At 67.8% G+C, this 57287-nt stretch carries 58 protein-coding genes and 1 tRNA gene (2 of these 59 running past the window's edge); 25 read left to right on the forward strand and 34 right to left on the reverse strand.

Annotated elements, in window-relative coordinates:
• On the forward strand, positions 1-441 hold the 3' portion of the coding sequence (locus E3T22_RS04225; RefSeq protein WP_134480734.1) for a GNAT family N-acetyltransferase. The gene continues 159 nt to the left of window position 1, outside the view; only the last 441 of its 600 coding nucleotides appear in the window; the start codon falls outside the window, past its left edge; the stop codon is at positions 439-441.
• Here E3T22_RS04225 and E3T22_RS04230 read toward each other — a convergent pair.
• Entirely contained in the window at positions 438-1103 is a 666-nt protein-coding gene (locus E3T22_RS04230) for a hypothetical protein (protein ID WP_134480735.1), read from the reverse strand. The genes E3T22_RS04225 and E3T22_RS04230 overlap by 4 nt on opposite strands.
• Before the next feature lie 84 nt (positions 1104-1187).
• A complete protein-coding gene (locus tag E3T22_RS04235) occupies positions 1188-2174 on the reverse strand; it encodes a YafY family protein (RefSeq protein ID WP_088455587.1) in 987 nt (328 codons plus the stop codon).
• A 107-nt stretch (positions 2175-2281) separates the two neighbouring features.
• Between E3T22_RS04235 and E3T22_RS04240 the strand changes: the two genes are divergently transcribed.
• The gene (locus E3T22_RS04240) at positions 2282-2707 is read left to right on the forward strand and encodes a VOC family protein (RefSeq protein WP_134480736.1); all 426 of its coding nucleotides are present in this window, start codon (positions 2282-2284) and stop codon (positions 2705-2707) included.
• Between the two features lie 42 nt (positions 2708-2749).
• On the opposite strand, the gene E3T22_RS04245 is transcribed toward E3T22_RS04240, so the two are convergent.
• From E3T22_RS04245 to ychF, 7 genes are all read right to left on the reverse strand, one after another.
• Positions 2750-4348, reverse strand: coding sequence for a cryptochrome/photolyase family protein (locus E3T22_RS04245; protein ID WP_134480737.1), 1599 nt, complete (start codon positions 4346-4348; stop codon positions 2750-2752).
• A 336-nt stretch (positions 4349-4684) separates the two neighbouring features.
• Entirely contained in the window at positions 4685-5155 is a 471-nt protein-coding gene (locus E3T22_RS04250) for a hypothetical protein (RefSeq protein WP_088455584.1), read from the reverse strand.
• Positions 5133-6167: a DUF6545 domain-containing protein gene (locus tag E3T22_RS04255; protein WP_088455583.1), complete on the reverse strand. Its 1035-nt coding sequence runs from the start codon at positions 6165-6167 to the stop codon at positions 5133-5135. The genes E3T22_RS04250 and E3T22_RS04255 overlap by 23 nt, the downstream gene beginning before the upstream one ends.
• Positions 6167-6661, reverse strand: a complete 495-nt coding sequence (locus E3T22_RS04260; RefSeq protein WP_133159859.1) for a hypothetical protein — start codon at positions 6659-6661, stop codon at positions 6167-6169. The genes E3T22_RS04255 and E3T22_RS04260 overlap by 1 nt, the downstream gene beginning before the upstream one ends.
• 152 nt (positions 6662-6813) lie before the next feature.
• Entirely contained in the window at positions 6814-7014 is a 201-nt protein-coding gene (locus E3T22_RS19320; protein WP_240632404.1) for a hypothetical protein, read from the reverse strand.
• Between the two features lie 1209 nt (positions 7015-8223).
• On the reverse strand, positions 8224-9027 hold the full coding sequence (locus E3T22_RS04270; protein WP_134480738.1) for a hypothetical protein: 804 nt from the start codon (positions 9025-9027) through the stop codon (positions 8224-8226).
• A gap of 194 nt (positions 9028-9221) precedes the next feature.
• A complete protein-coding gene (gene ychF / locus E3T22_RS04275; RefSeq protein WP_088455577.1) occupies positions 9222-10295 on the reverse strand; it encodes a redox-regulated ATPase YchF in 1074 nt (357 codons plus the stop codon).
• A 109-nt stretch (positions 10296-10404) separates the two neighbouring features.
• Between ychF and E3T22_RS04280 the strand changes: the two genes are divergently transcribed.
• Together E3T22_RS04280 and rmuC are read left to right on the forward strand one after the other, a co-directional pair.
• Positions 10405-11022 (forward strand): exonuclease domain-containing protein, encoded by a 618-nt coding sequence (locus E3T22_RS04280; protein ID WP_134409504.1) that lies wholly within the window; start codon positions 10405-10407, stop codon positions 11020-11022.
• 87 nt (positions 11023-11109) lie between these two features.
• Positions 11110-12435: a DNA recombination protein RmuC gene (gene rmuC / locus E3T22_RS04285; protein ID WP_134480739.1), complete on the forward strand. Its 1326-nt coding sequence runs from the start codon at positions 11110-11112 to the stop codon at positions 12433-12435.
• A gap of 262 nt (positions 12436-12697) precedes the next feature.
• Here the strand turns inward: rmuC and E3T22_RS04290 are convergent, their stop codons facing one another.
• From E3T22_RS04290 to E3T22_RS04330, 9 genes are all read right to left on the reverse strand, one after another.
• A complete protein-coding gene (locus E3T22_RS04290; protein ID WP_240632403.1) occupies positions 12698-13582 on the reverse strand; it encodes a DMT family transporter in 885 nt (294 codons plus the stop codon).
• Positions 13583-13663: 81 nt separating this feature from the next.
• The gene (locus E3T22_RS04295; protein ID WP_088455573.1) at positions 13664-13948 is read right to left on the reverse strand and encodes a hypothetical protein; all 285 of its coding nucleotides are present in this window, start codon (positions 13946-13948) and stop codon (positions 13664-13666) included.
• 55 nt (positions 13949-14003) lie between these two features.
• Complete coding sequence (locus tag E3T22_RS04300; RefSeq protein WP_134480740.1) at positions 14004-14465, reverse strand: pilus assembly protein TadG-related protein; 462 nt, start codon at positions 14463-14465, stop codon at positions 14004-14006.
• A 5-nt stretch (positions 14466-14470) separates the two neighbouring features.
• Entirely contained in the window at positions 14471-14947 is a 477-nt protein-coding gene (locus E3T22_RS04305) for a hypothetical protein (RefSeq protein ID WP_088455571.1), read from the reverse strand.
• The gene (locus E3T22_RS04310) at positions 14916-15275 is read right to left on the reverse strand and encodes a TadE/TadG family type IV pilus assembly protein (protein ID WP_370028230.1); all 360 of its coding nucleotides are present in this window, start codon (positions 15273-15275) and stop codon (positions 14916-14918) included. The genes E3T22_RS04305 and E3T22_RS04310 overlap by 32 nt, the downstream gene beginning before the upstream one ends.
• 70 nt (positions 15276-15345) lie before the next feature.
• The gene (locus E3T22_RS04315) at positions 15346-15531 is read right to left on the reverse strand and encodes a hypothetical protein (protein ID WP_088455569.1); all 186 of its coding nucleotides are present in this window, start codon (positions 15529-15531) and stop codon (positions 15346-15348) included.
• A 74-nt stretch (positions 15532-15605) separates the two neighbouring features.
• Positions 15606-16550 (reverse strand): type II secretion system F family protein, encoded by a 945-nt coding sequence (locus tag E3T22_RS04320; protein ID WP_241983591.1) that lies wholly within the window; start codon positions 16548-16550, stop codon positions 15606-15608.
• A complete protein-coding gene (locus E3T22_RS04325; RefSeq protein ID WP_134480741.1) occupies positions 16538-17398 on the reverse strand; it encodes a type II secretion system F family protein in 861 nt (286 codons plus the stop codon). Before E3T22_RS04325 ends, E3T22_RS04320 begins: the two co-directional genes overlap by 13 nt.
• Positions 17395-18627 (reverse strand): CpaF family protein, encoded by a 1233-nt coding sequence (locus tag E3T22_RS04330; protein WP_134480742.1) that lies wholly within the window; start codon positions 18625-18627, stop codon positions 17395-17397. The genes E3T22_RS04325 and E3T22_RS04330 overlap by 4 nt, the downstream gene beginning before the upstream one ends.
• Before the next feature lie 119 nt (positions 18628-18746).
• Here E3T22_RS04330 and E3T22_RS04335 point away from each other — a divergent pair.
• From E3T22_RS04335 to E3T22_RS04350, 4 genes are all read left to right on the forward strand, one after another.
• Positions 18747-18828, forward strand: a tRNA-Leu gene (locus E3T22_RS04335).
• Between the two features lie 132 nt (positions 18829-18960).
• The gene (locus E3T22_RS04340; RefSeq protein ID WP_165788009.1) at positions 18961-19623 is read left to right on the forward strand and encodes a heme oxygenase (biliverdin-producing); all 663 of its coding nucleotides are present in this window, start codon (positions 18961-18963) and stop codon (positions 19621-19623) included.
• Positions 19624-19626: 3 nt separating this feature from the next.
• Entirely contained in the window at positions 19627-20304 is a 678-nt protein-coding gene (locus E3T22_RS04345; RefSeq protein ID WP_174776258.1) for a DedA family protein, read from the forward strand.
• 107 nt (positions 20305-20411) lie between these two features.
• The gene (locus E3T22_RS04350) at positions 20412-21146 is read left to right on the forward strand and encodes a DedA family protein (RefSeq protein ID WP_088455550.1); all 735 of its coding nucleotides are present in this window, start codon (positions 20412-20414) and stop codon (positions 21144-21146) included.
• 29 nt (positions 21147-21175) lie between these two features.
• Here the strand turns inward: E3T22_RS04350 and E3T22_RS04355 are convergent, their stop codons facing one another.
• The 4 genes from E3T22_RS04355 to murI all read right to left on the reverse strand — a co-directional run bounded on the left by E3T22_RS04355 (position 21176) and on the right by murI (position 24374).
• Positions 21176-22096 carry a cation diffusion facilitator family transporter gene (locus tag E3T22_RS04355; protein WP_134409490.1) on the reverse strand — a complete coding sequence of 307 codons (921 nt, stop codon included), beginning with the start codon at positions 22094-22096 and terminating at the stop codon, positions 21176-21178.
• Between the two features lie 67 nt (positions 22097-22163).
• Entirely contained in the window at positions 22164-22754 is a 591-nt protein-coding gene (rdgB, locus tag E3T22_RS04360) for an RdgB/HAM1 family non-canonical purine NTP pyrophosphatase (RefSeq protein WP_088455548.1), read from the reverse strand.
• A gap of 1 nt (position 22755) precedes the next feature.
• The gene (gene rph / locus E3T22_RS04365; RefSeq protein ID WP_088455547.1) at positions 22756-23490 is read right to left on the reverse strand and encodes a ribonuclease PH; all 735 of its coding nucleotides are present in this window, start codon (positions 23488-23490) and stop codon (positions 22756-22758) included.
• Entirely contained in the window at positions 23487-24374 is an 888-nt protein-coding gene (gene murI, locus E3T22_RS04370) for a glutamate racemase (RefSeq protein ID WP_103432628.1), read from the reverse strand. Before murI ends, rph begins: the two co-directional genes overlap by 4 nt.
• A gap of 109 nt (positions 24375-24483) precedes the next feature.
• On the opposite strand from murI, the gene E3T22_RS04375 reads away from it, so the two are divergent.
• A complete protein-coding gene (locus E3T22_RS04375) occupies positions 24484-25785 on the forward strand; it encodes a beta-ketoacyl synthase (RefSeq protein WP_198414981.1) in 1302 nt (433 codons plus the stop codon).
• A gap of 145 nt (positions 25786-25930) precedes the next feature.
• The gene (locus E3T22_RS04380; protein ID WP_134409489.1) at positions 25931-27268 is read left to right on the forward strand and encodes a nicotinate phosphoribosyltransferase; all 1338 of its coding nucleotides are present in this window, start codon (positions 25931-25933) and stop codon (positions 27266-27268) included.
• A 32-nt stretch (positions 27269-27300) separates the two neighbouring features.
• On the opposite strand, the gene E3T22_RS04385 is transcribed toward E3T22_RS04380, so the two are convergent.
• Genes E3T22_RS04385 through E3T22_RS04395 form a run of 3 tightly spaced genes read right to left on the reverse strand, consistent with a single transcriptional unit; the run spans position 27301 to position 29969 of the window.
• Positions 27301-27597 (reverse strand): DUF3039 domain-containing protein, encoded by a 297-nt coding sequence (locus E3T22_RS04385; protein WP_088455545.1) that lies wholly within the window; start codon positions 27595-27597, stop codon positions 27301-27303.
• An 18-nt stretch (positions 27598-27615) separates the two neighbouring features.
• Entirely contained in the window at positions 27616-29190 is a 1575-nt protein-coding gene (locus E3T22_RS04390) for a hypothetical protein (RefSeq protein ID WP_240632399.1), read from the reverse strand.
• Complete coding sequence (locus E3T22_RS04395; RefSeq protein ID WP_134480754.1) at positions 29166-29969, reverse strand: ABC transporter ATP-binding protein; 804 nt, start codon at positions 29967-29969, stop codon at positions 29166-29168. The genes E3T22_RS04390 and E3T22_RS04395 overlap by 25 nt, the downstream gene beginning before the upstream one ends.
• A 1710-nt stretch (positions 29970-31679) precedes the next feature.
• Here E3T22_RS04395 and E3T22_RS04400 point away from each other — a divergent pair.
• From E3T22_RS04400 to E3T22_RS04415, 4 genes are all read left to right on the forward strand, one after another.
• Complete coding sequence (locus E3T22_RS04400) at positions 31680-32372, forward strand: NTP transferase domain-containing protein (RefSeq protein WP_088455544.1); 693 nt, start codon at positions 31680-31682, stop codon at positions 32370-32372.
• Positions 32373-32442: 70 nt separating this feature from the next.
• The gene (locus E3T22_RS04405; RefSeq protein ID WP_240632398.1) at positions 32443-33243 is read left to right on the forward strand and encodes an ABC transporter permease; all 801 of its coding nucleotides are present in this window, start codon (positions 32443-32445) and stop codon (positions 33241-33243) included.
• The gene (locus tag E3T22_RS04410) at positions 33243-33989 is read left to right on the forward strand and encodes an ABC transporter ATP-binding protein (RefSeq protein ID WP_088455542.1); all 747 of its coding nucleotides are present in this window, start codon (positions 33243-33245) and stop codon (positions 33987-33989) included. Before E3T22_RS04405 ends, E3T22_RS04410 begins: the two co-directional genes overlap by 1 nt.
• Positions 33990-34108: 119 nt before the next feature.
• Positions 34109-35008, forward strand: a complete 900-nt coding sequence (locus E3T22_RS04415; RefSeq protein ID WP_241983592.1) for a hypothetical protein — start codon at positions 34109-34111, stop codon at positions 35006-35008.
• 43 nt (positions 35009-35051) lie between these two features.
• On the opposite strand, the gene E3T22_RS04420 is transcribed toward E3T22_RS04415, so the two are convergent.
• From E3T22_RS04420 to E3T22_RS04450, 7 genes are all read right to left on the reverse strand, one after another.
• The gene (locus E3T22_RS04420; protein ID WP_134480743.1) at positions 35052-36335 is read right to left on the reverse strand and encodes a hypothetical protein; all 1284 of its coding nucleotides are present in this window, start codon (positions 36333-36335) and stop codon (positions 35052-35054) included.
• Between the two features lie 84 nt (positions 36336-36419).
• Positions 36420-37286: a glycosyltransferase family 2 protein gene (locus E3T22_RS04425; protein WP_103480173.1), complete on the reverse strand. Its 867-nt coding sequence runs from the start codon at positions 37284-37286 to the stop codon at positions 36420-36422.
• Positions 37287-37300: 14 nt separating this feature from the next.
• On the reverse strand, positions 37301-38113 hold the full coding sequence (locus tag E3T22_RS04430; RefSeq protein WP_088455539.1) for a CDP-alcohol phosphatidyltransferase family protein: 813 nt from the start codon (positions 38111-38113) through the stop codon (positions 37301-37303).
• On the reverse strand, positions 38110-39171 hold the full coding sequence (locus E3T22_RS04435; protein ID WP_240632396.1) for a glycosyltransferase family 2 protein: 1062 nt from the start codon (positions 39169-39171) through the stop codon (positions 38110-38112). Before E3T22_RS04435 ends, E3T22_RS04430 begins: the two co-directional genes overlap by 4 nt.
• Positions 39172-39334: 163 nt before the next feature.
• Positions 39335-41050, reverse strand: coding sequence for a S1C family serine protease (locus E3T22_RS04440; protein ID WP_134409486.1), 1716 nt, complete (start codon positions 41048-41050; stop codon positions 39335-39337).
• A 139-nt stretch (positions 41051-41189) separates the two neighbouring features.
• The gene (locus E3T22_RS04445) at positions 41190-41735 is read right to left on the reverse strand and encodes a hypothetical protein (protein WP_134409485.1); all 546 of its coding nucleotides are present in this window, start codon (positions 41733-41735) and stop codon (positions 41190-41192) included.
• 338 nt (positions 41736-42073) lie between these two features.
• Complete coding sequence (locus E3T22_RS04450; RefSeq protein WP_134480744.1) at positions 42074-42655, reverse strand: hypothetical protein; 582 nt, start codon at positions 42653-42655, stop codon at positions 42074-42076.
• Positions 42656-42907: 252 nt separating this feature from the next.
• Between E3T22_RS04450 and E3T22_RS04455 the strand changes: the two genes are divergently transcribed.
• A complete protein-coding gene (locus E3T22_RS04455) occupies positions 42908-44098 on the forward strand; it encodes an aminotransferase class I/II-fold pyridoxal phosphate-dependent enzyme (RefSeq protein WP_134409483.1) in 1191 nt (396 codons plus the stop codon).
• A gap of 79 nt (positions 44099-44177) precedes the next feature.
• Here E3T22_RS04455 and E3T22_RS04460 read toward each other — a convergent pair whose 3' ends face one another.
• The gene (locus E3T22_RS04460) at positions 44178-45251 is read right to left on the reverse strand and encodes an alkene reductase (RefSeq protein WP_103459576.1); all 1074 of its coding nucleotides are present in this window, start codon (positions 45249-45251) and stop codon (positions 44178-44180) included.
• Between the two features lie 187 nt (positions 45252-45438).
• Between E3T22_RS04460 and E3T22_RS04465 the strand changes: the two genes are divergently transcribed.
• Both E3T22_RS04465 and E3T22_RS04470 read left to right on the forward strand, forming a co-directional pair.
• Entirely contained in the window at positions 45439-46443 is a 1005-nt protein-coding gene (locus E3T22_RS04465) for an alpha/beta fold hydrolase (RefSeq protein WP_134480745.1), read from the forward strand.
• A 93-nt stretch (positions 46444-46536) separates the two neighbouring features.
• Complete coding sequence (locus tag E3T22_RS04470) at positions 46537-46923, forward strand: ATP-dependent DNA ligase (RefSeq protein ID WP_240632395.1); 387 nt, start codon at positions 46537-46539, stop codon at positions 46921-46923.
• Between the two features lie 4 nt (positions 46924-46927).
• Here E3T22_RS04470 and E3T22_RS04475 read toward each other — a convergent pair whose 3' ends face one another.
• Positions 46928-47749 (reverse strand): carbon-nitrogen hydrolase family protein, encoded by an 822-nt coding sequence (locus E3T22_RS04475; RefSeq protein WP_088455532.1) that lies wholly within the window; start codon positions 47747-47749, stop codon positions 46928-46930.
• A 104-nt stretch (positions 47750-47853) separates the two neighbouring features.
• Here E3T22_RS04475 and E3T22_RS04480 point away from each other — a divergent pair, with 104 nt between their 5' ends.
• From E3T22_RS04480 to E3T22_RS04515, 8 genes are all read left to right on the forward strand, one after another.
• On the forward strand, positions 47854-48528 hold the full coding sequence (locus E3T22_RS04480; protein ID WP_088455531.1) for a response regulator transcription factor: 675 nt from the start codon (positions 47854-47856) through the stop codon (positions 48526-48528).
• A gap of 13 nt (positions 48529-48541) precedes the next feature.
• A complete protein-coding gene (locus E3T22_RS04485; protein WP_166789260.1) occupies positions 48542-49921 on the forward strand; it encodes a HAMP domain-containing sensor histidine kinase in 1380 nt (459 codons plus the stop codon).
• Between the two features lie 72 nt (positions 49922-49993).
• On the forward strand, positions 49994-51553 hold the full coding sequence (locus E3T22_RS04490) for a glycosyltransferase family 39 protein (RefSeq protein WP_134480747.1): 1560 nt from the start codon (positions 49994-49996) through the stop codon (positions 51551-51553).
• A gap of 84 nt (positions 51554-51637) precedes the next feature.
• Positions 51638-52378 carry an NUDIX domain-containing protein gene (locus tag E3T22_RS04495; protein WP_088455528.1) on the forward strand — a complete coding sequence of 247 codons (741 nt, stop codon included), beginning with the start codon at positions 51638-51640 and terminating at the stop codon, positions 52376-52378.
• The gene (gene nadA, locus E3T22_RS04500) at positions 52375-53706 is read left to right on the forward strand and encodes a quinolinate synthase NadA (protein ID WP_088455527.1); all 1332 of its coding nucleotides are present in this window, start codon (positions 52375-52377) and stop codon (positions 53704-53706) included. Before E3T22_RS04495 ends, nadA begins: the two co-directional genes overlap by 4 nt.
• A gap of 2 nt (positions 53707-53708) precedes the next feature.
• On the forward strand, positions 53709-55331 hold the full coding sequence (gene nadB / locus E3T22_RS04505) for an L-aspartate oxidase (protein ID WP_134480748.1): 1623 nt from the start codon (positions 53709-53711) through the stop codon (positions 55329-55331).
• Positions 55325-56185, forward strand: a complete 861-nt coding sequence (gene nadC, locus E3T22_RS04510; RefSeq protein ID WP_103480181.1) for a carboxylating nicotinate-nucleotide diphosphorylase — start codon at positions 55325-55327, stop codon at positions 56183-56185. The genes nadB and nadC overlap by 7 nt, the downstream gene beginning before the upstream one ends.
• Positions 56186-56213: 28 nt before the next feature.
• Positions 56214-57287, forward strand: the 5' portion of a protein-coding gene (locus E3T22_RS04515; protein ID WP_134480749.1) for a cysteine desulfurase family protein. Its footprint extends 69 nt past the window's final position; only the first 1074 of its 1143 coding nucleotides appear in the window; its start codon is at positions 56214-56216; its stop codon lies beyond the right edge, outside the window.

Below are 57287 nucleotides of genomic sequence, written 5' to 3' on the forward strand. Positions count from 1 at the left end.
GAGCTCTGCGCGCGGAAGCTCGCCCCCGGTGTGCTCGCCCACCTCGACGGTGAGGTAGCCGGCTGGGCCGGCATCGCCCCGCGATCCGAGCTGCACCCGTTCGCCACCTCACGCAAGATCCCGCACCTGGACGACCTGCCGGTGTGGTCGCTGTGGTGCCTCCGAGTGCGCCCGGGGTACCGCAAACAGGGCGTCACGCCGGCGCTGATCGCCGGCGCCGTCGACTACGCACGAGCATCCGGCGCACCCTGCGTCGAGAGTTACCCCGTGGACAACGACGGACAGCGGGTGGACCTCACCATGGCCTACGTCGGCACCAGAACCATGTTCGAGGGCGCCGGCTTCACAAAGGCGGCCGACACCGACTCCGTAGCCGGCGGGTTCCCCCGCATCCTCATGCGGCTGATGCTGACTGACGCCCCGGCAGCCTGCTCCGGCTAGCCGCAGTACTCGCTGTCCATAAGCGCAGTGTCGCGCACGACGATGGTGTCCACCAGCCCGGCGGAGCTCAACCCGAAGTTGATCCAGTGTCCGCTGCCGTCGGGCAGGGAGTAGTACGGGGCGTACGTGCCGTCGTTTTGCTCGATGTCAGGGTAGGCGGCCGTGACCTGGTCCAGGGTGGCACCGATTCCGATTCCCGCGCTGGTCTGCGGCGAATTGGCGGCGACCGTGGCCTCAGACCCCCAGGCCTGCAGCACGATCTGGTCCGTGACTCCGGTGCCCGCCGGGTCCGGGAGCCAGATGCTCGGGAAGTCGGCCTTGTCGAGGGCGGTCACCCACGGGCAGCCATCCTGGACCGTGGTGGTGAACGCCGTCGTCGAGGCGGCTTGGTCGGCCAGCTGCCCGTGCAGAGTCAGCGGTCCGATGGCTGTGTAGTCGATGAGCCATGAGCTCGGATCATCCAGGTTCGGCTCGGCCGGCGCCGGCGTGGCAGACGGCACCGGTGTCTCGGTGGGAGCCGTGGATGCCGCCCCGGCTGCCGGCTTCTCGCCGGCCGGTTGTTCGCCGGCGGACTCGCCGACACATCCTGCTACGAGCAGCACGCCAACGGCGAGTGCCGCAATCGTGCCCTGCCTGTAGACCACCGATGCTCTGCTATTCATGTGTATCCCCCCGGATGTCGATGCCCCGTATCGTACTCCCAGGACCTCCTGAAATACCAGATCGCAGGGAACTTCTCCGCGCCCTCATACCGAAGCTGTGACGGCATAGCGCTCAGCGAGGTGGCCGAAGGCCACGGAAAGCTCGGGCGGGCCCACGACCTCGATGGTGGTGTCGAACCGGCCCAACGATGCGGCCAGCGCCACCCACGACCAGGAGCCGACCTCGTAGCGGCAGCGGTCGGGTCCGAGGTCTTCGAGGATGCCGTCGCCGGCGAACGGCAGCACCGCGGTGGCGGGCAGCCCCAGGATCACAGTGCCCCGGCAGGGCCAACTGTTCGCCCGTTCCGATCCTGTGAATCGGGCCGAAACGTAGTCGCGTGCGTTTTTCCCGGGAAGCTCACGCGGGGTGAACCGGGGCCCGGTGGGTGCGCGCGGCGCAACCCGATCGGCGCGGAAGATCCGCCAGTCTCCCCGGTCGAGGTCCCAGGCGACGAGATACCAGCGCCCGCTGGAGGTGACGAGGTGATGGGGTTCGACCCGGCGCGGCGGCGTCGGCGTCGGATCTGTGTCGCCGGGTTGCCGGCTCGCGTAGTCGAAACGGAGCACCTCACGGGCGCGGATGCCGGTGGACAGTGCGATGAGCACAGCCGGGGACACCGGGTCGGTAACGGCGTCCCCGGCGCGGGTCGGGATGGTCGTGAAGGTGAGGGCGTCCAGACGGTGACGCAGTCGGGCGGGCATCACCTGCCGCATCGTGGTCAGCGCTCGCACGGCGGCCTCTTCGATGCCGGCCCCGGTCGCGGTGGCGGCCTGCAGCGCCACGGTCAGGGCAATGACCTGGTCGTCGTCGAACAGGAGCGGTGGCAGTTCGGTGCCGGCGTCCAGCCTGTAGCCGCCGTCCGGTCCCTTCATGGCGTGGATGCTGTAGCCCATCTCGCGCAGGCGGTCGACGTCCCGGCGCACCGTGCGGTGGCTGATCTCGAGCCGATCGGCGAGGAGGGCACCGGGCCAGTCCCGCCGGGTTTGGAGAAGCGAGAGCAACAGCAGCAGCCGTGAAGTAGTCGACGTCATGTTTTTCACTCTAGGCGCAGTAGAGGACCGAATCTGTCCTCTACTGGTGTGACCATGACAGGTATCCGGGACGAGCCCGGCGAACACCCTCGAATCTAGGAGCAGACATGACCATTCACACGACCACTCACCTCAACTTCCGCGGCGATGCCCGAGCCGCTCTGGAGTTCTATCAGAGTGTCTTCGGTGGCCGGCTGGTCGCCATCAGTTACGCGGATGCCCACCGGGCGACCGACCCCGCCGAGGCCGACCAGATCCTCTTCGGATCGGTCACCTCCCACGACGGCTTCCGCATCATGGCGTACGACGTGCCGTCCGCCAAGGCCTACGCGCCGGGCACGATCCCCGTGTTCGTCTCCGTTCGCGGCACGGATGCGGCGGCGATCACCAGCTACTGGGAGAAGCTGGCCGAAGGCGCCACCGTCGTCGAGCCCCTCGCGACGTCACAGTGGTCACCGCTGTACGGGATGCTCACCGACCGCTTCGGGGTCACCTGGGTGCTGGATGTGGAGGTGGCGTGGGACGCGGCCTGATCTGACCAACCGGCGGGGCGGGTGGATGCGCTCGCCCCGCCCCTACCGGGACGTCCCTCCGACGATCGCCTTCAGCAACGCCGTGTTGTGCCCGAGGCCGAGCAGCGCCTGAGCGCGGCGCCGATGGCCGTCCCAGGTGCCCGGGTCCATGTTGCCCAGCAGGGAGACGACCATTCGCGTGCGCGGGTTCGCTGCGAAGACCTCGCGATGGTCGTCGATGAACGTCCAGTACAACCCGTCCCAATCGGCCATCCACTCGCCGGCGGGCAGGTCTGACATTTTTCGCAGGTAGTTGCTGCCAGACACATAGGGCTTGGTGGTGATCTCGTCGCCCGCGGCGAAATGGCTCATCGCGTAGACGTTGGGGACCATCACCCAGTCGTAGGCGTCGATGAACATCTCCATGAACCATTCGTAGACCGCATCGGGGTGGATGCGCAGCAGCGACATCGCGTTGCCGAGCACCATCAGCCGCTCGATGTGGTGGGCATATCCGGTGTCGAGCACCCGCGAGATGACCAGATCCACGGGAGCGAGACCGGTGGTCGCATCCCACCACCCGTCGCCAAGGGCCCTCTGGTGGTCGAGCCGGTTCGAGGTCCGCATTTCGCGACCGCGGGTTCGGTAGGTGGCGCGCATGTACTCCCGCCAGCCGATCATTTGCCGCACGAACCCCTCCAGGGACGCGAGGGGAGTGCCGTGATCGGCGCCCTCGAGCACCGCGTCAACGACGTCTCGCGGGTCCAGCAGCCCGACATTCAACGCGCCGGTCAGCAGGCCGTGATTGATGAACGGATGCGTTGCGGAGATCGCGTCCTCGTACGGGCCGAAGTCGTTCAGGCGGTCACGGACGAACTCCTGCAGGTGCTCCCGGGCTTCGTCTGCGCTGGTCGGCCAGGCGAACAGGTGCGGGTCACCCGGGGCATTCGGGAACTCGGCGCTGACCCAGGCGATCGCTGCGTCGACCTCGGCCGGCACCTCGACCGTGTCCGGGTCGTCCACCAGCGCGTCGAAGTCGAAGACGCCCTCCCGCCGAAGCACGGGATGGCCGGCGAAACGGCCGACGGGGTGGGGCGTGTACCCGCGCGGCAGCTTCTTGCGGTTGTCGACGTCGAAGGACCACTTCCCGCCGACCGGCTTGCCGTTCTCGAGCAGGATGTCCAGTCGGCGGCGTTGCCACACGTAGAAGTCCTGCATGCGGGAGCCGTTGTGAGAGAACCAGTCATCGATCTGCACCCGGTCGGTGAGGAAGTTCGGCGTCTCCAGCACGTCGCCCGGGCGCATCCGGTAGCCGCCGTCGGCGAGCCCGGCGAACAGATCCTGCTCGAGCCAGTCATCGACAACGTCGAACCAGGTCACCTGCGCCGGCTCGCGCTTCCGAATGCACTCCGCCAGTTGGTCGTGGGAGCTTCGCTCGGTATCGCTTGGAAGAACGACAACCTCGTACCCGTGCTCGCGCAGTCGGGCTGCGAAGCGGGCCAGCGACGCACGGTGCAGGACCAGTTTGTGGGAATGGAACCGGTACTGGCGAAAGAGTAGATCATGCTCGATGAGCACGAACAGGGTCCCTCCGGCCGCCTCGAAGTGCTGGTCGAAGAGCTGGTGCGGCAGGACGAGGCGCACAGACGGGCCGGAACTCATACCCCAACGATAGAGCGGCGGGCGGCAGGATTTAGTGCTTGCCACGGAATCCTGGGATTCCTCAACGCTGGACGTCGACGAAGTTTGGCCAGAGGCTTCTGCGGTCGCCCATAGAATTGGTACGTGACCTGAGGAGTCCCCCCACCCTGATGGTCACGGTGCGTCCCGCCGCGTCCCCCCACGCGGCGGGACGTTTTTGGATGGAAGGTGATCCACCTCAAACCCGTCACAAGCACGCCGGCCCCCCAAAAATCCGTCCCCTGGCTCCCGGCGCACCTCTGCCCTTGTCCCCCCTTGGACATGTCTAACCTTACCTCTATCGGAACGGTGCTGGTGCTATTCGTCTGTCAGGTCTGAGCCGGCGGACAACCCGTCCTCGAGAAGCTTCGTGATCTCGCGAAGTGCTTCTGGTGACGTATCCCCGAGGGTTCGGGCCGCGAAGTTGATTACTCGCTTGACTCGGATCATACGGACCAACTCCAACTGAGAGTCGATACGCTCCGGCAGGTCATCGTCGGACCCGAGCAGGTACTCGGGTGCAATCCCGAAGAAATTTGCGATCTCGGTGAGAAGTAGGACGTCGCTGACCAGTGGGCCTTCCCCCCTGACCATGTACTGCCATCGGGCCCTCGAGAGCGAAACCTTCTTGGCTTTGAGACCCGCGGCGATCTCGCGGTAGGTATACGGGGTGTTTCCTTCGGCCACCACTACGTCGAGCAGCAGGTTCAGCTTGCGTGCAAGCTCCAGTTGTGGAGTGGGCAGTGGGGTCCCTGTCCCACCCGCTTCACTGGGCGTTTTGGTACTCATCGGTCCTCGAGTCGTTTGTGGTCCCGCGAGATGCATCTGACGCCTGCCGAATATGCTGTTCGATCCTCTGGATGAGCTTCACTTCGCGAGCCGAGAGTGACTGGTCGGGGTGCAGAAGGAGACAGTCCCGAACCTCGACGTAGCGGCGGTGGAGGTGCAAGGCGTGGCTCCCCCGAAAACAGAGCGCTAGCCGTGACGTCGGTGCTTCGATGCTGAGCTCAGGTCGGTCAGCCAGCAGCCGCTCCCACAGCGGGGTGACCTTCCACAGCAGCCAGCGGCTTGTGCCTGCGTCGCTCAGGTTCCTGAAAACTCCGACCAGCAGACGGAGACCGAGACCGACCGAGAGCAGAACGGGCGCAAGGAGCGGGCAAGCCACAGAGAGGGAATCAACTATCGCACTGACGTGGGTGCCACCTGCCGCCCTGTTGATCGCCACACCCATCTGAATGACGACGTAGAGCGATACGACCGCGCACCCGGCAAAGATGATCACCAGTGCCGTCTTGAGCGTTGTGTCCGACTGGCGTTTGTAGTCCGTGGAGCACGCGACCATTGTCGAGATCGCAAGGACGATCAGCGCAATCCAGGTCGTGAAGCTGTAGACCAGCTGACTCCAGTTGCCAGGTCCGATGAACTGGATGTTGTCAATCTCCCAGCCGCTGGTGAAGAAGAGGGCAGCCTGAACGAGGATGAGTCCGGTCACTCCCCACAACGCAAAGCGCTTTCGGGTTGAGGTGAGTCCGTCCTTTGAGACAGCCGTCTGAATGAGGCAGTCGAACAGGGCCACACAGACGATCGCTGTCGCGTGGAAGATGAAATAGGTCAGGTCGACTCCGCCCAAGAGTCCGTCGACGAATGCATACGGGCCGTCGGTGATCAGCGACATGGTGACCGCGAAGGCCACCATGAACCAGAAAAGCAGACGCCGTTTGCCGCGGAGCGCGCTCGGCACGAGGAGCAGGGTCGTGCCCCAGAGAGCCGCGAGCACCGCGTATTCGATCAGAGCGAACATCAGAGAACCTGCCCGAATCCGGTCTCGGCTCCGCGCCTGCTTTGTGAGGCGTCCTTCCGAAGGATCATCGCAAGCTCGTCCCCGATAGCCTCCGCCATTGCCTCTTCCTCATCGGTGAAGCTGTTTCGGGACAGCGCCGCGACAATGGCGTTCATCGGGATGAGGGGTGCGAGAAGCGCGACCCTGTCGGCCGGCATGATCATCTTCTTGTGATTGAGGATCATGTGACCGAACTCATGATTCACGAACTGCTGCCGGTGGACGGCCGAGTCTGTTGGCGCGCAGTAGATCCGCTCGAATTCTTCACCGGCCACCTCGAGCCAGAGCGCGCAGATTCCGCTGTCAAGCATTCCCTGAGGCGCCTGCACGACGACGATCTTCTTCGTGCGGATCTGCTCCATATGGTGGTGCAGGATTTCCGAGTTCAGGGGGCGTGGGAGGTCTATCTCCTGCACCAGTTGCTGAGCGCGTAGTTGCCGTGCTGCGTAGTTCACTATGGATCCGATTCTCGTGTCGATCCGCTGCGTCTCCCCTAGCCGGATCCAGCGCATCTGAGACATGGATGACTGCCGTCAGCATGGGATTACTCAAGGTCTCCATGATAGCCACGAGCCAGCGCCAGTGGCGCCCGCAGGGCTCAGGCGGGTTACCCGATGAGCCGATAATCCCGCGCCGATTGAATTCCGTTCTTGAAGAACGTGCGGCTGAACCAGCCGACGTCGAACTCATAGGTCGCCCCGGGTATGGAGCTGGCTGCGATCTCGTCCTGGTTAGCGCTGGTCACGCCCCAGTGAATCGCCAGCGGACCGCAGTCCTGTGTCTTCACCAGAACGGACACGGTCGTCACTGACCCTCTCGATCCGCTTGAGGTCGAGGAACAGCACAACGGACAATCGGCTCACTGTGGTCGGTTTCTTGGGCGGCGGAGGCGTCCACGGAGTGGGGGCGGAACCGGGCGGAGCCCGAGTTTGCGTAGACGGGCATTAAGCATCTGCGTGTGCTCCACACGCGACCGGCGAGCGTCATCGGCCCTGCACTGCGCCGTCGTCCAACCGGCCTCCCGGTGTGCTGCCCACCGCCGACGGGCAGGCATCGAGCGGATGAAGAGGGTAAGAGCCACGGCGAAGGCAATAACCTGGCCCAGGGCTCCGAACATGAAGCCGGTGACGGCCATGACGACGACCATGGCCTGATCGGTATGCGGGTTGCCGGCGCCTCCCGCAATCCCCCAGTACGTTCCTCAGCCACCGATCAGAACGACAAAAAGCAGAGAACACCGCCACAGGGAGGACCAAAACAGCCAGTGGGACGGAGGCCCGCCGGCCACGACCGGAAGGGTACTTCCCGGCACGGTCCCCGCAGCGGCCCCGCCAGTCTCGGAATCTTGGTGCTGCTGACCCTCCCCTGTGGGCTGGGGGGTCGAGTCGCGGGTCATAGCTTCGCCTCGGCGACGGCGGGAGGAACGACGCTCCGGATGTCACGGCTCATCAACAGCTCTTTCTAAGCTTTGCGCCGAGATGTCGGAATGGCAGGCGCCGTCTCCGGGAGGCAGAATCTCAGCCCGCCGCCCCAAAATCCGTCGTTGATGCAGTAGAGCGGCACCTCCTCGTCACCGACGTGGAGGGTGGGGTTCCTTATTCCGTATTTTGAGAGGTTGAAAGTCAACTCGACGCTCCTATCGGGTGAGGTGCAGCTGTAAGCAACGTTCCATGGGCTCGTGTCTTCACACCGATTGAGTTCCCTCGTCGTGCCGGCCCCGTCCACGTACTCCCAGGTCCTGTCCCGATACCCGCCGACCTGAATGGCGGAGTTCGGAGTGGAGATGGCGTCGGCACGGGTGAATGGCCGCTCATCGCGGCCCGTCAGCGTGAGCAGGGCCAGCAGGGCGAGACCGATTGTTTTCCGGCACCATGCATTCTCAGTCGGACCACCCCCAATCCCACGCACGCCGTGTGGCTAGAGCAGCCCCGATGCTAGCTTGCCGTCCTCCCTGAAAGATTCAACGGTCCTTGGCTTGCTTCTCACGGGCGGCGGCTACAGCTGGTCTTGAGCGCCTTTATGTTTGCTGCTGCTGCTGCTTCGGCCGGCGTTTCCGTCGCCGGCGCCGCCGTCCCTGGCCGTTGAAGGGCGGCCGGGGCGCGCCGAACTGGGGGCCGCACCAGTACCGTCCGCCCAGCAAAATCCCGGCGAGGGCGCCATAAGCCGACGCATGCGGAATGGCCATCTGGTCGGTGGCACCACCCACGAACGCCAAGGCAACCCACACAACGGGTAGGCCAAGGCAAAGGAGGCCGTTTCTAATTTGCAGCGGCAGCGGGAAGCGGAACAATGCCCATCCTGCGATGACAGCGACAACAAGAACTGCAACAGCAGGCGCTGTCGGTGACAGGAGAACCAGTTGGGCTGTCCCGATGCCGAACAGCACCAGCGCGCAGGCTGCATTGATCAGTGCCAGGCGCCACCCGCCGGAGAACTTGCCGTCGGCGTCAGGCCGGCGCGGGCGGGTTTGCGTGCGCTCTCGCCCGGCACCCGGTCCCGACCAGATGTATCCGCCGGCGATCGAGCCGACCATGAACCCTATGAACCACGGCCCCGCCGCGGGGATGTCCAGGGCGCCATCGACGTCGAGCGAGATCAACATCCAGTAGTTCAGGAGGAACGACCAGAGCATCACCGTGAACGCCCGGAATGATCGTGAGACGACGCGAACCACGAGAAATGCGTAGACCGCCCCTACCGAAAGGAACACTGATGCCTCAAGGAGACGGTCGCCGGCAAACCACACGAACACCGCCAGCATCAGAGCAATCATCCCGGCGTACAGGATGCGCACGTCCCACTGGTCAGTTTTCTTCAGCACAGCAGTACCCCCATGTACACAAGGCTAGGGCAGGGCAAGCCGCATCCACGGCAGCCAAGATCACCTCCCCGCGGTCGCGGTTTGCGCTGGCGCGGGCGAAAGGCGAGCTCAGCACCGCTGCTCCTGTCCTGGAGGTACAGCAAAGCCCCACCGCGGAAGAACCGGGGCGGGGCCGAAATGCTGCCGGGATGGAACTAGACGTTGAACCTGAATTCCACGACGTCGCCGTCCTGCATGACATATTCCTTGCCCTCGATGCGGGCCTTGCCCTTGGCGCGGGCTTCCACCACGGAACCGGCGTCGATCAGGTCCTGGAACGCGAAGACCTCAGCCTTGATGAAGCCCTTCTGGAAGTCGGTGTGGATGACACCAGCGGCCTGCGGGGCGGTCCAGCCCTTGTGGATGGTCCAGGCCCGCGTTTCCTTGGGGCCGGCGGTGAGGTAGGTCTGCAGGCCCAGAGTGTCGAAGCCGATGCGGGCGAGCTGGTTGAGCCCGCTCTCCTCCTGGCCGGTGGAGGCCAGCATCTCGGCGGCATCCTCTTCGTCGAGTTCGGCGAGCTCGGATTCGAGCTTGGCGTCGAGGAACACGGCATTGGCCGGAGCGACGAGGGCGGCCAGCGTGGCCAGCTTCTCGGCATCCTGTAACACGGCCTCGTCGACGTTGAAGACGTAGATGAACGGCTTGGTGGTGAGCAGGCCGAGTTCGCGGATGGGCTCAACGTCGATCTTCGACGCCGACAGCGGCTTGCCGGTGTCGAGGAAGGTCTGCGCTTCGAGCGCGGTCTTGAGAACGCTGGGGTCGAGCTTGCGACCCTTGGTCTCCTTCTCGTACCGGACGATCGCCTTTTCGAGGGTCTGCAGGTCGGCGAGAACGAGCTCGGTGTTGATGGTCTCCATGTCACCGGCCGGGTTGACCGCACCGTCGACGTGCACCACGTCGGGGTCGGCGAAACCACGGATGACCTGCGCGATGGCGTCGGCCTCGCGGATGTTGGCGAGGAACTTGTTGCCCAGCCCCTCACCCTCGCTGGCGCCGCGCACGATGCCGGCGATGTCGACGAAAGACACCGGGGCCGGCAGCAGACGCTCGCTGCCGAACACCTTGGCGAGCTTCGCCAGGCGGTGGTCAGGCAGGTTGACGATGCCAACGTTGGGCTCGATGGTGGCGAATGGGTAGTTCGCCGCGAGCACGTTGTTCTTGGTCAACGCGTTGAAGAGGGTGGACTTGCCGACATTGGGCAGTCCGACGATTGCAATAGTAAGAGCCACGAGAGTCCATGGTACCGGCTCAGCCCGTTCGGACGCGCCCCTTCACGCCAGGCCCGGCCGGCGGATGCCCGCGGCGCGGCAGCGTCGGTGGCGCGTGAGACCATGAGGCGTGCCCGTCAATTTCACCGCCATCGATTTCGAAACCGCCAACTCCTCGGCCGCCTCGGCCTGCTCGGTGGGGTTGGTGAAGGTGCGCGACGGCGTCGTCGTCGACAAGATCGGCTGGTTCATCAAGCCGCCGCTGGGCCATGACCTGTTCCAGGAGTGGAACATCAAGATCCATGGCATCCGCCCCGAGCACGTGGCCGCGGCGCTCAGCTGGTCGCAGCAGCTGCCCGACCTCGTCGACTTCGCCGATGGCGACGTGCTCGTGGCACACAACGCCGGCTTCGACCTGGGTGTCATCAAGACCGCATCCGCGATCACGGGCATGACGGTGCCCGATTTCCGCTACGTCTGCAGTCTGCAGGTGGCCCGCAAGACCTATCACCTCGACTCCTACCGGCTGCCGGTCGCGGCGATGGCCGCCGGCTTCGAGGACTTCTCGCACCACAACGCCCTCGCCGACTCCGAGGCCTGCGCCGCGATCATGATCCACGCCGCCGACCGGCACGGCGCCGACACCATCGAAGACCTGGCCCGCATCTGCGGCGTCAACGTCGGCGTGATCGGCCCGGTCGCCACCCTGGAACACCGCGCCACGCACGGCCCGATGGCCTTGAACTAGCCGGCACCGACTGCCCTGGGCAGCTCCGGCCGCACGACGCGCGTCCCGGCTCCCGGCGGTGTCGGTGGCCGCTGTCAGACTGGCCGGATGGATCTCCTCGCGCTTCTCCTCGGCCTGCTTCTCGGTGTGCTGCTCGGTGCCCTCGTGAGCGCCGTGTTCCTCCAGCGTCGCCGGTCGCCCGGCCCTGCAGTCGATGATCCGGCCGTGCTCGAGGCCCGGCATCAGGTGGTGCTCGCCGACACCCGCGCCAGGGAGGCCGGTGTGCAGTCGCTGCTGCGGGAGGAGCTCGCCTCGATGCAGGCCACCGCCGACGGCCTGCGCGACCAGATCGCCGACCAGCGACGGCAGTACCGCGAGATCGTTGACCGGCAGCGCGACGACCAGGCTGCACGCACCGAACGGGACCGACAGGAGAGCCAGGTGTTGCAGGCCCTGGCCCCCGTGAAAGACAGCCTGGCGAACATGCAGCAGAAGGTAGCCGAGCTCGAGCAGCAGCGCAGTCTGCAGCACGGCGAGCTCACCGAACAGCTGCGCTCGGCCACCGAGTCCGAGGAGCGCCTGCGCAGCACCGCCGAATCCCTTGCCTCGGCCCTGCGCGCCAACAACACCCGTGGTGTCTGGGGCGAGACCCAACTGCGCAGCGTGGTCGAGGCCGCCGGGCTCATCGAACGGGTCGACTTCGACGTGCAGTCCAGCATCACGTCGGATGCCGGCGCCGGCCGGCCCGACATGGTCGTGCACCTGCCCGGCGGCAAGAACATCGCCGTGGACGCCAAGGTGCCCTTCACCGCGTTTCTCGCGGCCAGCCAGATTCCGGCGACGGCGACCGGTGCGGATGGCGCCCAACGCGCCGTGTTCATGAAGGCGCACGTGAAGGCCGTGCGCGACCACGTCACCGCGCTGGGCAGCAAGGCATACTGGCAGGGCCTGGCGGCCTCCCCCGAGCTCGTGATCGCGTTCATCCCCAGCGAATCGCTGGTGTCGTCGGCGCTGGAGGCCGACCCGTCGCTTATGGAGTTCGCGTTCAGCAAGCGCGTCGCACTGGCCTCCCCCGTCACCCTGTGGTCGGTGCTGAAGACCGTGGCGTTCAGCTGGCAGCAGGATGTGCTCACCCACGATGCCCAGGTGCTCTTCGACCTCAGCCGTGAGCTGTATTCCCGGCTGGCCACCACCGCCACCCACATCGAGAAGCTCGGCAGGGCGATCGAGCGCACCGTGAAGGACTATAACGGCTTCGTCGGCTCCATGGAGCGCCAGGTGCTGCCCACCGCCCGCAAGCTCAACGCCCTCGACGAGTCGAAGGTGCTGGCCCCGCTGGTGGGCATCGAAGAGACCCCCCGCGAGCTGGTGGCCTACGAGTTCGTGGCCGCGCTCGAGACCGATGCCCTGGAAGCGATCCCCACCCGCGACTGACCCCGCAGACACGTTGCCAGTTGAGGCCCCTTCAAGAACTCTGAAGGGGCACCAACTGCCATCTCGCCGGCATCCTCGCACCTGAGTTGCCAGTTCAGGCCCCCTCGGGCACCCGGAATGGGCGTGAAATGGCAACTCACCGGGCCGCCCGCCCGCCGAGATGCCGCAATGGGCCCCTTCAGCGTGCGCGAAGGGCACATTTGCGGCTCGTCGGCGGGGGTGTCGCTTCGAAAGGCGTGCACGGATGGCGCCGACGGCACCGCTACGGGATGGCGCGGGCGGTGCGCTCGAGGTCGGACACCGGCTGTTCGCGCTGGGTGGCGATCGCCGCGCCGGCCGCGGCGCAGACTACGACGATGGCGACCTGCTGCTGCAGAAGCAGGGTCTCTCCGAGCACCAGCACGCCGAAGACCGCCGCGACGACCGGACCGAAGCTCGTGATGATCGCGTAGAGCCGCGGGGTGATCCGACGCAGGATGAAGGTGTCGAGCGTGTACGGGAACGCCGAGGACAGCACGCCCACGGCGACGAGAAGGCCGATCACGCCCCAGTTCAGCTTCGAGTAATCCACGGTGACCAGCGCCAGCGGAACGAGCAGCACCAGGCTGACCAGGCTGGCGATGGTGATGCCCTCCAGGCCAGGCAGCTGGGTGGCCACCCGGCGGGTGAGCAGGATGTAGGCGGCCCAGGCGGCCGCGGCGGTGAGCGCCAAGGCGATGCCGAACGGGTCGAGTGTGCCATCCGACCAGGTGAGCAGGAACACCCCGCCGGCGGCAGCGGCCGCGCAGACGAAGTCGAGTGCTCGGCGGGACGCGGCCAGCGCCACGGCGAACGGGCCGAGGAACTCGATGGTCGCGGCCACGCCCAGACCGAGCCGGTCGACCGACTCGTAGAAGGTGAGGTTCATCACCGCGAGCACAACGCCCAGCATCAGTGCCGGCCACAGCCTTGCCCAGGTGAAGGTGACGAACTTGGGCCGGTAGAACGGCAGCACGGTGATCGCCATCACGAGCTGGCGCACCGCCACGACGACGGGCGAGCCGACCACGGGGATGAGTAGCCCAGCCAACGACGAGCCGTAGTTGATCGTCACCTCGGTGACGAGTTGGGCTCCGGCGCCGGTGAGGCGGTCACGCTTGGCTGTCACTATTCTCCCCCGCCGACCGGATGCGGCACTCCGACGACACTACCGGCCAGCCACCGCAGGCTGGCCGCGCGGTTCGGCAGGTCAGCTGCGCCGGTAGCCCAACCGACCAACGGCGGCCGGGTCGTCCTCGATCTCGGCGACCCCGTCGAAGACCGCATCGGCCGGGTAGACCAGTAGCGGCACGCCCGCCACCACCTGGATGGTGACGTCAACCGTCTGACCGGGGTCGGTGATGTAGCAGCGCATCTCGAAGAACTCCCCCAACGGCTTGCCCGAGGTCACGGCGTCGTTGAGGTAGCTCACGAGGGCGTCAGCAAAGCGGTCCGAGACGGTGAAGCTTCTGCCGTAGTAGTCAATGCGTTTCATGTCTGGAACTCTACCGAGCCTCGCTGCATCCGGGCAGATGCCACCTTCGGAGTCGTCAGTGGAACACCGACCGGGCCACCGCCGTGACCTCCACGGGCAGGCCATCGGGCACGAACAGGGTGAACACGGGCGGACGCCACCAGGCCTGCAGGGTGATCGTGGCGCTCTGGCCGTCCGCCGTGTCGGCGCGGGCCAGCACCAAGTTGTCGATCCCCGGCTGCTCCGCGGCGGCCAGGTACGCCGTCGCCGCGGCCCGGATCTCGCCGGTCGTCAGGGCCGCATGCAGTTCACCGGCCTCTATCGCGACCGAGTCGAGGGTGAACGATTCCGCCGCGGCGAGCGCCGCCCCATCCGCCAGCGTGAACAGCTTTTTGCGCTCGAGGTAGAGGCTCGTAGCGGCGACCACGATCAGCACCACCAGCAGCGCCAGAAAGCCGTAAAAGATGGTGATCAGCAGGGTTGAACCGTCCTCGCCCCGGGTGCTGCGGCCGATGCCGACGCCGGCCCTGTGCGCCATCGCGGTCACCCCTCGTGCCAGAATCTGGACACCGTCTGGGTGGCCGACGATTGCAGCGGGATGCTGCCGCCGTGCGACTGGGTGATGACGGCGGGCACAAAGGGCAGATCGACGACCACCCGCACCGTCACCGTCACCACGCTGCGACGTGACAGACACACGGCGGACCCCGGGCAGGTGATGCTCACCTCGGCGGCGGCCGCGTCGATGCCGTAGTCGGCCAGCCCCACCAACACGGCACGCTCGGCGCGGGCCTCAGCGGCGCCGGCAGTGGGCGCCTGAACGTACACCCGGGCCGCCTGCCGGGCCGCACCCTCCACCGCGAACGCACCGCCCTGCACCACGGACATCGTCAGGACCAGGTAGACCAGCGGCACCAGCAAAATCAGCCCGGCGGTGATGAACTCGAGCGAGGCTGACCCGCGCTCGCCGGTCGGTAGCCACCATCGGTCACTCGGTTTCCAACCCCTCCACGGCCGCATGTCCCCTCACCTCCAGGCCACGGTCCACACCCAACAGACCGAACATCGGCAGCGGGGCCACCACCCGCACCTGCACGCCGGTCTGCCCGGCGACATCGGCGTACCTGGCCGTGACATCGGCGGCGTAGACCGGTCCGAGCGCCGCCGTGATCAGGTCGCGGCTGCGTTCGGCGCCCTGCTCGAGGCCGCTGTCGGCCAGCGCGGCGTATCGGGCGCCTTCCGCTGCCGCATCCAGCACGGTGTTGCGGATGTGCAGGGCGAGCGCGAGCTGCAGGACCGCCAACGTGAGAGCGGTGAGCAGCGCCGAAACCATGACGAATTCCGCCACCGCCGTGCCACGCTCGGCGTCGCCTTGCGCACACCGCCACCTGCGGATCATGTCGGTATCAGGGCATCCGCTAGATGCCGCTGACCCGCTCGATGGCCTGCTCGAAGATGCCGCTGAGCGCGGGTCCGGCCAGACCCCAGATGATCATGACCAGCCCGGCTGTCATCAGGGTGATCAACACCCAGCCCGGTACGTCACCCCTCTCGTCGTGCAGACCAATGCGGATACGGTTCTGAAACTGGGTGGTGAGGCTCACGGTGTCCTGCTTTCTCTCGGTGGTGCACGGATGGAGCGGGGCGGTGCAGCTGGAACGGTGTCGGTCGGGGACGTCTAAAAACCGGCCTGCAGCACGAACAAGCCGGGAAAAATCGCAAAAAGTATGGTCATCGGCAGGATCAGGAACACCAGCGGCACCATCATCGCCACCTCTTTTTTGCCCGCCGCCTCGAGCAGATGCCGTTTGGATTCCTCCCGGCCGTCCTGGGCCTGGGCCCGCAGCACGTCGGCGAGCGGAGAGCCGCGGTCGATCGCCCCGACGACCTGGTCCACGAACCGGGTCAGTGACATGAGACGCATCCGGGTGGACAGCTCGGTCAGCGCCGTGCTGAGCGACACTCCGGCGTGAACGTCACCGATCACCCCGGCGAATTCGCGGGACAACTCCCCCGAGGTACTGCGGGAGACGCGGCGCAATGCATCGAGGATGCCCTCACCGGCCGCGAGGGACAGGGTGAGGAACTCCAGGATGGTGGGCAGCTCGCTGTCGATCCGGGCCAGGCGTGCCGTCGCCGCCCGTTTCAACAGGGTGTCCCGCAGCAGCACCCCCGCTCCGGCCGCGACGACGGGCGCCGCGACCTGCACGATCAGCGGCCAGCTACGGCCCGACGGCGTGCCGAGGGCGAACAGCAGCGCGCCGGCGGCGCCGATCAGCGCCCACGCCAGTTGCTCGGACCGGAAGGCGTCGACAGTTCGGGAGGAGCCCGATTGCGCAAGACGACGCTCGATGATGTCGGCGCCGCCGAGCGCATTGGCAAGGGCCTGCGCGAGGGTCTCGAACACCGGCGAGAACAGGGTGCCCAGCACCGGGATCGGGTCGACGGAGCGGCGGCCCACGAAGACCCGGGCCTCGGCCGACACGTCGAGCAGGTAGGGCGCCAACCGGTTCGCGAGCCGGGGCCGGCTCAGCCGCGGGGTGAGGCTCACCAGCGACCAGAGTCCGATGCCGAGCACCGACCCGAAGAAGGAACCCCAGGCGAGCGCCGTCACTGGAACCACCGGCGTTCCTCGGGCAGCCGCCCCACGATGAGCATCACCCGGTAGGCCAGCACCGATACGGTGAGACCGCCCAGGATGACGACGGTTCCGGCCGGGGTGTTGAAGGCCTGGGCCGCCTCCGGACGGCTGCTGATCAGCACCAGAACGATCCACGGTGCGGCCACGCCCAGCCGGGCGGCGTTCACCACCCAGGACTGTTTGGCCTCGACCTCGGCGCGCACCGCGGCATCCTGCCGCAACCAGCTCGACAGGCTGCGAAGCACCACGGTGAGGTCGCTGCCGCCCACGTCCCGTGCCATCCGCAACGTCTCGATCAAGCGGTCGGCGAACGGGTCGGCGAGGGAGGCTTTGAGCGTGTCAGCGCTGTAGCCGAAGTTGCCGGTGGCCCGGTACTCCCGCTCGAACTCGGCGAACGCCGTGCGGGTGACCACCGGCCCGGCCTGCGCCAGGCTGCTCACGGCATCGGGCAGGGCCAGCCCCGACCGCACGGCGGAGACCAGGTGGTCGACCACATCGGGCCAGACCGTGCGATTCAACCGCCGCCTGGCCCTGGCCCGCCACAGCACGATGAGGGAGGGCAACACCAGCCAGACCACACCGACGACCAGGGTGAGCGCTCGCACACCAAGCACCGCCTCGGCGAGCGCGGCGGAAGCCAACGCGAGCACCGCAGACAGCGCGGCGAACACCGGCACCGGCACCGACCCGAAGCCGGCCTGCGCGAGCCGGGCCCGCCAGCCCGACACCAGCCGGCCGCTGCGGGAGGCACCATCGGTGGCCGGCCAGAGCAGCGGTGAGCTCAGCAGAAGCAGCCCGGCACCGAGCAGGCTGCCCAGAACCAGGGTCATGCCGCTCCCCTCCGCAGCACCTCGGCCGGGTCGAGACCTGCGGCCCGGAACTTGGCGAGCTTGGTGGGGAATCCGCCGGTGTGTTCCAGCACCCCGTTCTTCATGAGGAACAGCGGGCTGGCTTCGATGGTGGAGCCGGTCAGCTGACCGCTCGGTGCGATGATCTCGGTTACCCGGCGGCGCCCGTGCCGGTCCATCTCACAGTGCAGCACGATGTCGATACAGCCTGCCACGGTGGGCAGCACAAACGAGGAGTCGATGTTGCGCCCGGCCAGCAACGGCAGGGTCGACAGCTTCGCGAGGGCGTCCCTGGCGCTGTTGGCGTGGATCGAGCACATGCCGGGTAGCCCGCTGTTCAGCGCGATGAGCAGGTCCAGGCTCTCCGCCTCACGCACCTCACCCACAACGAGCCTGTCCGGCCGCATCCGCAGTGATTCCTTGATCAGCCGGCGCAGGGTGATCTCGCCCGCACCCTCCAGACTGGGCTGCCGGCACTGCATGGCCACGACATCACGCGCGCCGACGCTCAGTTCAAAGGTCTCCTCCACCGTGATGATGCGTTCGGTGCGACGCGTGGCCGACAGAAGCGCGTTGAGCATGGTGGTCTTTCCGGTCTGGGTGGCCCCGGAGACGAGGATGTTCTGCCCGCCACGCACGCACACCCGCATGAACTCCGCGGCCGGCTGGGTGAGCGCGCCCAGCGCCACGAGCTGGGTGAGGTCCCGGATGCGCCGGGTGAACTTGCGGATGTTGACCGACCAGTATCGCTGGGTGATGTCAGGGATCACCACGTGCAGTCTGGAGCCGTCGGGCAAGGACGCATCCACGAACGGTGAGGACAGGTCGACCCGCCGGCCGGACGCCTGCAACATCCGCTCAACCAGGTCGCGCACCTCCCGCTCGGTGAGCACCATCGGGGTCAGCTCTGGCACACCGTCACGGGCGACGAAAACCCGGCTGGGCGAGTTGATCCAGATCTCCTCGATGTCGGGGTCGTCGAGGAACGGTTGCAGGGCACCGAACCCGGTGAGCGCGGCGACCACCTCTCTGCTGGCCTGGAACTCATCGGTGAGCAACGGCAGTGATCCGCCGAGGGCCCGTTCGCTGTACCGGCGCACCTCGTCGCGCACGTATTGGTCGGCGAGGGCGTCGTCGGCGGCCAGGTCGACGCCGTCGCGGCGCACGCGCAGCCGCACCTGCTCGGTGATGATGCGCACGGCCTCGGTCATGAAGGAATCCTGCTGCACAACCGGGCACGCGCGTGCGAGTTATCCACAGCCTGACCGGACGGGTGACCGTTCCACCACTCCGGCGGAGAACCAGGGCACTCTAGACTGGAGCCTCACTCGCGGGAGTGGTGAAATTGGTATACACGCAGGTTTTAGGTACCTGTGCTTTCGAGCGTGAGGGTTCAAGTCCCTTCTCCCGCACCGACGGGCTCCGGCTGTCGGCACTCAGATGCCGTCCGGCTCCGCTGTAACCGAGAATTCTCTTCGATGCTGGCCACCCTGAATACGCTGTGGTTAGGATTGCCTTACTCGTCTCCCAGCAGATCGGTTCTCATGACCGCGACCCCCAGCTCTCCACAGCGCCCCCAGGACCAGCAACAGAATCTGGCCGACTACCTTCGCGCCAGCTCGAGCACTCAGCACCGCGATACCGAAACGCGGTCCTTCATCACCGAACTGATGAGCGGTGCGCTCTCGCTCGCGGACTACACCCGGTACCTCGGGCAGTACGCCTGGGTCTATGAGGCTCTCGAGCAGCTCGTCGACCGGGTATCCCAGGTCGACCGCATAGACGTCTTCGACCCCGCCCTCGACCGGCTGCCCGCCATCGAAAGCGACCTCGCCGCGCTGGGCGTCGACGACTGGCGCCGCGAGCATCCGCCGCTACCGGCGACGACCGAGTACATCGCCCACTTGCAGTCCCTCACCAGTGCCGACAGGGTGCGCTGCCTGGCCCACCATTACACCCGCTACCTCGGTGACCTGTCGGGCGGCCAGGCCATCGCGGCTCTCGTGGCCCGGTACTACGGTGCCGCGCCCGAACAGCTGGGCTTCTACAGGTTCGATGCGATCAACAACATCGTGCAATACAAGCGTGCCTACCGCGATCGGCTGAATGCCATGTCGCTTGCACCGGCCGAGGTGAACGCCCTCGTCGCGGAGGTCGATGCCGCGTTCACCTACAACGGCGCCGTTTTCGACGGGTTGGCGCGCTAGCCGATGGTCCGCGCCGCGGCCCTGGACGGCCAGCTCAGCGACTTCCTCTCCAGCGCGGGAGTCGTGGTGTTCTACCTGCTCGTCTGGGCCCTCGTGTTCGCCGGCACTGCCCTGTTCCTGGGGGTGTTCATCCCGTTCGTCACCGGTGACTCGCTCCTGTTCGGCGCCGGCCTGGTGGCAGCGTCCACGACCAACCTGAACATCGTGGTGCTCGCCGTCGGCGTCGGGATCGCCGCGTTCCTCGGCGACCAGGTGGGCTTCTTGCTCGGTCGCCGATACGGTCGCGGCTACCTCGACAAACGCGGTGGCCGGCGCACCCAATTGGCAATTGTGAAGACCGAGTCCTTCTACCTCAAGTACGGCTGGTGGGCGGTGGTCGTGGCGCGTTTCATGCCGTGGGCACGGGTTTTCGTACCCGTCGTTGCCGGAGTCGGCCGCATGAACTACTACAAATTCCTCTCCAGCAACATCGTCGGAGCCCTGGCTTGGGGTGTGGGCATCACCCTGACGGGCTACTACGCCGCAGCGATCCCCGGAGTGAAGAGCGCGGCCTACATCATCGCGGGTTTCTTCATCACGGCGTCGATAGTTTTCGGCCTGCGCACCTGGTTCGCCGATCGTGCCCAGATGCGCCTCGACGCCCGCACGAGCACCGGATCTCACAACACATTGGGGGGTTAGCCCACCCCTTCATCAGGCCTTCAGATGCCAGAACGCGCTAACCTGTAGCGACGCAAGCGATCACCGCCGACTGGCCGATCTAGCCGCCGACGACTGGAGTTTTCTTCGTGATTAACACAGCACTCATCCCCTGGCTCGACCCCGAGATCCTCATCAACGGATTCGGACCCTGGGCGCTGCTTGGTGTGTGCGCGATCGTCTTCGCCGAGACCGGCCTGCTGATCGGGTTCCTGCTCCCCGGTGACACTCTGCTCGTCATCACCGGCCTGTTCGTCTTCTTCGACATCATCACCATCGACATCTGGTGGGTGGCCCTGGCCATCGGTGCTGCCGCCTTCGTCGGCGGCGAGGTGGGCTACCTGATCGGCCACAGGCTCGGCCCGCGGGTGTTCGAGCGCAAGGAATCGGGCCTGTTCAGCGTCAAGAACGTGCAACGCACGAACGCCTTCTTTGTGCGCTTCGGCGGATTCGCCGTGATCGCCGCCCGCTTCGTGCCGATCGTGCGCACCTTCGCCCCGGTCGCCGCGGGCGTCGGACACATGGACTACCGCAAGTACAGCCTGTACAACTTCATCGGCGCCATGATCTGGGGCGCCGGCCTCACCTTCTTCGGCTACTTCCTGGGCTACATCCCGCCGCTGGCCGACTTCGTGCGCAACTACATCGACCTGATCCTGCTGGGCGCCGTTGTGCTCACCCTGCTCCCCACGATCTACCACTACGTGCAGTCCACCGTGAAAGCCCGCCGCGAGGCCCGGTCCGGCGTGACCGTTGACCCGAAGAACCTGGTGCTCGATCCCGAGACCTTCAAGACCGACAACGACGGCAAGCACGAGGCCTGACCCCTCCTCAGCGCGTGACGCTCAGAACGTCAGCGGTGCGAGTGGTGCTCGTGTTCGGCATCCGCCGCATGATCGGCCGGCTCGAGCTGAAACGTGGAGTGCTCGACGTCGAAGTGGTCGGACAGGCATCCGGACAGCTCGCGAAGCAGCGCGCCCGACCGTCCGGCCGCGAGCAGCTCGGGTTCGACGACGATGTGGGCGCTGAACACGTGTGACCCCGACGTGATCGCCCACACGTGCACGTCGTGCACGGCCACGACGCCGGCGGTGCCCTCGAGGTGCTCCCGGATCGCCCGCACATCGGTATCCGCCGGCACCGACTCGCTGAACACCCGCACCACGTCGCGCAGCAGACCGAAGGCCCGCGGAATGATCATCGTGGCGATCACCAGTGATGCGATGGCGTCCGCCTGCGCGAAACCGGTCAGTAGGATGACGACGGCCGCCGCGATCACGGCTACCGATCCCAGCGCATCGCCGAGCACCTCGAGGTAGGCGCCGCGCATGTTGATCGACCCGGCCGCGGCCGGACGCAACAGCAGGATCCCGACGATGTTGGCCAGCAGGCCGACCACGGCCACCACGAGCATCGGGCCGGCCAGAACCTCGGCGGTGGCGCCGGAGGTCAGCCGGTTGATGGCACCGACGACCACGAAGCCCGCCACCACGATCAGGATCAGGCCGTTGAGCAGCGCACCGAACACCTCGGCCCGCTGGTAGCCGAAGGTCTGCCGATCGGTGGCGGGGCGGGCCGCGACGACGGTAGCGGTGAGAGCGATGATCAGACCGGCCAGGTCGGAGAACATGTGGCCGGCATCGGCGAGCAACGCCAGCGAGCCGGTGAACCAGGCACCGACGATTTCGACGACGAGGACCGCAGCGACCAGGCCGATCACGATCGACAGGCGTGAACGATTGCTCGTCGAAGCGGATGCGTGATCGTGGCCCATGCGTCAACGCTACGAGCCCGCCCGGGCGAAAGCCAGCCCAGCGGCTAGTTGGGAATGAGTGCCGTTCTCAGCTGGCTAGAAGCTCGGTGAGTACCGGCCCGAGGGCTGCAAAGGCGACTGCCCGGTGGCTCTCGGCGTTCTTCACGTCGGCGGGCAGTTCGGCGGCCGATACGTCCTGTCCGTCCGGCTGGAAGATCGGGTCGTAGCCGAAGCCGCCGGCACCGGCCGGCTCCCGCAAGATACGACCCGGCCACTCCCCCGAGACAGCCCGTTCTACGCCGTTCGGCAGCGCCAGCGCAGCCACGCAGGTGAAGTGACCGGCCCGGTGTTCGTCGGTCATGTCGCTGAGCTGCCAGAGCAGCAGACGCAGATTCTCCTCGGAGTCCCGCGCCGGCCCGCCCCAGCGGGCAGAGAAGATGCCGGGTGCGCCGCCCAGCACATCGACGCAGATGCCGGAGTCATCCGCGATCGCGGGCAGGCCGGTGTGCGCGGCGGCGGCACGCGCCTTGATCAGCGCGTTCTCGGTGAACGTCGCGCCGTTCTCGACAGGCTCCGGCCCGTCGTAGGCCAGCACCTCCAGGTCCGGCAGCATGGGCGCGAGGATGCGGCGCAGCTCCTCGACCTTGTGGGCGTTGTGGGTGGCGAGAACGACGCGCATGTCAGCGGCCCAGTGTGGTCTTCTGCAGCTCGGTGAGCGTGATCGCCCCGCCGAGGGCCAGGTCGAGCAGGGAGTCGAGCTCGCTGCGGTCGAAGGGGGCGCCCTCGGCCGTGCCCTGCACCTCGATGAACTTGCCGCGACCGGTGACGACGACGTTCATGTCGGTCTCGGCGCGCACGTCCTCGGTGTAGGCGAGGTCGAGCATCGGCACGCCGGCGATGATGCCCACCGAGACGGCCGCGACACTGTCGGTGAGCGGCTGGGCCTTCTGGGCGATGAACTTCTTCTCACGGCCCCATTCGAGGGCGTCGGCCAGCGCCACGTAGGCGCCGGTGATGGCGGCGGTGCGGGTGCCGCCGTCGGCCTGCAGCACGTCACAGTCGATCACGATGGTGTTCTCGCCGAGCGCCTTCATGTCGACGACGGCGCGCAGGCTCCGACCGATCAGCCGGCTGATCTCGTGGGTGCGGCCACCGATACGGCCCTTGACCGACTCGCGGTCCATGCGGGAGTTCGTCGAGCGCGGCAGCATCGAGTATTCGGCGGTGACCCAGCCCTTGCCCTTGCCGGCCATCCAACGCGGCACGCCGTTGGTGAACGACGCGGTGGCGAGCACCTTGGTTCGGCCGAAGGAGATCAGCGCGGATCCCTCGGCCTGGTCGCTCCAGCCGCGCTCGATGGTGACGGGGCGCAGCTGGTCGTTGGTGCGGCCATCGGCGCGCAGGATGTCGGTCACGGGTTCTCCTTGGAATGACGGGGGGTGAAGAGGCGGGATGGAGCGGTCGAGGCGGCCAGTCTGGTCACCTCGCTGAGACTGATGGTGCCGGTCGCGACGAGGTCCACGTGGGAGATCTCCGGGCCGAGTAGGCGGTGGGCGAGGCGGAGGAAGTCGTCGGCGCTATCGCCGGTGGCCTCGTAGCGGTAGCTGGGCGGGGCGGCATCCACCCGTTCGAGACCTTGGCCCACCAGCACCCTGTAGACATCGTTGGCCGTCTCAGTGTGGCTGGAGACCAGCGTCACCGCGTCACCCATGACGTAGGAGATGACCCCGCGCAGGAACGGGTAGTGGGTGCAGCCGAGCACGAGCGTGTCCACGTCGGCGGCCTTGAGCGGTGCGAGGTATTCCTCGGCGACGCGCAACACTTCCGCGCCGGTGGTGACTCCAGATTCGACGAACTCCACGAAGCGCGGGCAGGCCTGCGAGAACAGCTGGATGTCGGTGGCCGCGGCGAACGCGTCGTTGTAGGCCCGAGAGTTCACGGTGCCCGCCGTACCGACAACGCCGACCCTCTTGTTGCGGGTGGTGCCCACCGCACGGCGCACCGCGGGCTGGATCACCTCGATCACCGGGACGCTGTAACGTTCCCTGGCATCCCTCAACACGGCCGCAGAAGCGGTGTTGCAGGCGATTACCAGCAACTTCACATCTTGGGACACCAGGTCGTCGAGAACCTCGAGTGCGTACTCGCGGACATCGGCGATCTTCTTCGGCCCGTAGGGCGAATGCGCGGTGTCGCCGATATACAGGATCGACTCGTTGGGCAGTTGGTCCTTGATGGCCCGGGCGACGGTAAGCCCGCCGACCCCGGAGTCGAAAATCCCAATCGGTGCATCAGTCACGTCGATCAAGCCTAGCCGGGTTCGGCGTTCGGCCACGCTGGACACCGCTATATGCCCAGAACCGCCCAACGTACGTGGGCCGGAATATAGCCGTAACTACACTCGGCATATGGGCCAGGCCAACCAGGCAGAGCCCGCACCGGAGACGTCCCTCGCGCCGTCTGAGGAGATGATCGTCATGAATGATCGAGTCGTAATCACCGGACTGGGCGCACTGACGCCCCTCGGTAATTCGTGGACCGAAACCTGGGACGGCCTGACCAACGGCCGCAGCGGTGTCGCCCGCATCACGCAGTTCGACGCCACCGACCTGCCCACCCAGATCGCCGGTGAGGTGAAGGACTTCGACCCGGCCACGCGGATGTCGATCAAGCAGGTCAAGCGGGCCTCGCGCGCCTCCCAGCTGGCGATCGCCGCGGCCCGCGAGGCAGTCGCGGACGCCGGCTTCGGGCCGTCAATGGAGGGTATCCACACCGGCGTCATCGTCAATAGCGCCGTGTCCGGCTACGCCGAGATCCAGGATGCCACCGAGCACGTCAACGCCGGCAGCGCCCGCCGCATCTCGCCCCGCTTCGTTCCGCAGTCGCTGATGAACATGGCCGCCTGCGAGATCGCCATCGACCTGGGCGTGCACGGCCCGGTGAACGCCAGCGCCCTGGCCTGCGCGAGCGGTGCCTACGCCCTCCTCGAGGCGCGCACCATGCTCGTCACCGGCGACGCCGACGTCGTGATCGCCGGCGGTGTCGAGGCCGCCATCACCCCGGTGATGTTCGCCGGGCTGAACGCCATGCACGCCGCATCCACCCACAACGACGAACCCACCGAGGCCAGCCGCCCGTTCGACGCCAACCGCAACGGCCTGGTCTTCGGCGAGGGCGCCGTGGTGTTCGTCATGGAGCTGCTCTCCCACGCCCGCGCCCGGGGTGCCCGCGTCTACGCCGAGGTGCTCGGTGGGGCGCTCACCAGCGACGGCTTCAGCATCGTGGCCCCCGACCCGTCGGGCACCTACGCCAGCCAGGCGATCACCCGCGCCCTGGACAAGAGCCGGCTCAACCCGGCCGACATCGACATGATCGTGGCCCACGGCACCTCCACCCAGGCCAACGACAAGGCGGAGACCCTCGCGATCCGCAACTCACTGCGCCACTTCGCCGACAAGATCTCCATCACCGCGCCGAAGTCGATGACCGGGCACATGATCGGCGCTGCCGGAGCCCTGTCCGCCCTGGTCGGCGCCCTGTCGATCAAGAACGGCATTGTGCCGCCCACGATCAACCTGCGCACCCCCGACCCGGACTGCACCCTGGATTACACGCCGCTCACCGCGCGCATCCAGCCGATCAAGCACGCCCTGGTGAACGCGTTCGGCTTCGGCGGGCAGAACTGCATCGTCGCCTTCGGCGCCCTGTAGGCCCCAGCCGGGATCCGCGAGTTGCCGCAGACGGCCCCTTCAGTGCATCTGACGGGGCCGTTTGACGTATCTCGGCGAACGGGCGGCGGGAGGGTGTGCACCGGGCGTCCAGCCCGGGCAGTGCGGTGACGGCTAGGCTTCTCGCGTGACCGAGACTTCTGCCTTTCGAACCGACCGCTACGAACTCACCATGGTGGATGCCGCGATCCAGAGCGGCACCGCGAACCGGGAGTGCATGTTCGAGGCCTTCGCCCGGCGGCTGCCCGCCGGCCGACGGTACGGGATCGTGGCCGGCACCGGCCGCCTGCTCGACCTGATCCGTGATTTCAGGTTCGACGAGGCTGAACTCGACTGGCTGCGCGCCAACAACGTGGTGCGCCCGCCCACCCTCGACTGGCTGGCGGACTACTCCTTCAGCGGCAACATCTGGGGATACCGCGAAGGCGACGCGTACTTCCCGGGCTCGCCACTGATACAGGTCGACGGCACCTTCGCCGAGTGCGTCGTGCTCGAGACCCTGATCCTCAGCGTGCTCAACTACGACAGCGCCGTGGCCAGCGCCGCCGCCCGCATGGTGTCGGTGAGCCTGGGCCGGCCGCTGGCCGAGATGGGATCCCGCCGCACGGGCGAACACTCCGCCGTGGCCGCGGCCCGCGCCGCGTATATCGCCGGGTTCGCCTCCACCAGCAACCTCGAAGCCGGCCGGAGCTGGGGCATCCCCACCATGGGCACCGCCGCGCATTCCTTCACCCTGCTGCACGACACCGAAGAGGACGCCTTTCGGGCCCAGGTGGATGCGTTCGGCGCGTCGACCACGCTGCTGGTCGACACCTACAACATCGAGCGCGGCATCGAACTGGCCGTCTCCGTGGCCGGCACCGGGCTGGGTTCGATCCGCATCGACTCCGGCGACCTTCCCACCGTCGCCGCCGCCGCGCGCGCCCAGCTGGACTCGCTCGGCGCCGTGAACACCCAGATCACCGTCACCAGCGACCTGGACGAGTACTCGATCGCGGCGCTGTCCGCGTCGCCGGTGGATGCGTTCGGGGTGGGTACCTCACTCGTGACAGGGTCCGGCGCACCGGCCGCCGGCATGGTCTACAAGCTGGTGGCGCACAGGAACACCGCAGACGAGTGGGTTTCGGTGGCGAAAACCTCGGCCTCTAAGGCCTCGGTCGGCGGGCGCAAGAGCGCCGTGCGACTGCTTGACGCGACAGGCACGGCGCGCGAAGAGATCGTTATGGTGGCGGCGAACGGCCCGACGGACGCACCGGTTGACGCCCACGAACCCCACGCCGCCGGAGCCACGGAACGGTCGTTGCTGGTGCCGCTCATGGAGGCCGGGGTTGTCGACGAACGCTACGTGGGCTCAGCCGGCACCCGGCTGGCCCGCGAGCAGAACGCCGCAGCCATGCGTGAGCTGCCGATCGATGCGTTCAGGCTCGGCCGCGGCGACGCCGTCATCCCGACGGTGTTCCGCTAGCGGGGTGTCGACAAGCTCGACCAACGAACGGGTTAGTCCTGCTTCATCTTTTCGTAGATTGACTTGCAGGTCGGGCAGACCGGGAACTTCTCCGGGTCGCGGCCCGGCAGCCACTTCTTGCCACACAGCGCCTTGACCGGCTTGCCGGTCATCGCCGACTCGAGGATCTTGTCCTTCGGCACGTAGTGCGAAAAGCGTTCGTGGTCACCGGGCTCGATCTGCTCCTGGTTGAGCAGTTCCTCGAGTTCACGATCGAGGGTGGATGTTCCGCCACCAATATCTGGGCCGCGGCCAGGCTCTGCGATGCTCGCGCGAATGTCGTGTGTCATGGAATCAAGTGTATGCAGCTACGCGCGCAATGCGGAGGAGAGCATTTCGGGACCACGGCGTTCGAAGGTCCGCGAGCCCAGCCAGACCCCGCCGATCAGCATGACGAAGCCGATGCCGAGCCCCCAGTAGAGAGCCGGCAGGTTCCACACCGGATCCACGAAGACACCCAGAACGGCGCACACGATGGCCGGCAGGGCCACCACGATGGACCCGACGAAGGTGAACGACTGGATGATCGCGGCGGCGGTATCCGACGACTGCGGCTGCGCGAACGGGCTGTCCCCTGGCTTGGTCGCCGGGTAGGGGAACCGGGCCGACGTGAAGCTGGAGAAGCCCAGCCCGGCGAGCAGGATGCAGGTGCTCACGCCGAGCAGACCGGGCAGCACCGCCCAGTCCCCGTGCACGCTGACGCTGACGGCCGAGCCCAGCCCGATCAACGGGATGCCCACGAAGAGCGCCGGAACGAGCCGGCCGACGCGGTCGGCCACTCCGCGCGGTCCGGAGACCACGTGCAGCCAGATGGCGGTGTGGTCATACGCGACGTCGTTGTGCAGCGTCCAGCCGAGGAAGACGCACATCAGAGGCACCGGAACGAGGACGAGGTATTCGAAGGGCATCCCCGCAAAGACGAGAGGCAGGATCACCAGGACCGGGACGATGGGGATCATGATCAGCGAGACCCAGTAGCGCGGGTCGCGGCCCCAGTAGGTGATGCTGCGCGCGGCGATCGCACCGATCGGGTTGTGCGGCATCCGGTCGAACCAGCCCAGGCCGACGTAGGCCTTGGCCTGAGCCTCGCGACCCGGCGTGATGAGCATCCGGGCCACCAGACCCTGCCAGGCGAGCCAGAGCAGGTACACGGTCGCGGCGGCGATGAGGAGCTTGAGGAAGGCGATCCCCCAGTCGCCGACAGCGGCGTCTCCCGGCACGGCCCACGCTGCGCCCAGCGGCGTCCAGCCGAGGATGCTCGCGAAACCGCCGAGCACGTCGAGCCCGTATTTGCTCCAGTCCACATTGACCAGCAGGACCACCACGGGGGTGATCATGACGATCAGCAGGATGCCGATGATGCCGGTGAACTCGCGGGCGCGGCGGGTGGACAGCAGGAATGCCGAGATGGACGTGCTCACCCGGGAGGCGAGCATGCAGGTCGCCAGAAGCAGCGCGGCCGCCAGGATGGCGAACAGGGTCTCCCCCACACCCCTGGACCAGGTCACGATGGTGCCCAGCAGCACCAGCGCGAGGGTGGTCGCCGGTACGCCGACGAGTGCGGATACGGCGAGGCCGAACGACAGCTGCTTGTTCGGGATACCCAGGGTGGAGAATTTGCGCGGGTCCATGCTGTCGTCCACGCCGAAGACGAGCGGCACGAGGAAGAAGCCGAGCACCACCAGCGAGCCGGCCACGATGAGGCCCTCCCGAATGGCGCCGACGTCGTCGACGAACCGGAACGTGATGAGCATGGCCACCAGGGCCGCGGCGACGAGCAGCCCGTAGAGCAGGCCGAGCACCACTCCCACGACCTGCCAGGGGCTACGCCGGAACAGATTGGCGAGCAGCCTCAGTTTCAGTCCGAGAAATTGTGCAACCACTCCAGGCCCTCCGCAACCTTTCGTCCGCCGGCGAGGTCGACGAAGCGTTCTTCGAGTGACACGTTGCCGCGCACCTCGTCGATCGTTCCCGCGGCCAGCACCGAACCCTGCACAATGATCGCCACGTGGTCGCAAACCCTCTGGATGAGGTCCATACCGTGGCTGGAGAGAATCACCGTTCCGCCGGCAGCGACGTAGCGCTGCAGAATCTCGGTGACGTTCACGGCCGACACCGGGTCGACCGATTCGAACGGTTCGTCGAGCACCAGCACGCGCGGCGAATGGATCATCGCGCAGGCCAGGGCGATCTTCTTGGTCATGCCCGCCGAGTAGTCGGCGACCAGACGGTTGAGAGCATCCTCAAGGCCGAACGCCGCGGCCAGGTCGGCGGACCGGGCCCGCACAGTTTCGCTCTCGAGGCCCCGCAGCACGCCGGAATAGTAGAGAAGCTGTGCACCGGTGAGCCTGTCGAACAGCCGCAGCCGGTCCGGGAGGACTCCAATGGTGCGCTTGGCGGCGATCGGGTCGGCCCACACGTCCACGCCGTGTACCTGGATCGAACCGGAGTCCGGCCGCAGCAGCCCGGTGATCATCGACAGCGTGGTGGTCTTACCCGCGCCGTTAGGGCCGACGATGCCGTAGAACGACCCGGCCCGAACTTCGAGGTTGACGTCGGCGACGGCCACGTTCTGGCCAAAGCTCTTGTTCAGCCCGCTGACCGCGATCTCCACGCGAGGGGACGCCCCGATGACGGCGGATGCGCCGGTGCGCGGGGCCATCGGCTTGCGCACTACCGGCGGGATGCGCTGCGCCGTGGCACCGACAACGGGTTCGGGGACCGCGGTGGCCTGGCCGGTGCAATCCGCGGCCGAGTCGACGGGCACCGTAGTCCGAGCGGGTGCAACAGGGGCTTCGGGGCTCGCTGGTACCCCGGCTGCCACGGCATCCGTGCGCTCGGCAGCGCCGAGGTCGGTCGGAGACACGGCCTCGGTCTGCTTCGGAGCAAACCTGGGCAGCCGCCAGAACGGCCGCTTCGCGGGCTGGGCCGGCTCGGAGGCAGGGGCGCTCGTCGCAGGGGTCACGGTGAGCACAACGGTGTCGTCGGACTCCGGGGAGGCCGGCATCGTCAAGACGACGGTCTCGTCGTCGGCGGAGAGCGCGGGGGCGACCGGCACGACCGGCAGCACCATGGTGGCGTCGGGCTCGGGTGCAGCGGGCGCGGCCGTGTCGGGCACTGAGGCGACGGGCGCTTTCGTTACGGGCTCTATAGTGACGGATTCCGCAGCGGCTGGTGCGTCCTCAACGGCAGCCGATCGTGCCGCAGCGGCGGCGGCGGCAGCCGCGGTGGCGGCACGTGCAGACGCTGTGGCGGCGGTCCTGGCGGCGGCAGACTTCGCCGCGGCGGACTTGGTCGCTGCGGCGCGGGCCGCGCCGGCCTTGGTGGCCGATTCGGTCTTGGCGGCAGCGGCCTTGGCGGCAGCGGCCTTCGAAGCCGCGGTCCGGGCGCTGCTCGAGCGGGCGGCCGCGGTCTTAGCCTTCTCGGGGCCGACCTCCGCGGGGCCGGCGGGCAGGTCCAGCTCGGAGGCCGCGGCGGCGGCCTCGACGGCCTCCGCGGTATCGGCCGTGGACGTCGTCGTGGCCGGCAGCCTGGTGGCCTTGGCGACCGCGGGCTTCACCGGCGCCTTGCGGGCAGCGGGGGTGCGCGTCACCGTGACGCGCGCCGGCGCCGTTGCGGGTTCGGCGGCGGCCGGGGACACGGGCGTCGTCGTCGGTACCGACACGTCCTCCGCCATCGCGGCGGCGGCCGGCTTCTTCTTGGCCGGAGCGCGGGGCGTCGACGTGGCTCGCGGAGTCGCAGGGGTGCGCGGTGCGCGGGTCGTGCTGCGCGCAGGCTTCACCGGGGTTGTCGAGCCGTCGGCGGTTGCTGTGTCGGCTGAAACCGATGTGTCGGCGTCGGATGCGGCGGGCGCGTTCGACGCCCCACCGGCCGAGGACGTCGTGGTTCGGGGGGTGCGGCGCACCGGAGGCTTGCGGGGCGGCAGCGCGCCGGTGGTCGGTGCTGTCGTTGAAAGGGAATCGGGCTCAGGGGCTCGGTTCGCAGGGGCGTTGTGTTCGATGGCACTACCCTCGCGTTCCGGCTCCGTATCGGGAACGGGCAAGACCGGAGTCCGCTCGTCAGGCTCGGAGTTCGGAGGCACTGGAGTCACCTCGCTAACTTACCAAGGACCGTCTGACCTCGCAGGGGCCGGCGGCGGTCGCAGGCGGATTCTCACCAAAACTCGCGCCGGAATCGCAGGTCACAGGGCCGCACGAATCGTCACGATCAGGACACGCCTCTGACCGTCTCTTCCCCCAGAACGGGGTCGTCGGGTAGTCTGAAGGTGGCATAACGGTGTGTCTATACGTGAACTTAGGGGTGAACCGCAGGCAAACTCGGCGAAAACGTCCGACCGCTGCGGGGCCACCCAGATCTTTCTTAGGAGATATTCGTGACCACCCAGGTAGTAATACTTGCAGCAGGAATGGGCAGCCGCCTCGGCCGCTCCCTTCCCAAACCGCTGACCGAACTCAACGACGGCCGCACGATCATGCAGCAGCAGTTCGACAACATCGAGCACGCCTTCGGCAAGAAGACCAAGGTCACCATCGTTGTCGGCTACAAGCTCGAGCACATCATCGAGGCTTTCCCGCAGGCATCCTTCGTCTACAACGAGCAGTACGACGTGACCAACACGTCGAAGAGCCTGTTGCGCGCCCTCCGCGCGTCCGCCAGCGGCGGCGTGCTGTGGATGAACGGCGACGTCGTATTCGATCCCGCTATCCTCGATCGCGCTGCCGCGATGATGAAGCGCGACCAGTCCTTCGTCACGGTCAACACGTCGAAGGTGTCTGACGAGGAAGTCAAGTACACGACGAGCGCCGAGGGCTACATCAAGGAGCTGTCGAAGACCGTGAAGAACGGGCTCGGCGAGGCTGTCGGCATCAACTACGTGTCTGCCGCTGACAAGCCCATGCTCATCCACCACCTCAGCAAGGTCGGCGACCAGGACTACTTCGAGCGCGGCATCGAGCTCGCGATCGAGAAGAACCGCATGCTCGTGGAGCCCGTCGACATTTCCGACTTCTACGCCGTCGAGGTCGACTTCGCCGAAGACCTCGAGCGCGCCAACCTCTTCGTCTGATCAGCCTGGAGCCGTGGGGCGGTCGCGTCGATGGCGCGGCGCCCCGATCCGCTCCCATACGATAGAGCGCGTGAGTAGTTACGCTCAGGTGCGTCCTGAACAGCGCACCCCGTTTGCGCGGTACCGTCATTCCCTCTGGCTGTTGACCCAGCGGGACCTGCGGGTGCGGTACTCCACCTCCGTGCTCGGCTACTTCTGGTCGATCCTCGACCCGCTGGTGATGGCCGGCATCTACTGGTTCGTTTTCACCCAGGTCTTCCAGCGCACCGTCGGCAACGAACCGTACATCGTCTTTTTGCTCGCCGCACTGCTGCCGTGGATGTGGTTCAACGGGGCCGTCTCCGACTGCACCCGGGCATTCCTGCGTGAGGCAAAACTCATCAGGTCCACCCGGATCCCCCGCACCATCTGGGTCAACCGGCTCGTGCTGTCCAAAGGCATCGAGTTCATCGCCGCCATTCCGGTCCTGATCGTCTTTGCGATCTGGTCCGGCGCCGAGGTCAACGTTGATGCGATTTTCTTCCCGCTGGCCATCCTCATCCAAGCCGTGCTCACGGCCGGAGTCGGCCTCATCGTGGCCCCACTGGTCGTGTTCTTCCGCGACCTCGAGCGAGCCGTCAAACTCATCCTGCGCTTTCTGTTCTACGCGTCGCCGATCATCTACGGCACCAGTGACCTGCCGGAGCAGCTGCACTTCTGGGCGGCGTTCAACCCGCTCAGCGGCATCTTCAGCCTCTACAGGGCCGCGTTCTTCCCCGGCGAGCTGGACTGGTTCGTCGTGGCCGTCAGCGCAGCCATGTCGGTGGCATTCCTCGGAATCGGCCTGCTGGTCTTCTCCCGCACTGAGCGTGCCGTGCTGAAGGAGATCTGATGACCGAGACCGTCATCTCCCTGAACGACGTCGGAATCAGGTTCCGCCGGAATCGGCGCAGCCGCCGCAGCTTCAAGGACCTCTTCGCCGGCACCCGCCGCCGCACCAGGTCCGGTGAGTTCTGGGCGCTGCAGAACGTGTCGTTCACCGTTCAACGCGGTGAGGCGATCGGGGTCGTCGGCCGCAACGGCCAGGGCAAGTCCACCCTGCTCAAGCTCGTCACGGGTGTTGTGCTGCCCGACGAGGGCACCGTGAACGTCATCGAGGGTGTCGCCCCGCTGATCGAGATCACCGGCGGCTTCGTCGACGACCTCACCGTGCGCGACAACGTGTACCTCACGGCGGGTCTGCACGGCATGACCCGCAAGCAGATCGATTCCCGCTTCGACGACATCATCGAGTTCGCCGAGATCGCCGACTTCATCGATACCCCGTACAAGCACCTGTCCAGCGGCATGAAGGTGCGTATCGCGTTCGCCGTGATCTCCAGGCTCGAGGAGCCGATCATCCTCGTCGACGAGGTGCTGGCGGTCGGCGACAAGGCGTTCCGCGAGAAGTGCTACCGACGCATCGAAGAGCTGCTGGCCGGCGGACGCACCCTGTTCTTCGTGTCGCACAACGAGCGCGACCTGCGCCGGTTCTGTGCCAGGGGCCTCTACCTCGACAAGGGTGAGCTGGTCCTCGACGCCCCGATCAACGACGTCCTCGACCGGTACAACGCCGAGTACGGCATCAAGAAGGCCTGAGACGTCGCCCGACCGCGATTCGTCACGGCCAACGCGCATCAATCTGGCTGGGAATTACCTCGACGATGCTCAGTTTCGAACCGTAAACTCGTGCTTCTGCACCCGAGGAGGACCGCACCATGGCTAAGAAACCCACACCACTGCTGTCGCCCACCGGCGGGCTGCCGCAGGGCGGCCAGCTGCCATCCGGCGTCGCCACCGGTTTCGACAGGGTCATGGCGATCCATCGCCCCGCTGTGCTCGCCCACATCCGCAGCATTCGCCACCGTCACCCCGATGCCTCGCCGGAACAGCTTGTGCGCATTCTGGAGCGGCGTTATCTCGCCGCTGTCACCAGCGGCGGCGCCGCGGTCGGCGCGACGGCCGTGATCCCCGGCGTCGGCACCGGTATCACGCTCGCTCTGTCCGGCGTCGAGACGGCCGGGTTTCTTGAGGCGACCGCTCTTTTCTCCCAGTCCGTCAGCGAGGTGCACGGGATCACGGTGAGTGATCCTGAGCGCGCGAGGGCGCTCGTGATGACCATGATGCTCGGCCACGAGGGCTCCGACCTGGTGCGTCAGCTGGCCGGTCAGGTCACCGGCGGAGGAGTGGCCCGTACTGCCTACTGGGGAGAGTTGGTAACCACCAGCCTGCCCCGCGCCATCATGGGGCCGCTGACAGACCGCCTCAAGCGCACCTTCATCCGGCAGTTCGCTGCCAAGGGCGGAGCCAGCCTGATCGGCAAGGCCGTGCCGTTCGGCATCGGCGCCGTGATCGGCGGAATGGGCAATCACATTCTCGGCAAGCGGGTCATCGGTTCGTCCAGGCTCGCGTTCGGTCAGGCGCCCGCCGCCTTCCGCCCGGAGCTCGACCCGCGGGCGCACATCATCACGCTGCGCGACGGCGCCGTGATTCCCGGCAACCGGCTCACTCAGCTGGGCCACGGCGCACTCCGGGCACTCCCCCGGCCGCTCCGCCGCCGGCCGACCGGCGGGGACCCGGTCGAGCCGGATGCAGCCGCACCGGCGGAACCCCTCTAAGCAGAGCCCGACCGGCCTGACCCTGCCCGCCTCACCCGATCACTCAGACGTCTTCGGTCTCGCTGACTTCCTCGACGAACTCGGCGAGGCCGTCGTCGTCGCCGGCGTGCACCTGGGCGAACCGGTCCCATTCGGTCATCAGATGTTCGATCGCGGCATTGAACCGCGCCGTCGGCGCACCGGGCGTGGGATCGCCGAAGTACTGCTCGACCCAGACGCGCAGACGTTGGTCGGCGCCGTCGTCGTTCACAAGCTCGTCGAGGGTCTCGACGATACCGGCGGTCTCGCCCGCGTCAAGCCACTCGCAGTCGGACAGGTACCCGCTGGTGTCGATGGCGGCGAGAGGGTTCAGCGGCCGCGTCACCATGAGCGGTTTGCCCGATGCAAGGCGGTCGTAGACCATCGCCGAGATGTCGACGATCGCAACGTCGGCGGCGGAGAGCTGCCAGCCAAGCTCCGCGCCGGTGTCGATGATGTGCTGGGCGCTGGCATCACGGCTGTTCGCCGTGTTGATCGCGGCCATGATCTGCTTGTTCGCCAGACCGTATTCGTGGTCGACCACACCTGATCGCGGATGCGGGCGGTACACCAACCGGTGCCGGGGGCTGCGCAACAGGGCAGTGACCAGGGCCACGCCGTGCGTGGCGATGGAGCCGTACGCGGCGGCGGCGCGGTCGCCCTCCCAGGTGGGCGCGTAGAGCACAACGGTGCGCTCGTCGGGCATGAACGGCAACCGGCCCGAGTAGTGGTCGGCCTGGGGCCGACCGATGGTGATGGCCCGCTTGTCGAAGTCGTAGTCCCAGAGCACCTTGCCGAGCCTGGCGACGGCGGCCTGACCGGCCACGAACGAGTAGTCGTAGGCCTTGAACTGGTTCGTGGTCATGTACATCTTGTCGCTCTCACCATGGTTGATGAAAACGTGCCAGCGGCGCCCGTAGCGCATCATCTGGAAGTTGCGGGAGTTCTGATTGACGTACAGGACGATGCGGATGTCCTGCTCGGCGATCACTCGTTCGAGGTCGGACACCTTGCGCACGTAGGCGACCGGGATCGGGCTCTCTTCGATCAGCTTCATCGTGCCGCCGGCGGTGCGGCTCAGGACGACCACGGGCCAGGTCTCGGCCAGCTTCGCGAGTGGCTTGTACCACTGGCGCATCTGGTAAAGGTTTACCGGGCCATCCGCGAAGTACACGGCGATCTTGAAAGTATTGGCGGGCAGCGGGCCGCGTACGGCGAGGCGCTCGGTGAGTAGGCGCTGAGCCTTGCGGGAACCGAGCACATCCTTCACCAGCTTTGCTGCGAGTCGGACGTCTTTGCTGCTTACCACTGCTCCAGCCTACCCACCGGGCCGGGACCTAGGGCCTACCGCCCCCCGGAAGGGGAGCACCGGTAGCCAATCGTTAGGCCCCGCTCAGATGACGGGGGGCCGGCCCGCGCGGGTCATCCGCCAGATGGTGCGGGTCGCCAGCGGACGGCGTTCGCCGGGGTCGGTGACCCACCCCTCCCACCAGCCACGGAACCAGGCCTTGAGGGCAGCCGGGTTGCGGGCTCCGCGGAGCACCTGGATCGCCGTCCAGGACCCCACGTAGAGCGGTATCAGCGGCAGTGGCAGGTTGCGCCGGGCAATCCAGACGCGGTTGCGGGCGTTGAGCCGGTAAAAATCGGCGTGCCGGGTGGGCAGGATCACCGGGTGGTTTGCCACCAGGTTGCCCGCGTACCAGGTGCGCAGGCCCTGGTCCCAGACCCGCCAGGCCAGCTCGATGCCCTCGTGGGCGTAGAAGAACGGTTCGGCCCAGCCGCCGGTGGCGTCGAAGACGGGTCTGGGTAGAAGCACAGCACCCTCCCACACCGAGAACACCGCGCTGGAGTGTGCGGCGTCGCCCTTGCGGATGCGTGGAATCCAGCGGCGTGGCGCGGTGAGGCCGGCCGGGTCGACGACCTGAGGCTGCAGCAGACCGATGCTGGGGTCGGCGCGCAGCACCCCTACGGCGTCGATCAGGAACCGGGGATCCGGCAGGCTGGCGTCGTCATCGAGGAAGAAAAGGTAGTCGCCGCCCACGTGCTCCACGCCGCGATTGCGGCCGGCGGGGATGCCCAGGTTCTCGGGCAGGGCGAGCGCGGCGACGACACTGGGCAGGCCTGTGGGCTGCCAGCCGTTGCCCACGCAGATGATGTCCAGCTGCACGTCTTCCTGGGCGAGCAGGCTGCGAATGCCGCGCTCGAGGTCGTCCGGGCGGCGGCCCTGGGTGAGCAGGACCACACCGATGGTGACGGGCACGCTGTCGCCTGACTTCAGGACCGCACTCGCTTCGAGGCCATGATCGCCAGGAAGTGGCCGATCAGCGCTAGGAAAGCGAGGGGAACGAGGACGGCGAGGAAGACCCGGTCGGTGATCGGCTGACCGAGGACGAGGCCGATGACGGCGGCGACGAAGATCACCATCGTCATTTCCACCGAGTGGTACAGGCGGTGGAAGGGCAGGAACCGGGCCAGGCGGCGCAGGGTCGCGATCAGGCCGGCCTGCGGCACCTTCTCACCCTTGTTGTCGGCCAGCTTGGGCAGGCCGGCGTTGGCGCGGGCAACGTGCACCATGTCGTTGAGGGCCTTGTTGAGCACGATCAGCAGTGCCAGGGCCAGGCCCAGCGTGGTGAACAGGAAGTCGGCGGGTGCTTCGAACGGGTAGGCGGCGGCGCGGATGCCCAGCGCGATGGGGATCAGGGCCTCGGTCGAGTAGTGCCCGACCTTGTCGAGGAACACCCCGGCCGGTGACGACGTCCTACGCCAACGGGCGACCTCGCCGTCGCAGCAGTCGACGAGCATCTGCAGCTGGCCGAGCACCAGGGCCAGCAGGGCACCCCAGATGCCGGGAATGAGCAGCGCCGCGGCCGTGGACCAGCCGACGAGGATCATCAGGCCGGTGACGCCGTTGGCCGAGATGCGCGTCTTCAGCAGCAGCCAGGTGAGGTACGGCGACAGGTCACGCAGGTACAGCGACGCCGTCCAGTGCTCGGCGTTGGCGCGCATCCGCACCTCGGGAGGTTGCGCGACGGCACGAAGCTCGGCGATCGAAGAGGGCCGAGCCGTGTTGGGCGAACCAGACGTCATTGATGTCTTCCCGTGTGTGCCGAGATGTTGGTGGTGAGCTTGAGGTAACCGAGCAGGAATCCGATACCCCAGCAGAAGTGAATGCACGGCAAGACTACGAGAAACCAGAGCGCGACACGAACGCCGTCGGACCGGGTCGACGCAACGGTGGCCGCCACGACGATGAGCAGGTAGGCCAGCGGGGCCAGGAAACCCAGCAGCAGCCAGCCCGGTCCGCCCAGCAGGACCTGCACCAGGCCGGCGAGGCCGAGCAAGATGCCGATGGTGACGCCGAGCACCATCACGGGCGGGGCGAAGTAGCGCAGGCCGTTGGATTCGGGGAACCGGCGGGCCAGTTCGCCGCGCCACAGTCCGGTGGAGACCATCTGGCGGGCCAGGCGGGACAGGCTGGGCCGCGGCCGGTAGATGACCTTCAGCGCCGGGGTGAACCAGACCGAGCCACCGTGCTCGCGCAGGCGGCGGTTGAGTTCCCAGTCCTGGCCGCGCTTGATGCCCTCATCGAACATGCCCACCCGCAGCAGGCTGTCACGGCGGAAGCAGCCGAGGTACACGGTCTCGGCTTCGCCCTCGGGGCCGCCGACGTGCAACGGAGTGCCGCCCAGGCCGATGCGGGTGCCGTAGGCGCGGGCGACGGCTTGCTGGAACGGGGCGGTGCCCTGGGCATCCATGATGCCGCCGACGTTGTCGGCGCCGGTGCGTTGAAGCGTCTCGACGGCGATGCGGGCGTAGTCGCGCGGAAGCACCGAGTGGGCGTCGACGCGGATCACGACAGGAAAGGTGGAGGCGCGAATGGCGATATTGAGGCCGGCCGGCGTCGACCCGACTTCATTGGCGACGACGCGGATGCGCGGATCCACCGCGGCCATCTCTTCGACGAGTTCGGTGGTGCCGTCGATGCTCGGCCCCAGGGCCAGGGTGACCTCGAACGGGCCGTCGTAGTCCTGCTCGAGCAGGCTCTGGACCGCCGCTCGTACATGGCTGGCCTCGTTGAGCACGGGCATGATGTACGAGACGCCGATCAGCACTGTGTCTGCGCTCTCGTGCACTGGGCTGGCCATCTTTCCACTCATTCGGGCAATCGCCTGAGCCTAGCAGCCGAGTCTTTTCACTCGGTCCGCGTTACCTGTGGCACGCCTCCGAGCTGGCGGCCGCGGCCCCGGACACAACTGCGCCGCCGGTCCAGGACCGGCGGCGCAGGAGGAAGGAAGGAGCTGATCCGGGCTAGCTGGTGAGCTCGCCGACGGTGACCGACACCGTCACCGATTCACCTTCACGCACGTAGGTGAGGTCGGCGGTGGCACCGGCTGCGAGGGTACGCACCTGGGCGGTGAGGTCGGTCGCGTCGGTGATGGGAACACCGTTGAAATTGGTGACGACGTCACCGGCCTTCAGGCCGGCCTTCTGGGCGGCTCCGCCGGACGACACCTCGCTGATGAGGGCGCCGACGGTGTCGCTGTCGGTGCTGGTGGCGCCGGTGACGCTGGCGCCGAGCAGGCCGTGCGTGGCAGATCCGGTGTCGATGATCTCATCCGACACCCGCTTGGCCAGGTTGGCCGGGATCGAGAAGCCGACACCGATGCTCCCGGCGGTGGTGGCGGTCGAGCTGCCACCGGCGTTGGCGATGGCGACGTTGATGCCGATCAGTTCGCCCTTGCTGTTGAGCAGGGCTCCGCCGGAGTTGCCGGGGTTGATCGCGGCATCCGTCTGGATCACCGCGAGCGAGATGCTGCTCTGGGCGGCCTGGGTGTCCGGGGTGTCGGGGGTCGAACCGTCCCGGTTGGGCAGGTCGTAGTTGAAGAAGTTGCCGTCACCCTCGTCTGGCGTGGTCTCGTCGGGCGTGGTGGGTGCGGCGGAGGACGCCACGGTGATGCTGCGGTTCAGGGCGCTCACGATGCCGTTGGTGACGGTGCCGGACAGGCCGAGTGGCGCGCCGATTGCGATGGCGGTGTCGCCGACGTTGAGATCGCTCGAGTCCGCCCAGGTGATGGGCGTGAGGTCTGACGCGTCGGTGAGCTTGATCACGGCGAGGTCGGAAACCGGGTCGGTGCCGATCAGGGTGGCCGCGTACAGCTTGCCGTCGCTGGCCTTCACCTGGATGGTCGCGTCTGCGGCGGCGCCGTCGAGGGTGACGACGTGGGTGTTGGTCAGGACGTAACCGTCTTCGCTGAGGATGACGCCGGAGCCGGAGCCGCCGGAGTCGCCCGCGGCGACCTCGATGGTGACGACACTGGGCGACGCCTTGGCGGCGACTGCGGTGATCTCGTTCACGCTGTCGGTGTTGTTGACGACCACCGTGCTCGGGCCCTGGGCCTCGCTGGCCGGGGTGCCGTTGCTCTGGCTCGAGTAGACGACAGCGGAAACACCGGCTGCGGAGACCCCGCCGACCAGGGCTGCGATGGCGAGCGCGGCGACGAAGGCCACGTTGCCTTTGCGGCGGTTGGGGTCCTTGGGCGCCTTCGGTGCACCCGACGGTTGCGCGGGGTAGCCGTTCGCGTTGGCGTAGGCCTGCTGCTGCGCCGGGGTGGGGGCGTAAATCGGGGTGGACCCGTCCGGGCCCGGAATCGGGCGGCCGAAGGCATCCGTGGGGTAGGCGGGGGGCGCCTGGGTGTACGGGTGCGTCGGCTGAGCTGCCTGAGCGTGCTGGGCTGCTGCCTGGTGCGCTGCTGCCTGCTGCGCGGCGGCCTGGTGCTCAGCTGCCGTGGGCGCCGGGGCAGCGACCGTGGCGTCTTCCGAACCGAGCACCTCGGTGGGCTGGTTGTCGGCGGCGCGTGGAACTGCGGGCTGTGCTGCGGTGGGCTGTGCTGCGGTGGGCTGTGCTGCGGTGGGCTGTGCTGCGGTGGGTTGTGCTGCGGCTTCACCCGACGAGTTGACCTCGAACGGTGCGTTGTCCTGAGGCTGGTCGGGGGTGGTGCCCGGGTCCTGAGTGTTGTCGGTCATGGTGTGCTCCTTCCAAGCGAAGCTAGCTTCTCGCCTAAAGCTGAACGTTTGATATGCGCAGACTGGGAGCAATCAATGATGAAGCCGTGACCTTGCCCGGCTCGCGGAACGACGTGGTCCTGCAGCGGCCCGATGACTCTCAGCAGCCGGGGCCGCCGGGGTTGCCGAGGCAGGACTCGGCCACAAGAACCGTGCCGGCGCGGTCGGCGATCGCGGTGATCGGGCGGGTGGGCACCAGCACCAGACCCTGCACGTCGCGCCATTCGGCACCGGCAAAGCGATACTCGGCCGAATATGACACGACCAGCCCGATCGACAGCGTGCCGGTGCTCTCGAACACGTGACTAGTTGAGGTTTCTGAGAACTCGGGAAGGTTCAGGGCCGCCCAGGTCGCCCCGCCCGAAGCCGACGTTCGCGACGTTCCGTCGCCGTATTCCCACCGGAATCCCACCGGGGTGAACCGCACCTCGGCTGAGGCGCCGAGGAGGGTCCCTGACCGGACATGGGCCGACGCCGTGGCGAAGAAATTGGCCGGGACTCCGACGACGAGCCAACCGTTGGGTTCCATCCCCTGAGTGGGCGCGTCGGCCGGGATACTGACCAGGTCACTGACACGCACGACCAGATCCGGATCGCACGGCGTCTGAGGCTGGCACACCGGCACCGCGGGGTCGGCCGGCGCCACTATCGGTTGGCGCCTCGGACCAGTCCCCAGTCCGCCGGATGCGTCGCCCCGGTCGACGGGGACTCCCCCGGGAACCAGGCTGACGCCGTCAGGGAGCCCATCCCACTCGCCGCCTCCCGAGCCGCCACCGCCATCGCCGTCGCGGCCGTTGCCGGAACCAGACCCCTGACGTCCAGGCGTGTTGACCTCCCGGTCTGCGCTGAGGTCCACCCCGCCGTCGCCGACCGATGCGCCAGGTTTCGGACAGTCCCCGCTGGCACCAGACCAGGCTCCGCAAACCTGAGCGTCAACAAGCGCAGAAGCTGATGTCGGGACCTGCATTGCCAGCGTGATCGAGATCAAAGTGACGAGCAGAAGTTTTCCCCGTCCCATGACCGAGTCCTCTCTAACAGCAAGCGCTGGGTAGCGGGTTCGAAAACAAAACCAATCTCAAGTGGAAGTCGCTCCACTCGGTCGACGGAAACCACGCTCACACCGGCACTATCCACGACATCCGATTCCGAAACGTCGAGACACACGTAGGCCGAAAGTTCTCCAGTTGCCAGGTCAGCAGATTGCATTGTTAATGTGTCGAATTTGAGCACTCCAACACCGGCTGTTCCAGCCTCCAACATGCCCTCAAGAGCATGAATTTCAGTTTCAAGCGCCTCTCCCACCGCTACACCTTCCATTCGCGATGAGTTGTTGCCACCCTCATGGGCGATCACGACAGAAAGTTTGAGGTAGTTCGCGTAGGCCTCGGTGGCCGCGGCGAGCGCCTCCTCGTCGGAAGCGAAGATGGGGGTGATCGTGGGCGTGGGCGACGGAGGCGCGGGCTTCGGCGCCGCCGTACAGCCCGCCGCACCCAACAGCAGACCACCCACACAGGCAGCACTAGCCATCCGTCCGACACCTCGTCGCCCACCACCCACGATCACCATCCCGCCACCGTATGACAGCAGCCCTCCCCCGCGTGCAAGTTATCCACAACCCCGAACCCTGCCGTGGACCTGCATAACTCCGGCAACCCGTCGCTGGTCGCGCATCCGCACCGGTGTTCGCGGGGTGCGGTCTGACACGGAATCAGGAAGAGGAGGAGTTGCGCACACCCGCGGGGAATCTGGCTAGACGGGCGGGTGCGTGAGCTGGGCCGGCGGGATGTCGTAAATTTGGGGTATGCAGCAGGTCACCACATGACGATCGGCGGCGCCTGGCGTCGCACCGCCAGAGGCGCCGGGCTCCTCGCCGCCGACGGCACCGTTTCGGCCAGTATTTTCGCGGAAATGAGCGCGCTCGCCATGCGCACCGGCGCCATCAACCTGGGTCAGGGTTTTCCCGACGAGGACGGTCCTGCCGTCGTGCTCGAAGCCGCTCGTCAGGCCATCCGCGACGGCGTCAACCAGTACCCGCCCGGGAGGGGAGCACCGGTGCTGCTCGAGGCGATTGCGCGCCACCAGCAGCGCTTCTACGGGTTGACCGTCGACCCCGGCACCGAGGTTCTCGTCACCGCCGGCGCCACCGAGGCGCTCTCCGCCACCCTGCTGGCGCTGCTCGAACCGGGCGACGAAGTGGTGACCTTCGAGCCGTTCTACGACGCTTACGGCGGCCTGATCGCCCTGGCCGGCGGCGTGCATCAAACGGTGCGGCTGCACTCCCCCGATTTTCAGCCCGACCTGGATGAGCTGGCGGCTGTCGTGACCGACCGCACCCGGATCATCCTGATCAACAACCCGCACAACCCCACCGGCACGGTCTTCACCCGCGAGACCCTCGAACTGATCGTGGCGCTCGCGCATAAGCACGACGCCCTCATCGTGACCGACGAGGTCTACGAGCACCTCACCTTCGGCGTCGCCCATCTGCCGGTCGCGACCCTGCCCGGTGCCCGTGAGCGCACCGTCACGATCTCCTCCGCCGGCAAGACCTTCAGCACGACGGGTTGGAAGATCGGCTGGTTGAGCGCCCCGGCGGCCATCGTCACGGCGATCCTCGCCGTCAAGCAGTTCCTCACCTATGTCAACGGCGCCCCGTTCCAGCCGGCCACGGCGATCGGACTCGATCTGCCCGACGCCTACTACTCCGGCATCGCCTCCGACCTGCAGGCCAAGCGCGATGTGCTGGCCGGCGGGCTCGGCGCGGCAGGGTTCACCCTCGCGGTGCCGCAGGGTTCGTATTTCATCGTGGCGGATGCCGCGCCCCTCGGCCATCCCGACGCCGTCGAGTTCTGCCGTGCGCTGCCCGATCTGGCCGGGGTGGTCGGGATCCCGATCTCGGCGTTCTGCCTGCCCGAGCACAAGGCGCAGTACGCGTCGCTCGTCCGGTTCGCGTTCTGCAAGCGCGTCGACGTGCTCGAGGACGCCGCCGCGCGTCTCGCCCACCTGTAGCCACCTTTCGGCGCACAAAACGGCCCCCTGCAGCAGGGGGCCGTTTCGGTCTCAGCGCGCGGGCGTGCCGCGGGAGAGGCTAGCTCGCGTAGGCCGGGTAATCGGTGTACCCGACGGCATCCGGGCCGTAGAACGTGGCCGGGTTGGGCTCGTTGACCGGCAGGTTCTCCAGCCAGCGGCGCACGAGGTCGGGGTTGGCGATCACGGCACGACCGACGACGACACCGTCGCCGAGACCGTCGTCGAGCAGGGCGATGGCCTCCTCGCGGGTGGTCACGGCGCTGAAACCGGTGTTGACCAGCAGCGGGCCGCCGAACCGGCTGCGCAGCGTGCGCACCAGCTCGCCCGCGGGGTCGCGGTTCAGAACGCTGAGGTAGGCCAGTCCCAGCGGCGCCAGGCCGTCGACCAGCGCACCGTAGGTGGCCAGGACGTCGGCGTCGTCGGTCTCGACGGCATCCTGGATGTTGTGCTGGGGCGAAATGCGGATGCCCACCCTGTCGGCGCCGATCGCCGCGGCGACGGCCGTCACGACCTCGATCACGAACCGGGCCCGGTTCTCGGCGGAGCCGCCATAGATGTCATCGCGCTGATTGGAGGCCGGCGAGAGGAATTCGTGCAGCAGGTACCCGTTGGCGGAGTGGATTTCGACTCCGTCGAGGCCGGCCGCGACGGCGTTGCGGGACGCCTGCACGAAGCCGTCGATGATGCCGGGCAGGTCCTCGCCGGTCAGTGCGCGCGGCACCGGGTAGGGCAGCTTGCCCTTGTAGGTGTGGCTCTCGCCCTGGATGGCGATGGCGCTGGGGGCGACGATCTGGAGCCCTCCGGTGATCTCGGGATGGGAAACCCGACCGGCGTGCATGACCTGGGCCACGATGCGGCCACCGGAGGCGTGCACGGCGTCGGCGACCTTGGCCCAGCCGGCGATCTGTTCCGTGGTGACCAGGCCCGGCTGGCCTGGGAAGCCCTGGCCGGCCTTATCGGGGTAGACACCCTCTGACACGATCAAGCCGAGGGTGGCCCGCTGGCGATAGTGCTCGATGTTGAGCGCACCCGGGATGCCGTCAACCCCTGACCGCATCCGGGTCAACGGTGCCATGACCATTCGGTTGGGCAGTTCGAGGGCGCCGAGGTTCAGCGGGGTGAAAAGACTCACGTGGTGCTCCTTATATCTGTGGGATGGGGACGCAGTGGATGCGCGGCTGTGCCGCCGTTGTCGAACACGCGTCCCGTTCAGCAAACTCTGCGACCGGGCAGGGTATTCCGGCCGCGGCAAATGATCAGCCGGAACTCAGGCTCGGCCGGGCGCCAATCCGGGCCGCCGGCCGTACCGAACCCCTGTTATGAGCACCGCCACCGCCGTCCCGGCAGGTTTCGACACCGACCTGGGCTACTGCCCGTTTGCGCTGTCACACGACTCCGGCCGGCTGGGCCTGAGCACGAGCCTGATCGACACACCCCTCGGTCCGGTCGCGGTGCGGCATGGTCGGCGAACAGCGACTGGCTCCACCGGCACCGCGACGATCCTGCTGCACGGTGCGGCCGGATCGTGGACCACCTGGACGCCGCTGATCCGCGCTGCGGACCGGTTGCCCGCGCCCCCGCTCGAGAACCTGATCATCCCGGACCTGCCCGGCTGGGGCGACACTCCCCTGGCAATCGACGAAGACGCTGAGACCATTGAGTCCCTCGCCGCGGTCGTAGCCGAGATCGCGCGCGCCCTGGGGTATCGGCGTTGGCGTGTAATCGGGCACTCGCTGGGCGGGTTCGTCGCCCTCGAGCTCGCGGCGAGCAGACCCGGGCAGACGACCTTTGTCGGGCTGGTGTCCGCGACGACGTTCGGTGTCATCGACAGCGTGCGGCATCCGTTGTCCCGGTTCGCCGTGCTGCCCGGCTTCACGGCCCTGCTCGGCGTGATGAGGGTTCTCTCGGCGTGCGGCGCGGCCGGCCGCGGTCTGGCAGCCGGGCTGAATCGGCTGGGCTTGCTGCGCCCCGCGGTGGCTCCGTTGTTCAGCAACGTCCGCCGGGTCGACCGGAGCGTGCTGTCCGCTTTGGCCGCCGAGACGCGGCCACGCTCGTTCACCCTGGCCGCCGGCCGGGCCGGTCGTTACAACGCCGAGGCGTCCTGGGCCCGCATCGAGTGCCCGGTGCGGTCGGTGCACGGCGACCGTGATGTCTTCGTCGGCGACGACGACGACCGGCGCCTGACCCGAGTGATCGCCGACCTCGAGGTCACGGTACTCACCGGCACCGGCCACTTCGGCCACGTCGAACGTCCGGTCGACACGCTCACGGCTCTGCATTCGCCCGAATTCCTTGCGCTTTGCCGGGCAGCAGAGGAGAGTTGAGGGATCCTCCGGTTCTTCTGTCAGTGCCCCATCATCGCTTTCACCCGTTCCCGGCACCGAGCGTGGCCAATCTGGAAGTGAACGTGAAAACTCATGGGCACCCTGTCCTACGACCGGGTCGTCGTTGAATTCGACGACAGGATCCTGACACATCTGCAAGTCGTGATCGTGCAGAAACTCCGCCGCGGCGAGAGCTTCCTTTTCTCCTGGCGCAACGCCATCGAGGTCGGCGACGGACGCAGTTCGGCATGGATGAATCCGGCGATACCGCTGTACTTCAAGTTCACCGGCGGCCACACCCCGACTCTCAACCCGGAGTGGATCGCACAGTTGACGCGCTCGGCCAACAGCTCGCAAGGGCTGATCGCCACCAGCGAAGAACGCGCCATCGATTCCAATCACGCGGGTGGGATGGATGTGTCGTTCGCGGTGAAGTCGGCCTCCGCGTTGCCGAAGTCGTCGGTGGCCGCGCCGGAATAAGCGCTTAGAGCGGCACCGTGCCGAAGCGGCGCAGGGCAACGGCGGGGTTGACCCGTCGCACCTCGGCAAGCCGGGCAGGGGAGATCCAGCCGACGGCCACATCCGTCGTTTCCCCGATCGTGACCAGCTCAACACCCATCGGGTCGACCACCATGCTCGCGCCGACGCCGCTTGGCGGCGCATGGTCGGCCGCCGCGAGATAGACGGTGTTCTCGAGTGCGCGCGCCGTGACCAGAGTGCGCCAGTGCTGCTCCTTGAGCGGTCCGCGCACCCACTCCGCGGGGACGAGCACAAGGTCGGCGCCGGCATCGACAAGACGGCGGGTGACCTCGGGGAATCTGATGTCGTAGCAGGTCTGCAGGCCCACCGTGAGACCGGCAACGACGAAGGTCTCCGGCGCTTCGATGACACCGGCAAGCACCCTGTCGGATTCCCGTGACCCGAACGCGTCGTAGAGGTGCAGCTTGCGGTACCGCGCCACGACCAGCCCGGCGGGGTCGACGGCGACGAGAGTGTTCTGCACCCGGTGGGGGTCGTCGGTGCGCTCGAGCATGCCGGCCACGATGTGCACGCCCAGATCGGCGGCCAGGTGACCTAGCGCGGTCACAAACGGTCCGTCGAGCGCTTCGGCGGCGGCAACGGATGCGTCACCCAACCGGCTCTCGAAAAACGACGAATACTCGGGGAACACCACGATGCCCGCCCCGCGCGCCACGGCGGTACCGGCCAGCGAGCGCATCGCGGCCAGATTCGCCGCCTGATCAGCGCCGGGCGCGAACTGCGCCACGGCCACCCCGAGTTCGTCGCTCGCGCGCGCATCCACCATGTCGTCAGCCTAGCGGCGGCTTCCCAGCTTGCCGTCGGCAGGTCGCGAGCGAAGCGTCACGCAACGTGCCAGCATGAGACCCTGGTGCGAGCGAAGGGTGACGGATGAAGATCTTGGTCGTGGAGGACGATGACCAGATGGGTGCCCTCATCGAACGCGGACTGCAGGCCGAGGGGTACGAGACGGTGCGGGTCTCCACCGGGGTCGACGCACTCATCGCCCTCAATGGGGACGGCTTCGGCCTGGCCGCCATCGATGTGATGCTGCCCCAGATGTCGGGTTTTGAGATCTGCCGCCGCATCCGCGAGTCGGGCAACACCATGCCCGTGCTACTGCTGACCGCACGCGACACCGTCGACGACAGGGTTTTCGGCCTGGACAGCGGAGCCGACGATTACCTCACCAAGCCGTTTGCGTTCGCCGAGCTCTCCGCCAGGGTGCGTGCCCTGCTGCGCCGCCGGTCGATGGGCGCCCCGACCACGGTGGAGATCGGCAACATAGTGCTGGACTCCCGCGACCTGCGGGTGACCGTGGCCGGGCGTGCGGTGTCGATGAGCCCCAAAGAGGTGGCGTTGCTTCGACTGCTCTGCAGCAGGGCCGGCACCACGGTCGACCGCACCACCATTCTCGAAGAGATCTGGAACGGCACGAACCACATCGACCCCAACATCGTCGACCAGTACATCAGCTATCTGCGCCGCAAGATCGATACCGATGCCGCGGGCGTGCGCATCGTCACCGTGCGAGGCACCGGTTACGCCGTGGAGCTCGCCGGATGAGGCGGCCCTCCCGGTGAGTGGCCCCCAGGGCATCTGGTTGCCCGCGCTGTCGATCCGCGCGCGGATCACCTTGGGAAGCCTCCTCGTCGCGACCCTTTTGTTCAGCACCGCCGCATTCTTCGTCCGCCTCGAGGTGCAATCGATTCTCACCGATTCGAACGAGACCATGCTGCGCAACGACGCCGAGTCCCTGCTGGGTCAGCTCGCGACGAACCCCGCCGAGGCCATCCAGAGCCCGAGCGAGGGCCAGCTGCTGGCCATCGTCGACCCGACCGGGACGGTACGGAAGTCGTCGCTGCCGCGCAGCCTGGACCGGCAGCTCGACGCCCTGATCGAATTGGGCGCCGAACCGCAGACCGTGACCACCCCCGCCGCCACCTACCTGGTCTCGGCGACGCCGGTGAGCTCGGATTCGGGCGACTGGCTCGTCATAGCCGCCCGCAGCCAGCAGGCCCCCACCCTGCTGCTCGATGAGCTCACCGGGGTGCTCGTGCTGGGCACGGTGATCCTCACCGCCGGGTTCGGACTGGCCTCCTGGCTGCTCACCGGCGCGGCGCTTCGCCCGGTGACCCGCCTGCGTGAGGAAGCCGAGAGTCTGAGCACGACGGGCTCCTCGGCGCAGCTGCGGGTTCCAGCCGGCAAGGACGAGGTGAGCGAGCTCGCCCGAACCCTCAACGACTTCATCAAGCGGCTCCGGCGCGGCGTGGACCGCGAAAAACAGATCGTGTCGGATGCGAGTCACGAACTGCGCACCCCGCTCGCGGTACTTCAGGCGCAGCTCGAGCTGGCCCACCTCGACTCCGGCGATGCCCCTGCTCTCGAGCGCGACATCCGAGACGCATCGGCAACAGCCGGACGCCTGAGCCGGCTGGCAACCAATCTGCTCGAGCTGAGCAAGCTGGAGAGTGTGCAGTCGCCGCCCGAGACGGACTGGACCGGTCTGGTCGACGAGATCACGGCGTCGGTCGACCGGGCGCGGGTGGTGCGGGACGGCCACGAACTCGAGGTCGTCTACCGCATCGACGATGACGACCCGGAGGGTCGCTACGGCGTCTCGGCCACGAATATGGGCCAGCTCCTCGACAACCTCATCTCGAACGCCGTCACGGCGATGGCGGGCCACGGCGGCGTCACCGTGTCACTCTCCCGCTCAGGCTCCGGCGCGCTGATCACCGTGATCGACACCGGCCCCGGCCTGCCGGAGGATTTCATTCCGCTGGCGTTCGACAGATTCTCCAGGCCGGACAACGCCCGGTCAAGCAGCTCCGGCGGATCGGGCCTGGGTCTGGCCATTGTGCACGCCATCGTCGAGCGCGCCAACGGCACGGTCCTGCTGCGCAACACCGGCAGCGGACTCGCAGTCGAGATCCGGCTGCCGCGGCACGTTCCCTAGCGGCACTTTGGGAACCTTACAGGTCACCGAGGCCCCTCGTCGGTAAACGTTGGAGGGTTCTAGGGTCTGGAGGTGACGACTGTTCTCGCCTCTCCGCTCGTCGAGGCCCCGGAGCCGACGAGACACGGTCGGCGCGGCTTCGCCGCTCCCGCGGCCCTGCTCGGCCTGGTCGGCTTCCTGGTGTCGGTGGCCGGGTCCTGGCAGCCGTCCTACTGGGGTGACGAGGCAGCCAGCGTGCTCTCCGCCGAGCGGTCGCTTCAGTCGCTGTTCCGGATGCTCGGCACGGTCGATGCCGTGCACGGTGTCTACTATCTGCTTCTGCACGGCTGGATCGACGTGTTCGGGGCGTCGGAGTTCGCTACCCGACTACTCAGCGCCCTGTCCATCGGCGCCGCGACGGCCGGCACCGCCGTCTTGGCCCGGATGCTCGTCAACCCGCGCGTCGCCCTGTTCGCCGCCCTCGTCTTCGCTGTGCTCCCCCGAGTGACGTATATGGGCGCTGAGGCCCGGTCCACGGCCCTGGCCACCATGATCGCGGTGTGGTGCACAGTGCTCCTCGTGCACATCGTGCGGTCCAGGCCCACCACCGCCACACTGACCCTGGCGCTCTGGGCCGGCTACGCGGTGCTGCTCGCCGCGGGCATCGCCGTGTTCGTTTACATCGCGCTGCTGGTGCCGGTGCACGGGCTCGTGGTGACTCTGCTGACCCGGCACAGCCCACGCGTCACCGTGCTGACGTGGGCCGGCGGGGTGGGCGCCGCGCTGGCGGTGGCCTCACCGATCATCATCCTGGCCCACACCCAGCGTGACCAGATCGCCTTCCTGGCCCGACGCGCACAGGCCAGCCCGCTCGACGCCGCCGTCCAGCAGTGGTTCGACACTCCGGCCCTGGCCGCCCTCGCCTGGCTGTTGATCGCGGTCGGCTGCCTGACCGCGTTCGTCCCCCGGTTCCAGGGCGTCGGCGTGAACGCCGGGCCCGGGCGGGTGCCGCGGGCCGAACTGGTCGTCCTGCTGGCCTGGCTGGTCGTGCCGAGTACCACCCTGCTGATCGGCACCCACCTGATCACGCCGATGTACGCCTATCGCTACCTTTCGATCTGCGCGCCGGCGGCCGCCATCCTGATGGCCGTGGGCATCGTGGGGCTTCGGCCGTTCTGGGCTCGGGCGATTGCCCTGCTGCTCGTGGTGACCCTCGCGGCGCCCGGCTATCTCGCGCAACGCTCGGACTTCGCGAAGGACCACGGCAGCGACTGGCGCCAGACGGCCGACATCCTGCGCGCAGAGGCCCGACCACGCGATGCCGTCGTCTTTGACGAGAGCACCAGGCCGTCGCGGCGCCCGCGCCTGGCCGGGCACCTCTATCCGGCGGCGTTCGTCGGGCTGAACGACATCACCCGCGACGAGTCGTTCGAGAACACCGACGGGCTGTGGGACCGCACACTCCCGCTCGAGGTGGCCGCCTTCCGGCTGGCTGCAACCGACAGAGTCTGGCTCCTGCAGAATGTCGGGAGCCGGGGAACGGCGACCGGAACCGACCTTGCCGTGCTCCGCGAGGCGGGTTTCTCCATCGTGTCGTCCCGCACGATCAACCGCACCATCCTCATCGAAATGACGAGGTTGACGATGCCGTGAGCCCGGGGTGTGACTTCTGGTCACGATGACTATATGATGGACCTCACGTTAGAGTCATATTGACCTTTACTCGAGGGATGCCCGATGACCGATCTACACCCGCCTGTGCTTGCGGTTTCGACGGTCATTTTCGCGCTCCGGCCCGACGTCGAGTCCGGCTTCATGACGCTCTGGCTTCCCCTGGTCCGTCGCACCAGGGACCCGTACCTGGGCCTGTGGGCGCTGCCGGGTGGCTGGCTGCCGCCCGAGGAGGAGCTCTCCACCGCCGCGGCCAGCACCCTGCGGGAAACCACCGGACTCTCCCCCAAGTACCTCGAGCAGCTGTACACCTTCGGCGATCTCAGCCGTTCCCCGGGCAGCCGCGTCGTCTCGATCGTGTACTGGGCTCTGGTGCAGTCCACCGAGGCCGACCTCGCCGCCGTCGATGAGAACGTGCAGTGGTTCCCGGCCGACCGGCTGCCCGAGCTCGCGTTCGACCACAACCACATCGTCGAGTACGCGCTATGGCGTCTGCGCACCAAGGTGGAATACTCCCGCATCGCGCACGCCTTCCTCGGCGAGACATTCACCCTGGCCCAGCTGCGCGACGTACACGAGGCGGTCCTGCGCCGGGCACTCGACCCGGCGAACTTCCGCCGCATGATCGAGTCGACGGGGACCGTCGTCGACACCGGGCTCCGCCTGGCCGGGGTACCGCACCGGCCGCCGCGGCTCTACCGCTACAACGACTCCCACTCCATCGCCGAGGGGCCCCTGGGCTCCACGGTCGGCTGGCCCGAAACTCCCCTCCAAACCACCCCGCACTCCCCGAGGAGCACGACATGACCATCGCATCGGTCGACCGCACCATCCGTCTGATCAGCACGGGCAAGAGCACGGGCAGCACCTGCACCCCCGACCTCGCCGTCGACCCGTGGTACTTCGACGACAAGGCCCCCGGCTACGGGCCCGGCTCCTCGATGGGCGACGTCATCCCCACCGGATCCCCCCGCCAGGGCGAGCTGCCCGCGCGCTACCGCACGGCTTCCAACGGCGAACTGGGCGACTGGATCCGCGCCGCCAAGGCCACCCTGGGTGACCGTGTTGTGGTGCTCGGCCACTTCTACCAGCGCGAAGAGGTGCTGCAGCACGCCGACTTCATCGGCGACTCCTTCCAGCTCGCCGTGGCCACCCAGAGCCGGCCGGATGCCGAAGCCATCGTCTTCTGCGGCGTGCACTTCATGGCCGAGACCGCCGACCTGCTCTCCCGCCCCGAGCAGGCCGTGATCCTGCCCAACCTCGCCGCCGGCTGCTCGATGGCCGACATGGCCGACATCGACTCCGTCACCGAGTGCTGGGAACAGCTCGAAGAGCTCTACGGCACCGAACCGGATGCCGACGGGCGCGTCCCGGTGATCCCGGTCACCTACATGAACTCCTCCGCGGCGCTCAAGGGCTTCTGCGGCGAGCACGGCGGTATTGTCTGCACCTCCTCGAACGCCGAGACCGTGCTGAAGTGGGCCTTCGAGCGCGGCCAGCGGGTGCTGTTCTTCCCCGACCAGCACTTGGGCCGCAATACCGCCAAGGCCATGGGCGTTCCCCTCGAGCGGATGCCGATGTGGAACCCGCGCAAGGCCCTCGGCGGCAACACCGAGGCCGAACTCGAGAACTCGCAGGTGATCCTCTGGCACGGCTTCTGCAGCGTGCACCGCCGCTTCACCGTCGAGCAGATCGAGACTGCCCGCGTTGAGCACCCGGGCGTGCGCGTGATCGTGCACCCCGAGTGCCCGATGGCGGTCGTGGATGCGGCAGATGAATACGGTTCCACCGACTACATCGCCAAGGCCATCGCGGCCGCACCGGCCGGGTCGACGTTCGCGATCGGCACCGAGATCAACCTCGTGCAGCGCCTCGCCGCCCAGTACCCGCAGCACACCATCTTCTGCCTCGACCCTGTCGTCTGCCCGTGCTCCACCATGTACCGCATCCACTCCGGCTACCTGGCCTGGGTACTCGAGGCTCTCGTGGGCGGCGACGGCGTGCCGGCGGAGGTGCTCAACCGCATCACGGTCGCCGACGACGTCGCCGGGCACGCCAGGGTGGCGCTCGAACGGATGCTCGCCGCCAAGCCGCCCGCCGCCGGTCCCGTCGCCCCCGTCGTGACCGGAGCCTGACCATGACGCGCGTGCTGGTCGTCGGCAGCGGCCTCGCCGGGCTGATCGCCGCGGTGCGGGCAACCGATGCCGGCCACCGGGTGACCCTGGTGACCAAGGCCGCCCTTTCCGACAGCAACACCCGCTACGCCCAAGGCGGCATCGCCGCGGCGTTGTTCCCCGACGACTCCACCGACGCGCACATCCTCGACACCCTGCGCGCCGGCGCCGGACTCTGCGACCCCGCTGCCGTGCGGGTGCTCTGCGAGGAAGGCCCGGCCCGGGTGCGCGACCTGATCCGGTTCGGCGTCGATTTCGACCGCGACGAATCGGGCATCACCCGTGGGCTCGAGGCCGCGCACTCCAGGTCCAGGGTGTTGCACGCCGGCGGCGACGCCACCGGCGCCGCCATCGAGACCGCCCTGGTGGCCACGGTGCAGGAGCGCGCCAAGCGCGCCCACACCCTCGGCGGCGACCAGATCACCATCCACGAACACACCATGCTCGTCGACCTGATCGCGACCGACGGCCCCGGCACGGTCCGGGTGACCGGCGCGATGCTGCTCGGGCCGGACGGCACCCAGCACGCGGTCGCCGCCGACGCCGTGATCCTCGCCACCGGAGGCGCGGGAGCGTTGTACCGGCACACGACCAACCCGGCCATCGCCACCGGCGACGGTGTCGCCGCCGCCTGGCGGGCCGGCGCTGCCGTCGCCGACGTCGAGTTCTACCAGTTCCACCCGACCGCGCTCGCGGTGCCCGGCACCCCGCTGGTGTCGGAGGCCGTTCGCGGCGAGGGCGCCGTGCTGCTCACCAGCACCGGTGAACGGTTCATGCCGGCCATCCACCCGGATGCCGAGCTCGCACCCCGCGACATCGTGGCGCGCAGCATCGCCGCCCAGATGAAAAAGCAGGGCGACGCCCCGGTGCTGCTGGACGCCACCGGGCTCGGCCGTGACCTGCTCGAGAGCCGGTTCCCCACCATCACGGCCGCCTGCCGCGCCGCCGGGCTGGACTGGGCGGTGCAACCGATTCCGGTCGCTCCGGCCGCGCACTACTGGATGGGCGGAGTCGCCACCGACGGCTGGGGCCGCACCTCGCTGGCCGGCCTCTACGCGGTGGGTGAGGTGGCCCGCACCGGAGCGCACGGCGCGAACCGGCTGGCATCCAACTCGTTGCTCGAAGCCGCTGTCTTCGCCGATCGGGCCGTGCGCGCGCTCGACGCTGAGGAGCAGCTACCGCCGCTGTTCGACGACCTCGAGGCAGTTGCCGAACTCGGCAGCGACCCGGATGAGGCCGGCACGCTCGTCGAGCGCAGCACCCTGCAGGAGCTGCTCTGGGAGGCCGCCGGAGTGCACAGGTCCGGCTCTGGCCTGACCCGGGCCGCCGTGACCCTGGCCGGGTGGCGGGCCGTCGACCGGGGCCGGGCCACTGTCGCCGAGCTCGAGACGGGCAACCTGCTCGACCTCGGCCGCCTGATCGTGGCCGCAGCCCTGGCCCGCGAGGAATCCCGCGGCGCCCACCACCGCGCTGACTTCCCAGACAGCCGCCCGGAACTCGCCCGGCCGCGCTTCACCCGGCACCCGGCGTCAACCCGCCCTCTTCTCACAGTTCCATCGCAGCCTTCGGAGGCCATCGCATGCTGACCACACACGCCATCGACGCCGTCGTGCGGGCCGCCCTCGACGAGGACGCCCCGTGGGGCGACCTCACCAGCGAGATGCTGATCCCCGCCGACGCCGTCGCCACCGCCCAGCTGGTGGCCAGGGAAGCCGGCGTGTTCAGCGGCGGGGCCGTGTTCGCTGCGGCGTTCCGACTGGTCGACCCACGCATCGCGGTGCACCTCCACGTCACCGACGGCGCCGCCTTCGCTGCGGGCGACCTGCTCGCCGAGGCGTCCGGCCCGGCCCGCGGCATCCTGCAGGCCGAACGGATCGGACTGAACTTCGTGCAGCGGATGAGCGGCATCGCCGCCCTCACCGCCCAGTACGTGGCCGAGACCGCCGGCACCGCGGCCCGCATCGTCGACACCCGCAAAACCACACCCGGCCTGCGCGCGTTCGAACGCCAGGCCGTGCGCGACGGTGGCGGCCACAACCACCGGTTCAGCCTCTCCGACGCCGTGATGGCCAAGGACAACCACCTTGCTGTGCTGAGCGCCGGCGGCATCGGCCTCACCGAGGCGCTGCTGGCCGTACGCGCCAAGCTCTCGCACACCACCCACTTCGAGGTCGAGGTGGACACCCTCGAGCAGATCGAACCCGTGCTCGCGGCCGGCATCGATACCATCATGCTCGACAATTTCGACGCCGACAGCCTCCGCGAGGGCGTGCGCCTGGTCGCCGGCCGGGCCATCGTGGAGGCCAGCGGCGGCGTCTCGCTCGACACCGTCAGACGCATCGCGGAGTCCGGCGTCGACGTCATCTCGGTGGGCGCCCTCACCCACAGCGTTCGCTCGCTCGACCTGGGCTTGGACGTGGTGATCCTCACCGAGGATTGACCACCCCTTCCCCGAACCCGGAGCAGCCATGATCTACCTGGACAACGCCGCGACGACGCCGCTGCGCCGCGAGGTCGCCGAAGCCATCTGGCCGGTCATGACCCGCGGCTTCGGCAACCCGTCCAGCCACCACCGGGTGGGTGAGGCCGCGGCCGCCACGCTGAAGGCCGCCCGCGCCCGCATCGCCGGGGTGCTCGGCTGCCGGCCCGGCGAGATCACCCTCACCGGCGGCGGCACCGAGGCCGCCAACCTCGCGGTGAAGGGCCTCGCCCTGGGCTCCCCGCGCGGCCGGCACATCGTTAGCACCGCCCTCGAGCACGAGGCCGTGCTCGAGTCCTGCGACTATCTGCGCCGGCTGCACGGCTTCGAGATCACCCTGCTGACCACGGATACCTCCGGCCGGGTCGATCCCGCCGAGCTCGCCAGGGTTCTTCGGCCCGACTCCACCCTCGTCACCGTGCACTACGCCAACAACGAGATCGGCACCGTGCAGCCCATCCGGGAACTCGCCGCCATCGCCCGCGCGGCCGGTGTACCGTTCCACACCGACGCCGTGCAGGCCGCCGGCTGGCTGGAGCTGAACGTCGTCGACCTCGGCGTCGACGCGCTGAGCATCTCCGGACACAAGCTCGGCGCGCCCCAGGGCGTCGGCGCGCTGTACCTGCGCGGTCGCCTGCAGGTCGAACCGGTGCTGCACGGCGGCGGCCAGGAGCGCGGCCGGCGCAGCGGCACCGAGAACGTGGCCGGGGCCGTGGGGCTCGCCGTGGCCCTCGACCTGGCCGAGGCCGAACGGCGGGAGCTCGCGCCCGCCCTGACCGTGCTCCGCGACGGTTTCGTCGCAGCGGTCCTGAAGAGCACCCCCGGCGCGGCGCTGACCGGGGACCCGCTGCACCGGCTGCCCGGCCATGCTTCGTTCACCTTCGCAGGCACCGGCGGCGAGGCCGTGCTGCTCGAGCTCGAACGCCACGATATCGTCTGCTCGAGCGGGTCGGCCTGTGCCGCCGGCAGCGACGAGGCGTCACACGTGCTCACGGCCCTGGGCATTCCCGCCGATCTCGCCCAGACCGCTGTGCGGTTCACCCTGTCGGCCACCACCACCGCC

Origin of the sequence: Cryobacterium sp. TMB3-10 (assembly GCF_004402305.1) — a bacterium.
GTDB classification, from domain to species: Bacteria; Actinomycetota; Actinomycetes; order Actinomycetales; family Microbacteriaceae; genus Cryobacterium; species Cryobacterium zongtaii.

Coding starts and splice junctions, on each gene's coding strand:
- E3T22_RS04495 (WP_088455528.1), top strand. CDS start 51,638: ATGACCGATCTACACCCGCCTGTGCTTGCGGTTTCGACGGTCATTTTC.
- E3T22_RS04410 (WP_088455542.1), top strand. CDS start 33,243: ATGACCGAGACCGTCATCTCCCTGAACGACGTCGGAATCAGGTTCCGC.
- E3T22_RS04345 (WP_174776258.1), top strand. CDS start 19,627: ATGGTCCGCGCCGCGGCCCTGGACGGCCAGCTCAGCGACTTCCTCTCC.
- E3T22_RS04330 (WP_134480742.1), bottom strand. CDS start 18,627: ATGACCGAGGCCGTGCGCATCATCACCGAGCAGGTGCGGCTGCGCGTG.
- nadC (WP_103480181.1), top strand. CDS start 55,325: ATGCTGACCACACACGCCATCGACGCCGTCGTGCGGGCCGCCCTCGAC.
- E3T22_RS04395 (WP_134480754.1), bottom strand. CDS start 29,969: ATGGCCCCGCGCACCGGCGCATCCGCCGTCATCGGGGCGTCCCCTCGC.
- E3T22_RS04355 (WP_134409490.1), bottom strand. CDS start 22,096: ATGGGCCACGATCACGCATCCGCTTCGACGAGCAATCGTTCACGCCTG.
- E3T22_RS04245 (WP_134480737.1), bottom strand. CDS start 4,348: ATGAGTTCCGGCCCGTCTGTGCGCCTCGTCCTGCCGCACCAGCTCTTC.
- E3T22_RS04455 (WP_134409483.1), top strand. CDS start 42,908: ATGACGATCGGCGGCGCCTGGCGTCGCACCGCCAGAGGCGCCGGGCTC.
- nadB (WP_134480748.1), top strand. CDS start 53,709: ATGACGCGCGTGCTGGTCGTCGGCAGCGGCCTCGCCGGGCTGATCGCC.
- E3T22_RS04440 (WP_134409486.1), bottom strand. CDS start 41,050: ATGACCGACAACACTCAGGACCCGGGCACCACCCCCGACCAGCCTCAG.
- nadA (WP_088455527.1), top strand. CDS start 52,375: ATGACCATCGCATCGGTCGACCGCACCATCCGTCTGATCAGCACGGGC.
- rmuC (WP_134480739.1), top strand. CDS start 11,110: ATGGATCTCCTCGCGCTTCTCCTCGGCCTGCTTCTCGGTGTGCTGCTC.
- E3T22_RS04480 (WP_088455531.1), top strand. CDS start 47,854: ATGAAGATCTTGGTCGTGGAGGACGATGACCAGATGGGTGCCCTCATC.
- E3T22_RS04295 (WP_088455573.1), bottom strand. CDS start 13,948: ATGAAACGCATTGACTACTACGGCAGAAGCTTCACCGTCTCGGACCGC.
- E3T22_RS04450 (WP_134480744.1), bottom strand. CDS start 42,655: ATGGTGATCGTGGGTGGTGGGCGACGAGGTGTCGGACGGATGGCTAGT.
- rdgB (WP_088455548.1), bottom strand. CDS start 22,754: ATGCGCGTCGTTCTCGCCACCCACAACGCCCACAAGGTCGAGGAGCTG.
- E3T22_RS04375 (WP_198414981.1), top strand. CDS start 24,484: ATGGGCCAGGCCAACCAGGCAGAGCCCGCACCGGAGACGTCCCTCGCG.
- E3T22_RS04340 (WP_165788009.1), top strand. CDS start 18,961: ATGACCGCGACCCCCAGCTCTCCACAGCGCCCCCAGGACCAGCAACAG.
- E3T22_RS04255 (WP_088455583.1), bottom strand. CDS start 6,167: ATGTTCGCTCTGATCGAATACGCGGTGCTCGCGGCTCTCTGGGGCACG.
- E3T22_RS04240 (WP_134480736.1), top strand. CDS start 2,282: ATGACCATTCACACGACCACTCACCTCAACTTCCGCGGCGATGCCCGA.
- E3T22_RS04300 (WP_134480740.1), bottom strand. CDS start 14,465: ATGGCGCACAGGGCCGGCGTCGGCATCGGCCGCAGCACCCGGGGCGAG.
- E3T22_RS04235 (WP_088455587.1), bottom strand. CDS start 2,174: ATGACGTCGACTACTTCACGGCTGCTGCTGTTGCTCTCGCTTCTCCAA.
- E3T22_RS04465 (WP_134480745.1), top strand. CDS start 45,439: ATGAGCACCGCCACCGCCGTCCCGGCAGGTTTCGACACCGACCTGGGC.
- E3T22_RS04475 (WP_088455532.1), bottom strand. CDS start 47,749: ATGGTGGATGCGCGCGCGAGCGACGAACTCGGGGTGGCCGTGGCGCAG.
- E3T22_RS04435 (WP_240632396.1), bottom strand. CDS start 39,171: ATGGCCAGCCCAGTGCACGAGAGCGCAGACACAGTGCTGATCGGCGTC.
- E3T22_RS04305 (WP_088455571.1), bottom strand. CDS start 14,947: ATGCGGCCGTGGAGGGGTTGGAAACCGAGTGACCGATGGTGGCTACCG.
- E3T22_RS04230 (WP_134480735.1), bottom strand. CDS start 1,103: ATGAATAGCAGAGCATCGGTGGTCTACAGGCAGGGCACGATTGCGGCA.
- E3T22_RS04325 (WP_134480741.1), bottom strand. CDS start 17,398: ATGACCCTGGTTCTGGGCAGCCTGCTCGGTGCCGGGCTGCTTCTGCTG.
- E3T22_RS04470 (WP_240632395.1), top strand. CDS start 46,537: ATGGGCACCCTGTCCTACGACCGGGTCGTCGTTGAATTCGACGACAGG.
- E3T22_RS04250 (WP_088455584.1), bottom strand. CDS start 5,155: ATGAGTACCAAAACGCCCAGTGAAGCGGGTGGGACAGGGACCCCACTG.
- E3T22_RS04385 (WP_088455545.1), bottom strand. CDS start 27,597: ATGACACACGACATTCGCGCGAGCATCGCAGAGCCTGGCCGCGGCCCA.
- E3T22_RS04415 (WP_241983592.1), top strand. CDS start 34,109: ATGGCTAAGAAACCCACACCACTGCTGTCGCCCACCGGCGGGCTGCCG.
- E3T22_RS04430 (WP_088455539.1), bottom strand. CDS start 38,113: ATGACGTCTGGTTCGCCCAACACGGCTCGGCCCTCTTCGATCGCCGAG.